10 protein-coding genes (1 of these 10 running past the window's edge) are annotated in these 57671 nt (G+C 73.3%); 4 read left to right on the top strand and 6 right to left on the bottom strand.

The genetic code is table 11. The features are described from left to right. Positions 1-38: 38 nt before the first annotated feature. Complete coding sequence (locus ACIRD7_RS06535; RefSeq protein ID WP_403450538.1) at positions 39-731, top strand: LuxR C-terminal-related transcriptional regulator; 693 nt, start codon at positions 39-41, stop codon at positions 729-731. An 82-nt stretch (positions 732-813) separates the two neighbouring features. Here the strand turns inward: ACIRD7_RS06535 and ACIRD7_RS06530 are convergent, their stop codons facing one another. Both ACIRD7_RS06530 and ACIRD7_RS06525 read right to left on the bottom strand, forming a co-directional pair. Further along, the gene (locus ACIRD7_RS06530) at positions 814-1587 is read right to left on the bottom strand and encodes a thioesterase II family protein (protein ID WP_403450535.1); all 774 of its coding nucleotides are present in this window, start codon (positions 1585-1587) and stop codon (positions 814-816) included. A gap of 108 nt (positions 1588-1695) precedes the next feature. Further along, entirely contained in the window at positions 1696-4548 is a 2853-nt protein-coding gene (locus ACIRD7_RS06525; protein WP_403450533.1) for an ATP-binding protein, read from the bottom strand. Between the two features lie 360 nt (positions 4549-4908). Here ACIRD7_RS06525 and ACIRD7_RS06520 point away from each other — a divergent pair, with 360 nt between their 5' ends. From ACIRD7_RS06520 to ACIRD7_RS06510, 3 genes are all read left to right on the top strand, one after another. Continuing rightward, entirely contained in the window at positions 4909-6090 is a 1182-nt protein-coding gene (locus ACIRD7_RS06520) for a cytochrome P450 (RefSeq protein WP_403450531.1), read from the top strand. Positions 6091-6271: 181 nt separating this feature from the next. Then, positions 6272-7462 (top strand): cytochrome P450, encoded by a 1191-nt coding sequence (locus tag ACIRD7_RS06515; RefSeq protein ID WP_403450529.1) that lies wholly within the window; start codon positions 6272-6274, stop codon positions 7460-7462. Positions 7463-7517: 55 nt separating this feature from the next. After that, positions 7518-8351: a phytanoyl-CoA dioxygenase family protein gene (locus tag ACIRD7_RS06510; protein WP_403450526.1), complete on the top strand. Its 834-nt coding sequence runs from the start codon at positions 7518-7520 to the stop codon at positions 8349-8351. Positions 8352-8422: 71 nt separating this feature from the next. On the opposite strand, the gene ACIRD7_RS06505 is transcribed toward ACIRD7_RS06510, so the two are convergent. The 4 genes from ACIRD7_RS06505 to ACIRD7_RS06490 all read right to left on the bottom strand — a co-directional run. After that, positions 8423-16975 carry a type I polyketide synthase gene (locus ACIRD7_RS06505; protein WP_403450523.1) on the bottom strand — a complete coding sequence of 2851 codons (8553 nt, stop codon included), beginning with the start codon at positions 16973-16975 and terminating at the stop codon, positions 8423-8425. Between the two features lie 11 nt (positions 16976-16986). Continuing rightward, positions 16987-34359, bottom strand: coding sequence for a type I polyketide synthase (locus tag ACIRD7_RS06500; RefSeq protein WP_403450521.1), 17373 nt, complete (start codon positions 34357-34359; stop codon positions 16987-16989). Positions 34360-34462: 103 nt separating this feature from the next. After that, positions 34463-47095 (bottom strand): SDR family NAD(P)-dependent oxidoreductase, encoded by a 12633-nt coding sequence (locus tag ACIRD7_RS06495; RefSeq protein WP_403450518.1) that lies wholly within the window; start codon positions 47093-47095, stop codon positions 34463-34465. Between the two features lie 46 nt (positions 47096-47141). After that, positions 47142-57671, bottom strand: partial view of an SDR family NAD(P)-dependent oxidoreductase gene (locus tag ACIRD7_RS06490; RefSeq protein WP_403450515.1) — the 3' portion only. Its footprint extends 7116 nt past the window's final position; only the last 10530 of its 17646 coding nucleotides appear in the window; its start codon lies off the right edge, out of view — the gene reads right to left on this strand; it ends in the stop codon at positions 47142-47144.

Below are 57671 nucleotides of genomic sequence, written 5' to 3'. Positions count from 1 at the left end.
ACAGGTCATGAGCGCTGAGAGAGAGTGGCCCACCCCCCATGAAGAACGCAGGCCTAACCTCCGCAGAGATCCTCCCCGACGCACCGCGGAACTGGTCGCCGGAACCGTATCGCGACAGCTATCTTGCGCTTTTCGAGCAGTCCATCGTCTGCATCGCGAACCTTGATCTGGAATTCCGGATAATGGAGGCCAACCGCTCCTTCGCCCGCCAATTCGATTGGAGCCCCGGGCAGGGTACGGGAAAGGACTTCTGTGACCTCCTGCACCCCAGTGTGCAGGGCAAGCTGAAGAACGAGCTGATCCGGCTGGCGGACGGTCAGAGCCCGCGCTTCGCCGACCACTTGGTGGCGGTGGGCGCGCGGGACTCCGTGTTCCGCGGAGAGATGACCGGAATCGCCGTACGAACCGGAGTCGGCCGGGTCGACCGCATCCTGGTGCTGGTCGATCCGGAGGAATCCGCCAACGGTCCGCAGATCGCCAACGCACGGCGCAAACTGTTCAGTCCGATGCACGCCCGCATTCTGGAAGGTGTGGCGTCGGGTGAGTCGACCGTCCAGCTCGCCACAAAACTCTTTCTCAGCCGCGGCGGAGTGGAATACCACGTCTCCTCGCTGCTGCGGAAGATGAAGGTGACCAATCGGCCGGCGCTGATATCGAAGAGCTATTCCCTGGGTGTCTTCGCCGTCGGTCAGTGGCCGCCGCGGGTGCGCCCGGAGTTCGTGTCCGACTGACACGCCGTCATTCGATGGCTTCGAAGGCCCCACCGTTCCCCGCGGTGGGGCCTTCGGATTTTCGCGTCGGGCCTCCCGGTGCTCAGACCCCGGCCGCGCGCGCGGCGGCGAGTTCCGTGTCGATCTCGGCGTACACCTCGTTCAGATGCCCGGTGAGGAAGAAGTGGCCGCCGGAGAAGACCCCCACCCGGAACGCACCCTCGGTGTGGTCCCCCCAGGCCTCCGCCTCTTCCAGGGTCGTGCGCGGGTCGGCGTCGCCGGTGAGGGCGGTCAGCGGGGCGCGCACCCGGCGTCCGGGCGGGCAACTGTAGGTCTCGATGGCGCGGTAGTCGCCGCGGATCGCGGGCAGCGCCATCCGCATCAGCTCGTCGTCGCCGAACACGGCCGCGTCGGTGCCGTTCAGCAGCCGCAGCTCGGTGATCACGCCCGCGTCGTCCTTCTGGTGGACCCGCTCGTCCCGGTGGGAGGACGGGGCGCGCCGCCCCGAGGCGATGACCGCGCGCGGGGGGTTGACGCCGGCCTCCTCCAGCCGAAGGGCTGTCTCGAAGGCGAGGACCGCGCCCATGCTGTGGCCGAAGAACACCGTGGGCTTCTCGCTCAGCCCGCGGATCTCCTCGCTCAGCAGATCCGCGAGCTTCCCGATGTCCTCGACGCACGGTTCCGTACGCCGGTCCTGGCGCCCCGGGTACTGAAGGGCGACGACGTCGACCTCGGGGGCGAAGCGCACCGACACCGGGTGGAAGAAGCTGGCCGAGCCGCCGGCGTGCGGGAAGCAGACGAGCCGTACGGGGCTGCCGGCCGAGGGATGGTAGCGGCGAATCCACGCCGTGGTGGCGTCGTCGGCGATACGCGACATGGGCGTCCCTTTCCAGAGGCTTTCGTCGGTGCGGGGCGGGGCCGGCCCGCCGTCACCGCTCATTCAACGCAACGCGCGACCCGCAAAACCCTAAACTTCCGGGCCGGGTCAGCCGACGGGTCTGCGTTCGGCCGCCAGCACCGCGGCCAGTTCGCCGCGTCCTCGGATGCCGAGCTTGCGGTACACGCTCGTGAGGTGGAACTCCACGGTGCGCTGGGTGAGGAACAGGGCCTCGGCGATCTCACGGTTGGTGGCGCCGGCGACGGCCCGCTCGGCGACCTGGCGTTCGCTTCCGCTGAGGGCGTCGGTGGGTGACTCGGTGCCCCGGCGCAGCCGGCCGCCGGCCGCGCCGAGGGCGGGCACCGCCTGGTCGAGGAGCAGCCGGTCGCCGCAGAGCACGGCGATGTCGATGGAGCGGCGCAGCCGTTCGCGCGCGCTCTCGGCGTCGCCGCGCTCCAGCAGCCGCAGGCCGAGCAGGTACTCGGCGCGCGCGTGCTCCAGCCGGCCGGGGCTGTCGTCGAGGAGCCGGGCGGCCTCGGTCAGTTCGTCGATGCCGCTGTCGCCGGGAGTGAGGACACCCCGGGCGAGGGCCAGCATGCCGCGCGCCCGGGAGGTGCCCCAGCGCCGTACGGCCGGGGTCACGCGGTCCACGACGTCGCGTCCCTCGCCGTGCCGGCCCAGTTCGGCGAGCAGTTGCGCGGCGTCGTACCACCAGGGGGCGAGGACGGGGTTGCCGATGCCCGCCTCGGCGAGGCTGTCTCCGCACCGCACGAGGTGGCCGAGCGCGCCTTCCAGGTCGCCGAGGGCGGCACGGGTGCGGGCCCGGCTCATCATGTAGGTGTGCGACTCCAGCGCGAACTGGTCCAGGCGGGGCCGCCGGATCAGGTCGAGCACCTCTTCGGCGCGGCGGGCGTCGCCGCGCAGCACGAGGACGTCGGCGAGGGTGCAGTGCGGGCCGACGGCGCTCTTCACATGCAGGTCGCGGTGGACGAGATCGAAGGCGAGCTGCGCGTCCGCCAGCGCCTGCGCGATGTTGCCGGTCCACATGTGCACCTGGGCGCGGGTCGTGGAGGCGAGGGCGCTGTTCCAGGCCTGGCCCCGTCTCTGCGCGTGCTCCAGCAGGGCGGTGAGCACGGCCTCGACGGGCTTGACCTCGTCGGCGAGGTAGAGGGTGAGGCTGGCGCCGAGGGCACCCCAGCCGCCCAGCGAGACGTCCCCGACCCGCAGGACCCGCTCGGCCATCGGGATGAGCTCGGCGGCGGGGCGGCCCTCCAGGGTGCCGAGCGCGCACAGCATGCCGAGCAGCAGCCGGTCCTCGGCGGTTTCGCCGAGCGGCGCCGCTCGGTGGCGGAACCGCTCGCTGACGCGGCGCACGGTGGACTTCTCGTCCAGCCCGGAGACCAGGGCCATCGCCTCGACAAGGGTGCGCAGCGCCTGTTCCTCGGCGGAGTCGCCGAGTTCGGCCTCGACCATGGGCAGGGTCTCGCCGACCAGCTCGAAGGCGCGCAGCGAGTTCTGGGCGCCGAGCGAGGTGATGACGTACTGCAGGACGAGGCGGCAGCGCAGCCGCGGGTCGGTGGCGAGGGACAGCGCGTGTTCCAAGCGGCTGAGCGCGGTGGGGTGGTCGGAGTGGGCGAGGACCCGGGCGGAGGCGGTCAGCAGCTCGATGTCGTCGAGGTCGTGCCGCAGCGCGCGGGAGAGGTACTGGCCGGCGGTGGCGGGGGCGCCGCGCTGCTCGGCGCCGAGGGCGGCGGAGCGCAGGACGGTGACCATCCAGGCCTCGGGCACCTCGGGCAGGTGCATCAGCTGGGCGGCGACCTGGTCGGAGGGACGCCCGGAGTCGTTGAGCAGGCGGGCGGCGCGTTCGCGCAGCGCGAGGCGCTCCTCGGGCGGCGTCGCGTCGAGGACGGCCTGCCGCATGAGGTCGTGGCGGTAGGCGAGGGAGTCGGGGCGCAGCAGTCCGGCGGCGCGCAGGGCGTCGACGGCGCCCGCGGCGGGGCCTGGGGTGGTGCCGGCGAGGGCGGCGACGGGTTCGATGGCGTCGGACTCCAGGATCGCGAGCGCCTTCGCGACCGCGAGCCGGTCGGGGCCCAGCCGGTCGAGGTGGAAGCGGGCGACGGCACCCTGTCCGAGGCCGTCGCGCAGCGCGTCGGCGTCGAGTCCGCCGGCCGGGGCGTGTTCGCGCAGTTCGCGGACGACGAGCTGGACCAGGAAGGGGGTACCGCCGGTGAGTTCCATGCAGCGTCCGACGACGGACGCGTCCGGGGTGACGGCGAGGGCCGCGGCGAGCATGGCGCGTACGGCGTCGTCGGTGAGCGGCTCGACGTCGACGGTGAGGCAGGAGGCGGTGTCGGCCATCTCGTCGAGCACGTCGGGGCGTGCGGGCTCGACCTCGGTGCGCAGGGTGAGGAGCAGGGAGACGGGCAGGCCCTCGGCCCGGCGCAGCAGGAAGCCGAGCCAGCGCAGCGACGCCTCGTCACACCACTGGAGGTCGTCGACGGCGAGGATCAGGGGCCGTTCGGCGGCGAGGGACGCGGTGAGCCAGTACAGGCCGTGCATGACGCCGTACATGTCGGCGGCCACGCCGTCGGGTGTGCCGTCCGTCGTGAGGGCCGGCAGGGCGAGGGCGGCGCTGCCGGCGAGGGGGGTGCCACCGGCGAGCAGGGGGTGGTGTGCGGGGTCGCCTTCGGTGAGGCCGAGCGGGGCGAACAGGGCGCGCACGGCCTCGTAGGCGGCGCCGCCGCTCTCCTGGCACTTGACGGTGAGGACGCGGGAGTCGGCATCCAGTTCGGCGAGCGCCGCGGACAGCAGCCGGGTCTTCCCGATGCCGGCGGCGCCGCGCAGCAGGACCGCGCGCCCGTCGCCCGAGCCGTGCAAGTGCTCGCGGATCAGGGCGAGTTCCAGCTCTCGGCCGACGAGGACGGGCTCGTCCTCCGCCTTCGGGTCGGGAGTTAAGACCACCGCTCCTCCTGTAACTGCCCCGCCACGCAGAGGAGTTGGCGGAATGCACGAATCGAACAACTCGTTCTTGTTTGATCATACGCATCACAAGGGGCCCTCCTGGGTCGTGCGCGATCCCGTCGCGAGCGCTTTGCACCGACTTCCGGGCGTTCCCTATCGCCAACACGCAACCGCTTTCCCCCGCCGGGCCGCCGGTCAGCGGGTCCGCGTCGGCGCTCCGGTCCGCTACGGGCCGGGTCCGTCGCGGAGAAGGTGAGGAGGGCTCATCTTCAAATGTGGCGCACTCCACACAGCTGAGCGCCGCGCCGACCCCGTCAACTCTCGGGAATTCGTGGGTGACCGAACGGCACTCTCGGCCCCATGCCACACACACCGGAGTTACCCGCGCTGGACACCGACTCCCGTCCCGTCCTGGCTCCCAGCCCGCTGCGTGCGCTGCGGGACGAGGCCGGCGTCTGCCGCGTGCGGACGCCGGCCGGCGACGAGGCATGGCTCGTCACCCGGCACGCCGAGACGAAGGCGCTCCTGCACGACGAGCGGCTGGGCCGCTTCCACCCCACGCCCGCGGCGGCTCCCAAATACGTCGACAACCCGCTCGTGGAGATGCTGATCGTCGACGACGCCGACGCCGCGCGGGAGATGCACCGACAGGTCCGCGCCCTGCTCGGCCCGCAGTTCGCGGCGCGCCGTATGCAGGCCCTGCGGCCACGGGTGGCCGGCGTGGCGCGGGCGCTCGCCGGGGACTTCGCGGGCTTCGGGCAACCCGCCGATCTGCACCGGCACTTCGCGCTGCCGTACTCGCTGAGCATCCTGCACGAGCTGATCGGCGTGCCCGCCGGGGAGCGCGAGCGCGCTGGCCGGCTGCTCGCCGACATCGGCCGGGTCGGGACGGACGGGGCGGCCGCGCCGGGCCCGGGCCCGCTGTTCGCGCTGTTCGGCGCGCTCGCCGAGGCCAAGCGGACCGAACCGCGGGACGACGCGCTGTCCCGGCTCGTCGCCGCCGGCGTTCCCACCGGGCAGGCCGCCGCGCTCGCCGCGACGCTGCTGATGGCGGGCCTGGAGAGCGTGGCGAGCTTCATCACCCTGGGCGTCGTCCTGCTCACCCGCCACCCGGAGCGGCCGCGGACGGCGCTCACCGAGCCGGACGAGATGGCGGCGCTGGTCGAAGAGGTCCTGCGCAACGGCAAGCAGTCCGGTTCGGTCCTGCCCCGCTACGCCGCCGCGGACATCGACATCAGCGGGGTGACGATCCGGGCCGGCGACCTGGTGCTGCTGGACTTCGCGCTGGCCAACCACGACGAACGGGTCTTCGAGCAGGCCGGGGACTTCGATCCGGGCCGCACCCCCAACCCCCACCTGTCGTTCGGGCACGGGATCTGGCACTGCCTGGGCGCCTCGCTCGCCCGGATCGAGCTGGCGGAGGCGTTCGGCGCGCTGTTCGGGCGCATGCCCCGGCTGCGTCCGGCGATCGCGCACGAGCGGCTCGTCACCAGCGCCGGGCGGCTGGTCGGCGGGCCCGCCGAGCTGCCCGTGCGGTGGTAGCGGGGCCGCAGACCTGCCCGTGCGGTGGTAGCGGGGCCGCAGCGGCAAGGACCGCGATCGTGTGCCGAAGCTTCGGAACGCGTTCCAGGACTAGGGATTTGCCCGCCGCATGCGGCCCATCCTTCGTCTCGCACCGGAGTCCCGATGTCCCGGTGCACCTCCCGGTGAGAGGGGACGCCACGTGACAGCGACAGACATGAGGGACGACGCCGCACGGCAGGTCGACTTCCCGTTCCGCCGGCCCGGCGAACCCTTCCCGCCGCCCGGGTACGCCGAGATACGCGAGCGGGACGGCCTGGTGTGGTCGATGATGCCGGGCGGCCAGCGGGTCTGGCTGCTGACCCGCTTCGAGGACGTACGGGAGGCCCTGCTCCACCCGTCACTCAGCTCGGACTCCCGCAACGAGGGGTTCCCCACGCCGGGACGCACGGGCGGACCGCCCGCGCAGACCCAGATCCCCGGCTGGTTCGCCACCCTCGACCCGCCCGAGCACGACCGCTACCGCAAGATCCTGATGCAGGACTTCACCGCACGGCGGATGAAGGAACTGCGCCCGCGGATCCAGCAGGTCGTCGAGGAGTGCGCGGAGTCGCTGGCCGCCAAGGGCGGCAACGCCGACCTGGTCGCCGACTACGCCGTGCCCATTCCGTCGCTGGTGATCTGCGAGCTGCTGGGGGTGCCCAACGCCGACCGGGCGTTCTTCGAGTCCCGTATCGCCCTGCTGGTCACCCTCGCCGCCACCGACGAGGAACGGGACAGGGCGACGACCGAACTCCTGCGTTACCTGGGCCGGATGGTCACCATCAAGCGGCACCGGCCCGGCGACGACCTGATCAGCACCATGATCGCCTCCGGGGAGCTGGCGCCGATGGAGGTCGGCGGAGCGGCGCTGCTGCTGCTCATCGCAGGCCAGGAGACCACCGCCAACAACATCGCCCTGGGCGCGGTCCCGCTCATGACGCATCCGGAGTGGATCGGCGACCCGGGGATCGTGGACGAGTTGCTGCGGTTCTACTCCGTCGCCGATCTGGTGCCGCTGCGGGTGGCCGTCGCGGACCTGGAGCTCGGCGGCCAGTTCATCCGGGCCGGCGAGGGCGTGGCACCGCTGGTGGCCGCCGCCAACTTCGACGAGGGCAAGTTCGCCTGCCCGCACGCCTTCGACCCGGGCCGCTCGGCGCAGGGCCACGTCGCCTTCGGGCACGGCCGGCACAAGTGCCTGGGCCAGCATCTCGTGCGCGTCGAGATGGAACTCGCCTACCGCGTCCTGTTCGAACGGCTCCCCGGCATCCGACTCGACTGTGCCGTCGAGGACCTGCGCCACAAGGACGACGGCGTGCTCTACGGGCTCGCCGAGCTGCCGGTGCGCTGGTGACCGCCCCGCTGCCCGGCCGCGGCACCGGCCGGACCCGACAGAACCAGGATTCCGCATGCCCGCAGATCTGACCCGGCTTCCCGCCACGGCCCCCCTGTCCGAGCTCACCGCCGTCCTGGAACGCGACGGGGGTGCGATCGTCGAGGACCTCGTCGACGAGACGACCCTGAAGGGTCTGTGGGAAGACCTCGGTCCCGCTCTCGACGCCACCGGCTACGGCGACAGTTCCTTCACCGGCCAGCGCACCAAGCGGCTCAGTTCGCTGTTCGCCCGCTCCCGGCACATGGAGCGGATCGCGCTCGACCCGCTGTATCTGGGCGCCGCCCGGGACCTGATCGAGCGGCCGTCCACGAACTGGTTCGGCCACACGCGTGCCGATCTCGCCCCGAACGTCCAGGTCAGCATCACCCAGGTGATCCAGATCTGGCCCGGCGAGACCGCGCAGCCGCCGCACCGCGACGACGTCGCGCACCTGCTGCCCAGCCCCGGCCCGACGAACCGGGTGCAGATCATGCTGGCGATGAGCGAGTTCACCGAGGAGAACGGGGCGACGATCGTCTACCCGGGCAGCCACTTGTGGGAGGCCGAGCGCGCGCCGCGCCCGGAGGAGGCGGTGCAGGCGGAGATGGACCCGGGGTCCTGTCTGATCTGGGTGGGCGGCCTCTTCCACGGCGGCGGCCCGAACCTCGCCGACGACGCCCGCACGGGCCTCACGCTGGCGCTGGTGCGGGGCAATCTGCGCCAGGAGGAGAACCAGTACCTGGCCGTGCCGAAGGAGACCGTGCGCGCGTATCCGGAGGAACTCCAGCGGCTGCTGGGCTGGGGCCTGTGTCCGCCGTTCCTCGGCTGGTACGAGCAGGAGGACCCGATCCGGCTGCTCGACGAATAGCCCGGAGCCCGCACTCTCCGGCCCGCACCCCGAAGGCCGCCGCGCGACATGCGCGGCGGCCTTCGGCGCGTTCAGTCCTCCAGCAGCCAGTCGTGGACGGCCCGCGCGGTGGTCCCGGCGTCACCGTCCAGCAGGCTGACGTGGTCGCCGGGCACCTCCACCCGCTCGTGCGGGAGCGGCCAGGCGGGGCGGTCGGCGCCCAGCAGCAGGGCGGGGTCGTGGTCGGCGGCGGCCACGAACAGGGTCCGCGGCACGTCGGCGGCCGGCGCGGGCCGCCACCGGGTGAACAGACGGCCGTAGTGCGCGGTGGCGGTGAGCTGGCCGGCGTCCACCGGGACCTCGGGGAAGTCCCGCATGAGCCGGCAGGAGGTGGCGACCATGGCCAGGGCGAGGTTCTCGTCGGGCGTCTCCGGGGAGTCGAGCAGCACCAGGGCGCGCGGCGGTGCGCCCGCCCGGGTCAGCGCGGCCGACAGGAGATGGGCCTGCCAGCCGCCGGAGGAGTAGCCGACGAGGGTCAGCGGCTTGTCCCCGAGGACGTCGAGGACGGCCCGCGCCTGCCGGGCGGCCGCGGCCTCCGGGCTGTCGGGCAGCGGCTCGCCGAGCGCGTAGCCCGGTGCGGGCAGCACCCAGACGTCACGGGTGCCGTGCAGGGCGGCGGCGAACCTGGAGTACTGGTAGGCGGTGACGGGCGCGACCAGCGACGGCAGACACAGCAGGGCCTCGCCGTCGGTGCCGGTGGCGAGGCGGACCGGCTGGGGGTCGGGGGCGGTGGTCGGGCCAGGGGCCGCGTCCGGTTCGGCCGTGCCGACCGGCCGCGGGTCCGGCAGGCCGAACCCCGGACGCATCGCGGCGGCGAGGTGCAGCACCTCCAGCCCCTTCTCGTACTGCTTCTGCTCGAAGGCGTAGCGCACGAGCGCGGCCACGGAATCGGCCGACGCGTTCGACCGACCGTCCACCGCGTCCAGTTCACCGCTCAGGTGCGCGGCGAGGGCGCGCGGGGTGGCGTGCTCGTAGAGGACGGAAGTCGGCACCAGAACGCCGAACGCCCGGCTTACCCGGTTGCGGAGGTCGGCGAGCGACAGGGAGGTGAAGCCGAGTTCGAGGAACCGCTGCGTGACGCCGACCTCACCGGCCTCGGTGTGCCCGAGGATCCGGGCCACCTCCGCCACGACGAGTTCCAGGACGGCACTCGCACGCTCGGTCGGGGGCAGGGATCGCAGTCGGTCACCGGGCGTGGACACTGCTGCGGGTTCTGCGTCCGGGCCGAACTCGCGCGGGCTGTCGGCCAGTCCGAGGAAGCTCATCGCGCCGTTCTCTCCCGTGCGGTCGGGCAGCCAGTAGCGACGGCGCCGGAAGGCATACGTCGGCAGGTCGACCCGGCGTGCGCCGGTCCCGGCGAACAGGGCGCCCCAGTCGACGTCCGCGCCCTGGACGAAGACCTCGGCGAGGGCTGTGAACAGCGCGGTGACCTCGGCCCGATCGCGGCGCAGCACGCTGACGGCGACGGCGGTCCCGGCGGGCGCCTGCGCGGTGAGGACCGGGTCGGGCCCGATCTCCAGCAGCCGGTCGGCCCCATGGCCGGCGGTGACGGAGGTGAGCGCGTCGTGGAAGCGTACGGGCTCGACGATCTGCCCGGCCCAGTAGCGGGCGGAGGTCCAGTCGCCGTCGCTCAGGGCCCGGCCGGTGACGGAGCTGACGGCGGGCACCGAGGGCTGCCGGTAGGCGATGTCCTCGGCCACGGCGGCGAAGTCGTCCAGGACGGGCTTCATCAAAGGCGAGTGGAAGGCGTGGCTGACCCGCAGCCGGGTCGCACGTCGCCCGCGCTCCCGGAAATCGGCGAGCACGGTGTCGACAGCCCGCTCCGCGCCCGAAACGACCACGGACCGCGGCCCGTTCACAGCGGCGAGGGCCACATCCCCGTCCAGCACCCCGGCGATCTCGTCCTCGGTGGCCTCGATCGCGGCCATCGCGCCGCCCTCGGGCAGCGCCTGCATCAGGCGGGCACGGGCCGCCACCAACCGTACCGCGTCCGGCATTCCGAACACCCCGGCGGCATACGCAGCCGCAAACTCCCCCACCGAGTGACCGACCACGCAGTCGGGCTCGGTCCCCCAGGAGCGCAACAGCTCCACGAGGGAGACCTGTACGGCGAACAGGGCCGCCTGCGCATAGCCCGTACGGTCCAGCAGCGCGGCCTCCGCCGAGCCCTCCGGCGCGAACACGGCGTCCCGTACGCCCCGCGTGAAGCCGGGGGCCCCTTCCAACTCCCCGTCCAGGTGGGCGCACACCTCGTCGAAGGTCCTGGCGAACACCGGGAACCGGGCGTACAACTCACGTCCCATTCCCGGACGTTGGCTGCCCTGTCCGGTGAACAGCCACGCGGTGCCACCCTCGGTGGTGGTGCCGCTGATGACGTCCGGGGTGGGTGTACCGCTTGCGAAAGAGGCGAGGGCGGCGGGGGCGTCCGGTCCAAGGACGACGGCGCGGTGGGTGAGGGCGGCGCGGGTGGTGGCCAGGGAGTGGCCAATGTCGTGCGCGCTGAGACCGTCGGTGAGTGCGGAGTGCAGGCGGTCGGCCTGCCGCGCCAGCGCGTCGGGGTGGTGGGCCGACAGGACCCAGGGGACGAGCGGGAGCGGGTCGTCGGCGCCGGGCTGCTCGGGGCGCTCCCATTCGGGAGCTTCTTCGAGGATGACGTGGGCGTTGGTGCCGCTGATGCCGAACGCGGAGACACCGGCCCGCCTCAACCGTTCGCCACGCGGCCACGAACGGGACTCGGTCAGCAACCGGACCTGACCAGCCTCCCAGTCCACATGCGACGACGGCCGATCGACATGGAGCGTCGCCGGCAACGATTCCTTCTGCATCGCCAGCACCATCTTGATGATCCCGGCCGCACCCGCCGCAGCCTGCGTATGCCCCAGGTTCGACTTCACCGACCCCAGCCACAACGGCTCTTCGTCGGCCCTGCCCTGTCCGTAGGTGGCAAGCAGTGCCTGGGCCTCGATCGGATCCCCGAGCGTCGTGCCCGTGCCGTGCGCCTCGACCACATCCACGTCGGCAGCCGAGAGGCGGGCTGCTTTCAACGCCTGGCGGATGACACGTTGTTGGGACGGACCATTCGGCGCGGTCAAGCCATTCGAGGCACCGTCCTGATTGACGGCACTCCCCCTTACGACCGCCAGGACAGGATGGTTGTTGCGGCGAGCCTCGGAGAGGCGCTCCAGCACGAGCATGCCCGCGCCTTCACCCCAAACCGTGCCGTCCGCACCATCCCCGAACGCCTTGCACCGACCATCCCCCGCAAGACCCCGCTGACGAGAGAACTCCACAAACGCGGCAGGCGTCGACATCACCGTCACCCCACCCACCAACGCCAGACCACACTCCCCCGCCCGCAACGCACGCACCGCCAGATGAAGCGCCACCAACGACGACGAACACGCCGTGTCCACCGTCACCGCCGGCCCCTCCAAACCCAGCGCATACGCCACCCGCCCCGACATCACACTCGCAGCGGACCCCGTCCCCACAAACCCCTCGACCTCACCGAACCCACCCTGCGAAGCCAGCACATAATCCTGACCATTCGTGCCCACGAACACACCCGACACCGACCCCCGCACCGACACCGGATCCACACCAGCCCGCTCCAACGCCTCCCACGACACCTCCAACAACAACCGCTGCTGCGGATCCATCGCCAACGCCTCACGCGGCGAAATCCCAAACAACTCCGCATCAAAATCCGCCACACCCGATACAAACCCACCCGCATTCACATACGAGGTCCCCAGGTGCTCCGGGTCAGGGTGGTAGAGGCGCTCGATGTCCCAGCCACGGTCCTCGGGGAACGGGGTCACACCGTCCCGGCCGGCCGCAAGCAGGTCCCACAACTCCTCCGGCGAAGAGACGTCACCGGGGAAACGGCACGCCATCCCCACGATCGCGACGGCGTCGTCATCGAGGGCTTCACCGGTGTCGGAACCCGGGTTGGCTTCGTGGTGACCGGAGTGGAGCTCCTCGCCGGGGAGTTGGGTGCGGATGTGGGCCGCGAGGGCGGCCGGGGTCGGGTGGTCGTAGACGAGGGTGGCGGGCAGGCGCAGCCCGGTCGCGGCGCCGAGGCGGTTGCGCAGTTCCACCGAGGTGAGGGAGTCGAAGCCCAGGTCGCTGAAGGGGCGGTCGGCGGCGACCGAGGCGGCGGAGGTGTGTCCGAGAACCTCGGCGACGGTGGACCGCACCTGGGCGAGGACGAGCCGTTCCCGTTCGGCGGGCGGACGGCCGTGCACCGCGCTCGCGAGGTCGCCGCCGCCTGCCAAGGGGCCTTCGGCGCCGGTGGCGGTTCGGTTCTCCTGGCGTGCGGGCGCGGTGAGTTCGCGCAGGAGTGAGCCGTGGCGGGCGTAGGCGGTGGTCTCGGCGAAGCGGGACCAGTCGGCGTCGAGGACGGTGACGCAGGTGCGGTCGTCGTCGAGGACGCGCCGGAGCGCGTCGACGGCTATGTCGGGGCTGAGGGGGCGGATGCCGAGCCGGGCCAGGTGCGCGGTGACGACGGGGTCGGCGGCCATGCCCTCGCCGCCCCAGGGCCCCCAGGCCACGGACGTGGCGGGCAGACCCAGGGCACGCCGGTGCAGGGCGAGCGCGTCGAGTTGGGCGTTGGCGGCGGCGTAGGCGGCCTGGCCGGCGTTGCCGGTGACGCCGGCCGTGGAGGAGAACAGCACGAAGGCGTCGAGGGCGCGGTCGGCGGTGAGTTCGTGCAGGTGCCGGGCGGCGTCGGCCTTCGCGGCGAGGACACGCGCCAGCCGTTCGGGGGTGAGGTCGGCGGCGAGGCCGTCGTCGAGGACGCCCGCCGCATGGACGACGGCGGTGGGCGGGTGGGCCTCGAGGACGCCGGCGAGCGCGGCCCGGTCGGCCACGTCGCAGGCGGCGAGAGTGACCTGGGCGCCGCGTGCGGTCAGTTCGTCGCGCAGCTCGGTGGCGCCCGGGGCGTCGCCGCCACGCCGGGAGACGAGGACCAGGTGCTCGGTGCCCTGGTCGAGGAGCCAGTGGGCGATGTGCCGGCCGAGCGCGCCGGTTCCTCCGGTGACGAGTGCCGTGCCGTGGAAGCGGGTTTGCTGCGGCGGGGCGGCCGGCTGTCCGTTCGGTGCTGTGTCGCGTACGAGGCGGGCGGCGAGGATTCCGGTGGGACGCAGGGCGAGTTGGTCCTCGTCGCCGGAAGCGGCCAGCAGGTGTGCGAGGCGCTGGGGCTGGTCGGGGTCGGGGTGGGCGGGCAGGTCGACGAGGCCGCCCCAGCGGTCGGGCTGTTCGAGGGCGAGTGTGCGTCCCAGGCCCCATACGGCCGCCTCGTCGGGCCGGGACGGGCTGTCGCCCGCGCCCACCGACTGCGCGGACCGGGTGGCGCACCACAGGCGGGCGGCCGGGGCGGTGTCGGACAGGGCCAGCCACAGGGCGAGTACGGCACTCGGCGACGGCACCAGGGCCAGGACGTGGGTGGGTTCGTGGCCGGTGGCGCGGATACGGTCCGCGAGGCCCGGCCGGGTGTCGTCGGCATCGACGGTGATCAGGTCGACCTCGGCTCCGGCCCGCCGCAGGGCCGCCACGATGGCGTCCCCGGCCGGGTCGGCCGTCGCCACGAGCCAGCGGCCCGGAAGGGCGTCGGCGTCGGCGGTGATACGGGCGGGCCGCCAGCGGACCCGGTAGCGGCGAGCCGCCTGCTCCAGGTCCCGGCGGCCCTGCCGACGCCAGGCGGACAGCGCGGGAACGAGGGTTTCCAGTGCCTCGTCATCGGCCACACCGAGCCGTTCGGCGAGGGTGTCGACCTCGCCGCGCTCCACGAGCTCCCAGAAGCGCGCCTCGACGCCGTCGGTTCCGCCCGTCGTGCCGCGCTCGGCGACGGCGTGGTCGGGCAGCCAGTACCGGTCACGACGGAACGCGTAGGTGGGCAGCTCCACGCGCCGCGCGCCCGTGCCCTCGTACAGGGCGGCCCAATGCACGTCGGCGCCGCGGACGTACATCTCCGCGACGGCGGTCAGGACGGCCTGCGCCTCCCGCTGCCCGGTGCGCAGGGTGGCCGCGGCGGCGTGCCCGGACTCGCGGGCGAGCGCGGTGAGGACGGGGTCGGGTCCGATCTCCAGCAGCCGTCCGGCTCCAAGGGGGCCGGTGGCGGTGGTGAGGGCGTCGTGGAAGCGCACGGTCCGGCGCACTTGATCCGCCCAGTACGTCGGCGTGGTCCAGTCGCCCTCGCGCAGGGCCTCACCCGTGAGCGTGCTGACGGCGGGCACGGTCGGCGGGCGATAACCGACCCCGGCCGCCACGGTGGAGAACTCGGCGAGCATCGGGTCCATCAGCGGTGAGTGGAAGGCGTGGCTGACCCGCAGCCGGGTCGCGCGTCGCCCGCGCTCCTTGAAGTCCGCGACCACGGCGTCCACGGCGCCCTCCGCGCCCGACACCACGACGGACCGCGGGCCGTTCACGCCGGCGAGGGCCACATCGCCGTTCAGCACCCCGGCGATCTCGTCCTCGGTGGCGTCGATCGCGGCCATCGCGCCGCCCTCGGGCAGCGCCTGCATCAGCCGGGCACGGGCGGCCACCAGCCGTACCGCGTCCGGCAGTTCGAACACCCCGGCCGCGTACGCCGCCGCGAACTCACCCACCGAGTGTCCGAGCACACAGTCCGGTCGCATGCCCCAGGACCGCAGCAGAGCAACGAGGGCCACCTGCAGGGCGAAGAGGGCGGGCTGGGCGTAACCGGTGCGGGCCAGGGTCTCCGGCTCACCGGTGAACATGAGCTCGCGCAGGGGCTTGTGACCGGGGGCTTCCGCACCGAGTTCGGCGTCCAGGAGCTCGCAGACCTCGTCAAGAGCGCGTCGGAACTCCGGGAAGGCGTCATGGAGTTCGCGTCCCATTCCGGGGCGCTGGCTGCCCTGCCCCGTGAACATCCACGCCGTACGTCCCTTGAGCGCGTGTCCGGTGACCACCGCGGGGTGCCGCTCACCGGCGGCCAGGGCGCGCAGTCCGGTGCTCAGCTCGTCGGGGTGGGTTCCCAGGACGACGGCGCGGTGGGTGAGGGCGGCGCGGGTGGTGGCCAGGGAGTGGCCGATGTCGTGCGGGCGGAGGTCGTCGGTGAGTGCGGAGCGCAGACGGTCGGCCTGCTGGGCCAGCGCGTCGGGGTGGTGGGCCGACAGGACCCAGGGGACGAGCGGGAGCGGGTCGTCGGCGCCGGGCTGCTCGGGGCGCTCCGACTGCGGGGGCTCTTCGAGGATGACGTGGGCGTTGGTGCCGCTGATGCCGAATGCGGAGACACCCGCCCGCCTCAACCGTTCGCCACGCGGCCACGAACGGGACTCGGTCAACAACCGGACCTGACCAGCCTCCCAGTCCACATGCGACGACGGCCGATCGACATGGAGCGTCGCGGGCAACGATTCCTTCTGCATCGCCAGCACCATCTTGATGATCCCGGCCGCACCCGCCGCAGCCTGCGTATGCCCCAGGTTCGACTTCACCGACCCCAGCCACAACGGCCCCTCGACACCACGCCCCTGACCGTAGGTCGCCAGCAACGCCTGCGCCTCGATCGGATCCCCGAGCGTCGTGCCCGTCCCGTGCGCCTCGACCACATCCACATCCGCGGCCTCGACTCCGGCATTACGCAATGCCTGACGGATCACGCGCTGCTGCGACGGACCATTCGGCGCCGTCAAACCATTCGACGCACCGTCCTGATTGACCGCGCTCCCCCGCACCACCGCAAGCACCGGGTGATTGTTCCGGCGGGCGTCCGACAACCGCTCCACCACCAACACACCGGCGCCTTCACCCCACACCGTGCCGTCCGCACCATCCCCGAACGCCTTGCACCGACCATCCCCCGCAAGACCCCGCTGACGAGAGAACTCCACAAACGCGGCAGGCGTCGACATCACCGTCACCCCACCCACCAACGCCAGACCACACTCCCCCGCCCGCAACGCACGCACCGCCAGATGAAGCGCCACCAACGACGACGAACACGCCGTGTCCACCGTCACCGCCGGCCCCTCCAAACCCAGCGCATACGCCACCCGCCCCGACATCACACTCGCAGCGGACCCCGTCCCCACAAACCCCTCGACCTCACCGAACCCACCCTGCGAAGCCAGCACATAATCCTGACCATTCGTGCCCACGAACACACCCGACACCGCCCCCCGCACCGACACCGGATCCACACCAGCCCGCTCCAACGCCTCCCACGACACCTCCAACAACAACCGCTGCTGCGGATCCATCGCCAACGCCTCACGCGGCGAAATCCCAAACAACTCCGCATCAAAATCCGCCACACCCGACACAAACCCACCCGCATTCACATACGTGCGGCCGGGCTGACCGGGAACGGGGTCGTAGAGGTCATCGATGTCCCAGCCACGGTCCTCGGGGAACGGGGTCACACCGTCCCGGCCGGCCGCAAGCAGGTCCCACAACTCCTCCGGCGAAGAGACGTCACCGGGGAAACGGCACGCCATCCCCACGATCGCGATGGGTTCGCGGGAGGCCGCGACGAGCTGCCGGTTGCGCTTCTTCAGCGTTTCGGTCTCCTCCAGGGACTTTCGCAGGGCCTGGACGACCTTTTCGTACGGTGCGCTCATCGCTGCCTCTGTCAGTCTCGTTCGTCGGAGTCGAAGCCGAAGTCGGCGTCGGCGTCGGGGTCGGCGGGTTCGTCCGCGTCGCCCAGGGCGAGGTTCACCAGGTCGTCGACGGCGAGGTCGGCGATGGCGGTGTCCTCGTCGGGGGCGTCGTCGGACCAGATCGCTCGCGCGTCCTCGGCGCGCCGTTCCGCCGCTTCGGTCTCGGCGAGCAGGGTGCGCAGGCCGGGCAGGAGACCGGCGTCGCGCAGCCGGGCGAGCGGGGCGGAGGCGAGGAGTTGGCGCAGGCGTGCTTCGTCGAGGTCCGTCAGGTCCTGTGCGGAGCGGTCCCCGGTGTCATCCGGGAACAGTTCGGTGTGGAGGTGGCGGGCGAGCGCCGCCGGGGTGGGGTGGTCGAAGACGAGGGTGGTCGCGAGGCGCAGTCCGGTCGCGGCCATCAGCTGGTTGCGCAGGTCGACGGCGGTCAGGGAGTCGAAGCCGAAGTCCTTGAAGGCGCGGTCGGCGTCGATCGCGGCGGGTGTCTCGTGGCCGAGTACCGCCGCGACGCGGGACTGGACGAAGTCGCCCAGGGCGCGCTCGCGTTCACCGGCCGGGAGGCCGCGCAGCCGTCCGACGAGTTCGCCGGCCTGGGCGGTCGCCGTGCCGGTGCCGTTGCGGGTGGCGGTCGTGGCGTCGGGGAGGTCGGCGAGCAGGGAGCTGGGACGCACGAGGGCGAACGCGGTCGCGAAGCGGTCCCAGGAGACGTCCACCACGGTGGTGCACGGGCGGTCGTCGGCGATCAGCTGGTCGAGCGCGGCCAGTGCCCGCTCGGGCGGCAGGGGGCGCAGCCCGGAGCGGCGGATGCGTTCCTCGGCGGCCCGGTCGGCGGCCATGCCGTCGCCCGCCCAGGGCCCCCAGGCCACGGACGTGGCGGGCAGACCGAGGGCACGGCGGTGCTGGGCGAGCGCGTCGAGGTGGGCGTTGGCGGCGGCGTAGGCGGCCTGGCCGGCGTTGCCGAGGACGCCGGTCACGGAGGCGAACAGGACGAAGAGGGCGAGGTCGTGGTCGGCGGTCAGTTCGTGCAGCAGGTCCGCCGCGTGGGCCTTGGCGGCGAGGGCGTCGGCGAGGTGCCGTGGGGTGAGGTCGTCGAGGACGCCGTTGGCGGGGACGCCCGCCGCGTGTACGACGCCGGTCAGCGGGGTGTCCTCGTCGATGCCGTCGATGAGGGCGCGGACGGCGTCGCGGTCGGTGAGGTCGCAGGCGGTCAGGGTGACGCGGACGCCGAGCGCGGTGAGTTCGTCGCGCAGTTCGGTGGCGCCGGGGGCGTCGGCGCCGCGCCGGGAGGCGAGCAGCAGGTGCCGGGTGCCCCGCTCGGCGAGGCGTCGGGCGACGTGCCGGCCGAGGGCTCCGGTGCCGCCGGTGATCAGTACGGTGCCGTGGGTGTGTTCCGCCGTGGCCCCTTCGGGGTGGGTGGTGCCGGGGTGGTCGTCCCGTACGAGGCGTGCGGCGAAGACGCCGCCCGCGCGGACGGCGAGCTGGTCCTCGGACCAGTTGGTGGAGCGGCCGTGGGCGAGCAGTTGGGCGAGCCGGGTCACGTCCCGGTGTCCGGGCCGGTCGGGCAGGTCGGCCAACCCGCCCCAGGTGTCGGGGTGTTCGAGCGCGAGGCTGCGCCCGAGGCCCCACAGCTGTGCCTGTGCGGGGTGCTGGAGCGGGTCCCCGGTGCCGACGGACACGGCGGACCGGGTCGCGCACCACAGCGGCGCGCCGGTGCCTCCGACCGCGTCGGCCCACGCCTGGGCGAGCAGGAGGGTGAGGCCGGTGGCGGCGGGCGGCTGCGGGTCGCCGGCGGGCCTTGTGGTGGCCCCGGCCAGGTCACCGGTGGGCTGCTCCTCGGCCCAGCCGAGCACGGAGAGCGCGCCGTCCGGGGCCAGTTCACGGATCCGGGCGGCGAGCGCCGTACGGCTGTCATGGCCGCCGATGGTCAGGACGGTGACCTGGGCTCCGGCGTCGCGCAGGGCCTGCGCGCACTGCTCGACGAAGCCGTCGTGGTCGGCCGTCACCCGCTCGGGCGCGACGACCAGCCAGTCGCCGGTGAGTGTGGCGGCCGGTACGCCGACCGGTTTCCAGGCGATCGCATAGCGCCAGGCGGCGAGTTCGGACGTTTCGCTCTGCCGTCGGCGCCAGTCGGACAGCGCCGGCAGCAGGGAGTCGAGCGATGTGTCCGGACTGACGCCGAGCCGGTCGGCGAGCGCGGTGGGGTCGCCACCGTCGACGAGGCTCCAGAATCCGGTGTCGGCACCGGATCGCCGTACGTCGGAGGGCCGCTGTGTCCGGCGGTCGCGCAGCCAGTAGCGGCGGCGCTGGAAGGCGTAGGTCGGCAGTTCGACGCGCGCGGCGGGCGCGTCGTTCGCGGGATCGGCTGCCGTCGTGACGGCGGCCCAGTCGGTCCTCATGCCCCGGACGAAGAGTTCGGCCACGGCCGTGAGCAGCGTCTCGGCCTCGGGGCGCCCGGACCGCAGGGCGGCCGCGGCGGTGACCCGCCCGTCGCCGGAGGACCGGGCGAGCGCGGTCAGGACCGGGTCGGGGCCCAGTTCCAGGAGGCGGGTCGCGCCCTGGTCGGCGGTGGCCGTGGTGAGGGCGTCGTGGAAGCGGACGGGGCGGCGCACCTGGTCCACCCAGTAGGCGGCGGACGCCCACTGCGTCGTGACGGCATCGCCGGTGGCGGTGCTCACGGCGCCGAGCGTCGGTCGGCGGTAGGCGATGGACTCGGCGACGGTGGCGAAGTCGGCGAGCATCGGGTCCATCAGCGGTGAGTGGAAGGCGTGGCTGACCCGCAGCCGGGACACCCTCCGCCCCTGCTCCCGCGCCCGGTCCATGGCCTCGACGACCAGTTCCTCGGCGCCGGAGACCACCACGGACGAGGGCCCGTTGACCACGGCGACGGCGATCTGCCCGCCCCCGGTGAGCGCCTTCAGCAGCTCCGTCACCTCGGCCTCGGTGCCCTCGACCGCGGCCATGGCGCCGCCCTCGGGCAGGGCCTGCATCAGCCGGGCGCGGGCCGCCACCAGCCGTACCGCGTCGGGCAGTTCGAAGACGCCGGCGGCGTAGGCGGCCGCCAGCTCGCCCACCGAGTGCCCGAGCACGAGGTCGGGGCGTACGCCCCAGGACCTGAGAAGCTCGACGAGGGCCACTTGCAGGGCGAAGAGCGCCGACTGCGCGTACCCGGTGGCGTCCAGCGGGTGCGCCTGGCCGGCCGGATCGTCGGGCTCGGCGAGCAGCATCTCCCGCAGCGGGCGCGGGAATCCGCTCTCGGGCCGCGGTTCGGCTTCCAGCAGCTCGCACACGGCGTCCAGGGCCTGGGCGAACACCGGGTAGGTGGCGTGGAGTTCACGTCCCATGCCGGGCCGCTGGCTGCCCTGTCCGGTGAACATCCACGCGGTGCGTCCCTCGCCGACGGTCCCCGTCACGACCGTGGCGCGGCCGTTCGAGGGGGCGGTGTCGGCCGCCAACGCGCCGAGTCCGGTGCGCAGTTGCTCCAGGTCGGCGCCGAGGACGACGGCACGGTGGTCCAGTACGGCGCGGGTCGTGGCGAGCGCGTGGGCGATGTCGCCGGGGGCCGGCCCGTCCCCGGCGGCGAGGACGGCCGTCAGGCGCGCGGCCTGCGCCCGGGTCGCCCGGTCGGTACGGCCGGACACCACCCAGGGCACGAGCGAGGATCCGGCGTCGGCACCCTCAGGATCGCGCGCCCGGCCGCTCTCGACGACCGGGGCTTCTTCGAGGATGACGTGGGCGTTGGTACCGCTGATGCCGAACGACGACACCCCGGCCCGGCGCGGGTGTGCTCCCGCCGCCCAGTCCCGGGCCTCGGTGAGCAGCCGTACTGCTCCGGACTCCCAGTCGATGTGCTCGGAGGGCCGGTCCACGTGCAGCGTGCGGGGCAGATGGCGCCGCTGGAGCGCCATGACCATCTTGATGACGCTCGCGGCCGCGGCGCCCGCCTGGGCGTGCCCGATGTTCGACTTGACCGAGCCGAGCCACAGCGGCTCGTCGTCGGCGCGGGCCCGTCCGTAGGTCGCGAGCAGGGCCTGCGCCTCGATGGGGTCGCCGAGCCGGGTACCGGTGCCGTGCGCCTCGACGACGTCGACCTCTGCGGGCGAGACGCGGGCCGCCTTCAGCGCCTGGCGGATCACGCGCTGCTGCGACGGACCGTTGGGCGCGGTGAGCCCGTTGGAGGCACCGTCCTGGTTCACGGCACTGCCGCGCACGACGGCGAGGACCGGATGGCCGAGGCGCCGGGCGTCGGAGAGCCGCTCCAGGACGAGCATGCCGCCGCCCTCGCTCCACCCGGTGCCGTCGGCACTGTCGGCGAACGACTTGCACCGGCCGTCACCGGCCAGCCCGCCCTGCCGGGCGAACTCCAGGAACATGCCCGGCGTCGCCATCACCGTGGCGCCGCCGGCCAGTGCCATGTCGCACTCACCGGTCCGCAGCGCCTGGGTGGCCAGATGCAGCGCGACCAGCGCCGAGGAGCAGGCGGTGTCGACGGACACGGCCGGCCCCTCCAGCCCGAACACGTACGACAGCCGCCCCGAGGCCACACTCGGCGTGCTGCCCGTCAGCAGATACCCGTCCGTCTCCGGGTCGGCCTCGTCGTCCTCCTGCCCGCTGGCGTACCCGTTCGCGGACACACCCGCGTACACGCCCGTGGCCGAGCCCTGGAGGGACAGCGGGTCGATGCCCGCGCGTTCCAGCGCCTCCCAGGCGGTCTCCAGCAGCAGCCGCTGCTGCGGGTCCATGGCGAGGGCCTCGCGCGGCGAGATGCCGAACAGCTCGGCGTCGAACTCGGTTGCACCGTCGACGAATCCGCCGACCGCCGCCACACCCTCCAGTGTCTTCATGTTCCAGCCGCGGTCGAGCGGGAACGGCGTGATGCCGTCACCGCCCGCGGCCACCAACTCCCACAGCGCCTCGGGCGAGTCCACGCCGCCGGGATAACGGCAGCCCATGCCGATCACGGCGATCGGCTCGTCGGCGAGCCCGGCCGGTCGCGGCGCCGTCCCCCGCGTCGTGTCGTCCGTCGGCGCGCCGACGAGCTGTTCACGCAGGGACGCGGCCAGCGCGGCCGGCGTCGGGTGGTCGAAGATGACCGTCACGGGGAGCGTGACGCCGGTGGCGGAGCCGAGCCGGTTGCGCAGATCCACGGCGGTGAGCGAGTCGAACCCGAGGTCCTTGAAGGCACGGGACGCGTCGACCGACCCAGCGGACGCATGGCCGAGCACCGCGGCGACCTGCGTCTGCACCAGGTCCAGCAGCTCGCGCTCCTGCTCCTCGGCCGACAGCTCACGCAGCCGTGCGGCCAGGGCACCCCCGGCCCCGGCCGGACTGGCGGCACGACGCCGGCGGTCGGCGGCGGGCACCAAGTCCCGCAGGATGCCGGGCAGGGAGTCCCGTACGGCGGCGAGGGCGGGCGTGCGCAGGGCGACCGGGACGGCGGTGGGCTCGTCGACGACGAGTGCCGCGTCGAGCAGTCCCAGCCCCTCGCCCGTCTCCAGCGCGGGGAAGCCCTGCCGGGCGAGCCGCTCCAGCTCGGCCTCGCCGAGCGTCCCGCCCATGCCGTCCGCGTTCGCCCACATGCCCCAGGCGAGCGAGACGCCGGGCAGGCCCTGGGCACGGCGGGTGGCCGCCAGGGCGTCGAGGACGTTGTTGGCGGCCGAGTACGCCGCCTGCCCGGCGTTGCCCACGACACCCGCGAAGGAGGAGAACAGCACGAACGCGGACAGGTCCCGCTCGGCCGTCAACGCGTGCAGGTGCAGCGCCGAATCGGCCTTGGCCGCCAGCACGGCGGCCAACCGTGCCTCTGTGAGGTCGGCGATCAGACCGTCGTCCAGCACGCCGGCCGCGTGCACGACGGCGGACAGGTCGACGTCCTCCAGTACGCCCGCCAGCGCCGCGCGGTCCGTGACGTCACAGGCTTCCACGCGGACGCGGGCGCCCAACTCTCCCAGCTGTGCGGTGAGTTCACCGGCTCCCGGAGCGTCGGGCCCGCGCCGGGAGAGCAGCAGCAGATCCCGTACGCCATGCGCGGTGACGAGGTACCGGGCGACTTCCGCGCCCAGGCCACCCGTACCGCCGGTGATCAGGACCGTGCCCCCGCCGCTCCACGGCGACGGCAGCCGCAGCACGACCTTGCCGACGTGCTTGGCCTGGCCCAGGAGCCGGAGCGCCTCCGGTGCGCGCGAGATCCCGTAGGAGGTGACCGGGGCGGGGCGCAGCGCACCCTGTTCGAACAGCTCCAGCAGTGCCGTGAACATCTCGGCGATGCGGTCCGGTCCGGCGTCGATGAGGTCGAAGGAGGTGTAGTCGACGCCGTGCTCCGCCCGCACCTCGTCGGCATCGCGGATGTCGGTCTTGCCCATCTCGACAAACCGCCCGCCCGGCCGTACGAGCCGCAGCGAGGCGTCCACGAACTCACCCGCGAGCGAATCCAGCACCACATCCACACCCGGCCGGAACCGCTCCTCGAACTCCGTGGTGCGGGACGACGCGATGCGCTCGGCGGGGACACCGAGGTCGCGCACCACCGGCCACTTGGGCTCGCTGGCGGTCGCGTACACCTCGGCGCCCAGGTGCCGGGCGAGTTGTACGGCCGCCGTCCCGACACCGCCGGCGGCGGAGTGGATCAGCACCGACTCCCCCGCCCGCAGGCCGGCGAGGTCCATGAGGGCGTAGTAGGCGGTGAGGAACACGATCGGCGTCGACGCCGCCTGCTCGAACGACCATCCCTCGGGTATCCGTGCCAGCAGCCGGGCGTCGGTGACGGCCGTCGGGGCGAAGGCCCCGTCCAGCAGGCCCATCACCCGGTCCCCGACGGCCAGCCCGGAGACGTCGGGGCCGATCTCGGCGACGACACCGGCGCCCTCGTGCCCGAGCCGCCCGGCATCCCCGGGATACATGCCCAGCACATTCAGCACGTCGCGGAAGTTGACGCCGGCCGCCCGGACCGCGACCCGCACCTCACCGGCACGCAGTTCGCGCGGCGCCTCGGCGACCAGCCCCACACCGTCGAGCCGCCCCTGCGCCACCACATCCATCCGCCATCCGGCGCCGACGCCCACCGGGGGGACGAGCACTCCGCCCGAAGCCATCCGCACCATCCGCGGCGCCCACATCTGGCCGTCCCGGATCGCGACCTGCTGGTCCTCGATGCGGGTGGCGGCCAGGCGGCAGGACACGGGGTCGTCGTCGATGTCCACGAGGGTGAACCGGCCGGGGTGCTCGCTCATGGCGGAGCGGACCAGGCCCCAGACGCCGGCGCCGCCGGCATCGGCGCTCTCGCCGTCCCGGACAGCCACGGCCCGGTCGGTCACGACCACCAGACGTGCGGTGGCGAAGCGCTCGTCGGCGACCCACTCCCGGACGGCCGCCAGCACGTCGCTCACCACGGCGGTCCCGGCCCCGCGCGGGACCGGCAGCAGGACGGTGTCGGGGACGTCGTCGCCGCAGGGCAGGAGGGTGAGACCGGCCGCGTGCCAGGGTTCGGCAGCCTCAGGCGCACGCAGGACCGTCACCGGGCGGGCGGCGGTCCCGACGGTGGGCTGGGCAGGGGCGGGGGTCCACTCGACGCGGTAGAGGTGCTCAGCAGGCGTCGCGCCACCGCCGGCGGCGAACTGGGCGGGCGACGCCGGGCGCAGCAGCAGCGACTCCACTGTGGCCACCGGAGCCCCGGCCGCGTCGGCGATGTGCAGGGCGTAGGTGCCGGAACCGCGCGGGACGATCCGGACGCGGACGAGGTGCGCGCCGACCGCGTGGCAGGACACTCCGGTCCAGGCGAACGGCAGCAGGGCGCCGTGCGCCTCATCCTCCCGCAGGGCCAGGGCGTGCAGCACCGAGTCGAGCAGTGCCGGGTGCAGTCCGAAGGAGGTCGCCTCCCCGGCCGCCTCTTCGGGCAGCGCGGCCTCGACGTACAGTTCCTCGCCCCGGGTCCAGACCTGCCGCAGGCCCTGGAACGCGGTGCCGTAGCGCAGACCGGTCTCGGCGAGCCGGTCGTACAGCCCGGTGATGTCCACCCGGTCGGCGTCCGCCGGAGGCCAGGTCCGCAGCTCCGAGGACGGCGCGGGTGCCGTGCCGGCGCTCACCGTGCCCTCGGCATGCAGGATCCAGGTGCTGTCGTCGGCGGTGGCGTCCGGACGCGCGAACAGCCGCAGCGGGCGGGCGCCCGTGTCGTCGGGTGCGTCGAGCGCGATCTGGATCTGGACGGCGCCCTGCTCGGGGAGCACCAGCGGGGCCTGGAGGGTGAGTTCGTCGAGGCGCTCACAGCTGACGCGGTCGGCCGCCGCCAGGGCGAGCTCGACCAGCGCCGCCCCCGGCACGACGACGGCCGCGCCCACGGCATGGTCCGCGAGCCAGGGATGCGTACGGACCGACAGCCGGGACGTGAGCAGCAGCGTGTCGGAGCCGGCCACGGGGACGGCGGCGCCGAGCAGCGGATGATCGGCGGCCCTGAGCCCGAGCCCGCGGGCGTCGCCGCCCGAACCGGCGTCGCGCAGCCAGTACCGCTCACGCTGGAAGGCGTACGTCGGCAATGCCGTGCGCGCGGCGCCGCTGCCCTCGAACAGGGCCGACCAGTCGACGGCGGTACCACGGACGTACAGCTCGGCCACGGCACGAAGCGCGGTCTCCGCCTCGGACCGGTCCCTGCGCAACGCGCCGACAGCGAACGCCGGTTCCACCACGGCGGACAGCACCGGGTCGGGGCCGAGTTCGAGGAAACGTAAGGCACCGAGGTCGTCCGCGGCCGTGCGAGCGGCGTCGTGGAAGCGGACGGCCTCGCGCACCTGGCGCACCCAGTAGCCGGGGGTGGTCCAGTCTCCGTCGCCCTCGGCGAGCGCGGCACCGGTCAGCGTGCTGACGGCGGGGAGGGTCGGTCGTCGGTAGGTGATCTGCTCGGCGATGGCGGCGAACTCGTCGAGCATGGGCTCCATGAGTGGGGAGTGGAAGGCGTGGGAGACGCGGAGGCGGGTGACCCGGCGACCGCGTTCACGGAGGGCGGCCATGACACGCTCGACGCCGTCCTCCGTGCCGGAGACGACGACGGCGGCCGGTCCGTTGACGGCGGCGATGGTCACGTCGTCGGTGGTGAGGAGTTCGGTGACCTCAGCCTCGTCGGCCTCTACGGCGGCCATGGCGCCGCCCTCGGGCAGGGCCTGCATCAGACGGGCGCGGGCGGCCACCAGCCGTACCGCGTCCGGAAGTTGGAAGACACCGGCCGTGTAGGCCGCGGCGTACTCGCCGATGGAGTGACCGAGCACAACATCCGGGCGCAGGCCCCAGGAGCCCAGGAGCGTCGCGAGCGCGGTCTCGACGGTGAAGAGGGCGGCCTGTGCGTACCCGGTGCGGTCGAGGAGGGCGGCGGCTTCGGAGCCCTCGGCGGCGAACAGCACGTCCCGCAGCGGGAGCGGGAAGCCTTCCGCCCCGGCCAGCTCGGCTTCGAGCAGTGCGGCCGTCTCGTCGAACGCGCCCGCGAACACGGGGTAGGCGGCATGCAGTTCACGCCCCATGCCCAGGCGCTGGCTGCCCTGACCCGTGAACATCCAGGCGGTACGGCCGTCGGCGACCACCCCGGTGACGGCGGGCTCGGCGAGGCCCGAGCGCAGCGCGTCACCGTCCCGGCCGAGCACCACGGCCCGGTGCTCCAGGGCCGTACGAGATGCGGCCAGGGACAACCCCACGTCGAGCGGGGACAGTTCGGGCCGTCCGGCGAGGAAGGCGTCGAGCCGTTCCGCCTGTGCGTCCATGGCCTGCCGACTGCGTCCCGAGAGTACCCAGGGAATGACGGGCAGGTGGGTCGGGGACTCCGGCCGACGGGGAGAGGGGGTGGTGGGGGCTTCTTCGAGGATGACGTGGGCGTTGGTGCCGCTGATACCGAAGGACGACACGCCCGCTCGACGCACCCGCTCGCCACGCGGCCAGGCCCGCTCCTGCTTCAGCAGCTCAACCGCGCCCGAGGTCCAGTCCACATGCGAGGACGGCTCGTCGACATGCAGAGTGCGCGGCAGCGCCTCCCGACGCAGCGCCATGACCATCTTCACGATGCTCGCCACACCGGCCGCCGCCTGCGCATGCCCGATGTTCGACTTGATCGAACCCAGCCACAACGGCTCGTCGTCGGCGTGTGCTTGACCGTACGTCGCGAGCAGGGCCTGCGCCTCGATGGGGTCGCCGAGCCGGGTACCGGTGCCGTGTGCCTCGACGGCGTCCACGTCGGCGGCGTCCAGGCCCGCGGAGGCCAGCGCCTGCCGGATCACTCGCTGCTGCGAGGGACCGTTCGGCGCCGTCAGCCCGTTGGACGCACCGTCCTGGTTCACCGCACTGCCCCGCACCACCGCCAGGACCGTATGCCCGAGGCGCCGAGCGTCGGAGAGCCGCTCCAGGACGAGGATGCCCCCGCCCTCCGCCCAACCCGTCCCGTCAGCACCCTCGGCGAACGACTTGCACCGACCGTCCCCGGCCAGCCCGCCCTGCCGCGCGAACTCCAGAAAGATGCCCGGGGTCGCCATCACCGTCGCGCCGCCGGCCAACGCCAGATCGCACTCCCCCGAGCGCAACGCCTGGCACGCCAGATGCAGGGCGACGAGCGCCGACGAGCACGCGGTGTCCACCGAGACCGCCGGGCCTTCCAGCCCGAACACGTACGACAGCCGCCCCGAAGCCACACTCGGCGTGCTGCCCGTCAGCAGATAGCCACCGGTCTCCCCCTGCGGACTCTGCATGTTGCCGCCGTAGCCGCTCCCGGAGACGCCGGCGTAGACGCCGGTCGGCGTGCCCCGCAGCGAGGCCGGGTCAATTCCGGCGTCCTCCAGGGCCTCCCACGCCGTCTCCAACAGCAGCCGCTGCTGCGGATCCATGGCGAGCGCCTCACGCGGCGAGATCCCGAACAACTCGGCATCGAACAGCGCCACGTCGTCCACGAATCCGCCGACCGCGGCAAGACCCTCCAGCAGGGCGGGGTCCCAGCCACGATCCATCGGGAGAGCCGTGAGCCCATCCCGGCCTTCAGTTACGAGATCCCACAGCCCCTCGGCCGAATCCGCGCCGCCCGGGAAACGACACCCCATCCCCACGATCGCCACCGGCTCATCGAGGGACGCGCGTGGGCGGGTGACGGCGGTCGCTTCGGCATCCACCGCCCCCAGCAGCTGGGTCTTGAGGAAGTCGGCGAGGGCCGTGGGCGTCGGGTGGTCGAAGACGAGGGTGGCGGGGAGCGTGATGCCGGTGGCGGAGCCGAGGCGGTTGCGCAGATCGACGGCGGTCAGGGAGTCGAATCCGAGGTCCTTGAAGGCACGGGACGCGTCGACCGACCCAGCGGACGCGTGGCCGAGCACCGCGGCGACCTGCCCCTGCACCAGATCCAGCAACTGGCGCTCCTGCTCGGCCGGCTGGAGCTCGGCCAGCTTGCGCGCCAGGCCGGTGGCTGCCACTGTCCCCGCTTGGCCGACAGCCCGGCGTCGGCGGTCGGCGGCGGGTACGAGTCCTCGCAGGATGCCGGGGAGGCTGTCGCGGACGGCCGCCAGGGCCGAGGTGCGCAGGGCGACAGGGACCGCGAGCGGCTCGTTCACCAGCAGCGCGGCATCCAGCAGGGCGAGACCCTCGCTCGTCTCCAACGCCGGGAAGCCCTGCCGAGCCATCCGCTCCAGCTCCGCCTCACCCAGCGTGCCACCCATGCCGTCCGCGTTCGCCCACATGCCCCACGCCAGCGACACCGCGGGCAGCCCTTCGGCACGACGGGCCACAGCCAACGCGTCCAGAACGTTGTTCGCAGCCGAGTACGCCGCCTGGCCGGCATTGCCCACCACACCCGCGAACGACGAGAACAACACGAACGCCGACAGATCACGACCAGCGGTCAACTCGTGCAAATGCAAGGCCGATTCAGCCTTGGCCGCCACCACCCGGCCCACCCGCTCAGCCGAAAGATCACCGATCAGGCCGTCATCGAGAACACCCGCCGCGTGCACCACACCAGACAGGTCCACCCCGTCCAGCACACCGGCCAGCGCATCACGGTCGGACACGTCACACGCACGGACAGACACCCGAGCACTCAACTCGGTGAGCTCTGATGCAAGTTCACGCGCGCCCGGGGCTTCCTCGCCCCGCCGGGACACCAGCAGCAGGTCCCGTACGCCATGCGCGGTGACCAGATGCCGGGCGACCTCCGCACCCAACCCACCGGTCCCGCCCGTGATCAGCACCGTGCCCCCGCCACTCCACGGCGACGGCACTGAGAGGACAACCTTGCCCACATGCCTGGCCTGACCGAGGAGCCGCAACGCCTCCGGCGCCCTGCCCAGGTCGAAGGCAGTCACCTTCACCGGCCGCAGCACACCCCGCTCGAACAACTCCAGCAGTGCGGTCCACATCTCGGCGATCCGGTCCGGACCGGCGTCCATCAGGTCGAAGGAGCGGTACGACACTCCGTACTCGGCCCGCACCTCGTCGGCATCGCGGATGTCGGTCTTGCCCATCTCCACGAACCGGCCACCAGGCCGCACCAACCGCAGCGAGGCGTCCACGAACTTACCCGCGAGCGAGTCCAGCACCACATCCACACCCGGCCGGAACCGCTCCTCGAACTCCGTCGTCCGCGACGAAGCGATCCGCTCCTCCCGGACGCCCAGTTCACGCACGACCGGCCACTTCGGCTCACTCGCCGTCGCGAACACCTCACCGCCCAGATGCTGAGCCAGCTGCACCGCAGCCATCCCCACACCGCCGGCGGCCGAGTGGATCAGCACCGACTCGCCCGCCTGAAGCCTGCCCAGATCCATCAGGGCGTAATAGGCGGTCAGGAACACGATCGGCACGGACGCCGCCTGCTCGAAGGACCAGCCGTCGGGTATCCGAGCCAGCAGCCGGGCATCGGTGGTGGCCATCGGGCCGAACGCGCCGTCCAGCAGGCCCATCACCCGGTCACCGACGGCAAGTCCGGTCACCCCCGGACCGACCTCGACGACCACGCCAGCACCCTCATGGCCGAGCCGCCCCGCATCCCCCGGATACATGCCCAGCACATTCAGCACATCACGGAAGTTGACACCGGCCGCCCGCACCGCGACGCGCACCTCACCGGCCCGCAGTTCGCGCGGCGCCTCGGCGACCAGCCCGACACCGTCGAGCCGCCCCTGCGCCACCACATCCATCCGCCAACCACCGGCGCCCGCACCCACCGGGGGCACCAACACCCCACCCGAAGCCATCCGCACCATCCGCGGCACCGACACCTGACCGTCCCGCACGGCGATCTGGTCCGTGTCGTCCATGGGCAGGGCGGCGGGGGGCAGCTCGCTGTCGTCGAGGTCGAGGAGGGCGAAGCGGCCGGGGTGCTCGTTCATGGCGGAGCGCAGGAGGCCCCAGATGCCTGCGGCGGTCGGATCGGGGGTGTCCTGGGGTGTCACGGCGACGCCGCGCGAGGTGACAATGACCAGGCGGGAGTCGGCGAACTTCGGCTCGCTCAGCCAGCGTTGCACCACCAGCAGGGTCTCGGCGAGGACATCTGCGACGGGGCCTTCGGAGGTGACGGGCAGCAGGACCTGACGCGGGGTCTCAGCCCCGTGGTCGAGCGCGGTGAGCAGCGCGTCCAGGTGGGGGTGGACCGGGGCGTCGAGGCCGTGGACCGAGGCGCCGACGACCACCGTGCCTGCGGGCTGCCGGTCGGTGGTGGGCGCGGCGCCGGCCGTCCACTCCACGCGGAACAGGTGCTCGGTGCCGGGGGTGGTCCGGGTGGCCTGCTGGGCGGCGAGGTCCGTGGTCGAGACGGGGCGCAGGAGGAGGGAGTCGACCGTGGCCACCGGTTCGCCCGTCGCGTCGGCGACGCGCAGGTCGATCTCGCCGTCGCCGCGCATGCGCAGCCGGGCGCGGACCGACGTGGCACCGACCGCGGTGAGGGTCACCCCGGACCACAGGAACGGCAGGAGCGCGGTCTTCCCGTCGCCACCGCGCAGGGCGAGGGTGTGCAGGACGGTGTCGAGGAGGGCGGGGTGCAGCCCGAATGCCGTCGCCTCGCCGGCGGCGGGCTCGGGGAGGGCGGCCTCGACGTACCAGTCGTCGGCGTCGCGCCAGACGCGGGTGATGCCGCGGAAGGCGGGGCCGTACTGGAGGCCGACGTCGGTGAGGCGGTCGTAGAGGCCGGCGAGGTCCTCGGGCTCGGCGTCGGCGGGCGGCCAGGCGTGCAGGTTCCAGGTGTCGCCGGGGGTGGTGCGGTTGCTCACGGTGCCGGTGGCGTGGAGCGTCCAGGCCTGTTCGACCTCGGCGTCGTCGGCGCGGGAGTAGACGCGGACCGTGCGGTGGCCGTCGTCGGTGGCGGCGTCGATGACGACCTGGACCTGGGCGGCGCCCTGCTCGGGGAGGATCAGCGGGGCCTGGAGGGTGAGTTCGTCGAGGTGGTCGCATTCGACGCGCAGGCCCGCCTGGACGGCGAGTTCGACGAGGGCGGTACCGGGGACGACGGCGAGGCCGCCGACCAGGTGGTCGGCGAGCCAGGGGGTGGTGGCGACGGAGAGGCGTGCGGTGAGCAGGACGTTGTCGGAGCCGGCGACGGCCACGGCGGCGCCCAGCAGCGGGTGCCCGGCGACACCGAGGCCGAGGCCGCGGGCGTCGGAGGCGGAGCGGGTGGCGTCGAGCCAGTAGCGGTGCCGCTGGAAGGCGTAGGTGGGCAGGTCGGTGTGCCGGGCTCCGGTGCCGGCGAACACGGCGGCCCAGTCGGCGGCGGCGCCCCGTACGAACATCTCGGCGAGCGCGGTGAGCACCGTGGCGCACTCGTCGCGGCCCTCGCGCAGGGTGGCCACGGCGGTCGTGTCGGGGGCGGCGGTCTGGATCAGGCCGGAGAGGACGGGGTCCGCGCCGATCTCCAGGAAGCGGCTGACGCCGAGTTCGGTGGTGGCGGTGTCGACGGCGGCGTGGAAGCGTACGGCGTCGCGTACCTGTCGTACCCAGTAGTCGGGGCTCGCCCAGTCGTCGTCGGCGGCCCGTCCGGTGAGGGTGCTGACGGCGGGCACGAGGGGGCGGCGGCGGGCGATGCCCGCGATGGTCTCGGCGAACTCGTCGGTCATGGGGGCCATGAGCGGGGAGTGGAAGGCGTGGCTGACGCGCAGGCGGGTCACGCGCAGTTCGCGTGCGCGGGCGGCCTCCATGATCCGTTCGACGGCCGGCTCGGTGCCGGAGACCACGACGGCGCGCGGGCCGTTGACGGCGGCGATGACGGCGCCGTCGGTGAGGAGCGCGGTGACTTCGCTCTCGTCCGCCTCGATCGCGGCCATCGCGCCGCCGTCCGGGAGTGCCTGCATCAGGCGGGCGCGGGCCGCGACCAGCCGTACCGCGTCGGGGAGTTCGAGGGCTCCGGCGGCGTGGGCGGCGACGATCTCGCCGATCGAGTGGCCGATGACGACGTCGGGTTCGGCGCCCCAGCCGCGCAGCAGGGCCACGAGGGCGGCCTCGACGGCGAAGATGGCCGTCTGGGCGTAGCCCGTGCGGTCGAGGAGCGCGGCCTCGGGGGTGCCGGGCTCGGCGAGGCACACGTCGCGCACGGGTGCGTCGAAGCCGGGGGCGTCGGTGAGTTCGGCGTCGAGGAGGGCGCAGATCTCGTCGAAGGCGCGCGCGTAAGCCGGGTGGGCGGCGTGCAGTTCGCGGCCCATGCCGGGGCGCTGGCTGCCCTGGCCGGTGAACAGCCAGGCGGTACGGCCCTCGGTGACGGCTCCCTTGACGGCGGTCGCGGTGCCGGTGAGGTCGTCCAGGGCGGCGCGCAGGGTGGTGCGGTCGGGGCCGAGGAGGACGGCCCGGTGCTCGAGGGTCGCGCGGCCGGTGGCCAGGCTGTGGCCGATGTCGAGGGCGGCGGCGTCGGAGGCGGTGACATGGGCGGCGAGGCGTTCGGCCTGGGCCTCCAGTGCCTCGGCGCTCCGGGCGGTCAGGACCCAGGGGACGGCCGGCAGGGTGCCGTACGCCTCGTCGGTGTCGTCGGGCGTGGCCTCGGGAGCTTCTTCGAGGACGACGTGGGCGTTGGTGCCGCTGATGCCGAAGGAGGACACGGCGGCCCTGCGGGGGTGCCCCGCGGTGGGCCAGGGCCGGGCCTCGGTGAGGAGGCGGACGGCACCGGCCGACCAGTCGACGTGGGAGCTGGGCCGGTCGGCGTGGAGCGTGGGCGGCAGCCGGCGGGCGCGCAGCGCCATGACCATCTTGATGATGCCGGCCGCGCCGGCGGCCGCCTGAGTGTGCCCGATGTTGGACTTCACGGAGCCGAGCCAGACGGGGTTGCGCTCGTCCCGTCCCTTGCCGTAGGTGGCGAGCAGGGCCTGCGCCTCGATGGGGTCGCCGAGCCGCGTGCCCGTGCCGTGCGCCTCCACGGCGTCCACGTCGGCGGCGGTGAGCCGCGCCGATTCCAGCGCCTGGCGGATGACGCGCTGCTGGGCGGGTCCGTTGGGCGCGCTGAGGCCGTTGGAGGCGCCGTCCTGGTTGACGGCGCTGCCCCGGATCACGGCGAGGACCGGGTGGCCGAGGCGCTGGGCGTCGGAGAGGCGTTCCAGTACGAGGACGCCGGCACCCTCCGCCCATCCGGTGCCGTCGGCGTCGTCGGCGAAGGCCTTGCACCGGCCGTCCCCGGCGAGTCCGCCCTGCCGGGAGAACTCGACGAAGGTCGTCGGCGCCGCCATCACCGTCACACCGCCCGCGAGGGCCGTCGCGCACTCGCCGGAGCGCAGGGACTGGCAGGCCAGGTGCAGGGCGACGAGGGAGGAGGAGCAGGCGGTGTCGATGGTGACGGCCGGGCCTTCGAAGCCGAAGACGTAGGCGATGCGGCCGGAGAAGACGCTGCCCGCGTTGCCGTTGGCGAGGAACCCGGCGACGTCCTTGGGCACTTCCCGCAGCCGGGAGGCGTAGTCGTGGTACATGAGCCCGGCGAAGACACCGGTCGCCGTGCCGCGCAGGGACAGCGGGTCGATGCCGGCGCGCTCCAGAGCCTCCCAGGAGGTCTCCAGCAGCAGCCGCTGCTGCGGGTCCATGGCCAGGGCTTCGCGCGGGGAGATGCCGAACGCCTCGGCGTCGAACTCGGCGGCCTCGTGCAGGAACCCGCCCTCGCGGGTGGCCGAGGTGCCCGCCACCCGCTCCTCGTCGGTCGCGAACAGGGCGTCCAGGTCCCAGCCGCGGTCGGTGGGGAACGCCGTGATGCCCTCCCCACCGCCGCTCACCATCCCCCACAGGTCCTCCGGGGAGGCGACGCCGCCGGGGAAGCGGCAGCCCATCCCGACGATGGCGATCGGCTCGTGGTCCTTGGCCTCGGCCTCGCGCAGACGAAGGTGGGCGTCCTGGGCGTCGGCGATAGCACGCTTGAGGTATTCGCGGAGCTTTTCCTCGTTCGCCATCTGTTCCTTGTCCTTCGAGAGCGCGGAGAGCCGCATCAGGGGCTTGGCGGAGTGGGGGGTGAGGGGCTCAGGGGGGATGGGTCGGGGCTCGGGGGCCGAGCGGTCAGTCGGTGGCCCAGGGCTTGTCGTCGAGCAGGGCGAAGAGCTCGTCGTCGGTGGCGTCCTCGAGTGCGACGCGGTTGCCTTGGTCGGCGCCCTCGCCGCCCTCGGACACGCCGGCCGACCAGGCGGCGAGCAGTTGCTGGAGCCGGTCGTCGATCGCCGCGCGGGCGGCGTCGTCCGCGGTCGGCGCGGTCTCGGCGAGGACCGTGCGGAGTTTGTCCAACTCGCCCATCAGGAAGGCGGTGTCGCCGTCGTCGACGGGGCCGAGTTCGGCGCTGAGGTGATCTCGCAGGGAGAGGATGGTGGGATGGTCGAAGATGAGGGTGGCGGGCAGCTGCAGTCCGGTGGCGCTGTTCAGTCGGTTACGGAGATCCACGGCCGTCAGTGAGTCGAAGCCCAGCTCCTTGAACGCCCGTGAGGCGTCCACCGCGCCGGCCGAGGCGTGCCCCAGCACGCCGGCCACCTCGGTCAGCACCGCGTCCAGCACCGCTCGGTCCCGCTCCACGGAGCCCAGCCCGCGCAGCCGCTCCCGCAGGCCACCGCCGCTCGCGGCCGCGCCCGACGCGGCGACTCCCCAGCGCCGCCCGGCCGCAGGCACCAGGCCCCGCAGCACGAACGGCACCCGGCCACCGGCGGCGAGGGCCGAGGTCCGCAGGGCGACGGGCACGGCGTTCGGCTCGTTCACGACGAGCGCCGCGTCCAGCAGGGCCAGCGCCTCGCGCGCGGCGAGCGGCGGCAGCCCTCCCCGCCGCAATCGCGCCACATCCGCCTGCGCCAACCGGCCCCCCATGCCGGCCTCCCACATGCCCCAGGCCAGCGACACGGCGGGCAGCCCTTCGGCACGACGGGCCACAGCCAACGCGTCCAGGACGTTGTTCGCAGCCGAGTACGCCGCCTGACCGGCATTGCCCACCACACCCGCGAACGACGAGAACAACACGAACGCCGACAGATCACGACCAGCGGTCAACTCATGCAGATGCACCGCCGACTCAGCCTTCGCCGCCAGCACACCAGCCAACCGCTCAGGCGTCAGATCAGCGACCAACCCGTCATCCAGCACACCCGCCGCATGCACCACACCCGACAGCTCGACCCCGTCCAGGACGGCGGCCAGCGCCGCACGGTCGGAGACGTCACAGGCTTCCACGCGAACGCGAGCCCCCAACTCCTCAAGTTCCATGCGGAGTTCAGCGGCGCCGCGAGCCTCGGGTCCGCGCCGGGAGACCAGCAGCAGATCCCGTACGCCATGGGCAGCAACCAGGTGCCGGGCAACCTCGGCGCCCAGACCACCGGTCCCACCCGTGATCAGCACGGCCCCCACGCCACTCCACGGCGACGGCACCCGCAGCACGACCTTGCCCACATGCCTGGCCCGGCCGAGCAGCCGCAGCGCGTCCGCAGCCCTTGCCAGGTCGTAGGCGGTCACCCGCATCGGCCGCAGTGCCCCCTGCTCGAACAGCTCCAGCAGCGCGGCCCACATCTCGGCGATCCGGTCGGGCCCGGCGTCGTAGGTGTCGAACGCCTGGTAGCTGATGCCGGGGTGAGCGGCGGCCACCTCCTCGGGGTCCCGGATATCGGCCTTGCCCATTTCGAGGAACCGGCCACCGGGCCGTACCAGCCGCAGCGAGGCATCCACGAACTCCCCGGCCAGAGCGTCCAGCACCACGTCGACACCCGACCGGAACCGCTCCTCGAACTCGGTGGTCCGCGAGGAGGCGATCCGCTCCTCGTTCACTCCCAGCTCACGCAGCACCGGCCACTTGGGCTCGCTGGCGGTCGCGTACACCTCGGCACCCAGATGCCGGGCCAGCTGCACGGCAGCCGTTCCGACGCCGCCGGCGGCGGCGTGAATCAGCACCGACTCGCCCTTCTTCAGACCGGCGAGGTCGACCAGAGCGTGGTAGGCGGTCAGGAACACGATCGGCACGGAGGCCGCCTGCTCGAACGTCCACCCTTCCGGGATCCGTGCCAGCAGCCGCGCGTCGGTGCCGGCCGTCGGCCCGAAGGCGCCGTCCAGCAGGCCCATCACGCGGTCACCGACGGCAAGTCCGGTCACCTCCGGGCCCACCTCGACGACGACACCGGCACCCTCGTGCCCGAGCCGCCCCGCATCACCGGGATACGTGCCCAGCACGTTCAGCACATCGCGGAAGTTCACGCCGGCCGCCCGCACCGCGACCCGCACCTCACCGGGGCCAAGGGCCCGCGGTTCCTCGGTGACCGGCGCCACGCCGTCCAGGCGACCGCGCCGGGCGACCTCCATGCGCCACGTCATGCCCGCGGGCACGACCGGCGGTACGTGGACGCCGTCCGAGGCCATCCGTACGAGGCGGGGAGTCCGGACCTCGCCGTCGCGGAGGGCGAGTTCGGGCTCGTCCAGGGGTGAGAGCCGTTCCGCGAGGGTGCGGTACGAGGCCGCGGTGCCGTCGACGTCGGCGAGGGCGAGGCGTCCGGGGTGCTCGCTGATCGCCGACCGGACCAGGCCCCACGCACCGGCGCCGGCAAGGGCCGGGATCATGCCGGTGCCAGTCCTGTTGCCGGTGCCGGTGGCGGGGCTGTGGGCGACCGCCCCGGTGGTCAGTGCCACCAGGGGGGTGTCCGCCCACCTCTCGTGTGCGAGCCAGGTCCGCATGGCACCCAGGAGATCAGCAACCGCACTTGGGACTTCACCAGAGTTGGCCGCCACTGTCAGCCCGACGGCCGAGGGTGCGGGCTCGCCCGCTTCGAGCGCGGCGACGAGGGCGTCCAGGTCGGCGTAGTGCCTCGTGGGCACGCCGGACTCGCGCCACCCCGCCGAGTCGGGGTCGCCGACGACGGCCCAGTGGCCGGTGCGGGCGCTCCCGGCGCGGTCCGTGGGCTCGGGCACCCAGTCGAGGCGGTACAGGTCGTCCGGGCCGGTCGCCGCCCGGGCGAGGTCGGCCGCGGACACGGGGCGCAGCACCAGCGAGTCGACCATGACGACGGGGCCGCCCGCGGCGTCCGCGACGTGCAGGGCGTACGCGTCGGTCCCGCGCGGCGTGAGCCGGGCCCGTACGACGCTCGCGCCGACGGTGTGGAAGGACGCCCCCGACCACAGGAACGGCAACAACGCGCCCTGTTCCTCCCCCGCGCGCAGGGCGAGGGCGTGCAGCACGGTGTCGAGGAGTGCCGGATGCAGCCCGAACGCGGTCGCCTCGCCCACGGCCGGCTCGGGGAGGGCGGCCTCGACGAGCAGGTCGTCGCCGGACGTCCAGACGCGCGCCAGGCCGCGGAAGGTGGGCCCGTAGGACAGTCCGGACCCGGCCAGTCGCTCGTACAGCTCGCCGAGGGCCAGCTCGCGGGCCCCGGCCGGCGGCCACGTCCGTAGTTCGGCCGCGTCCGGGAAGGCGGCCGTCGCGTTGTCGAGGAGGCCGGTGGCGTGCAGGGTCCAGGCCTGGTCAGGGGCCGCGTCGTCGGGCCGGGCGTACACGTGAAGCGCCCGGCCGCCGCCGTCGGCCGCCGGGGCCTCGACGACGATCTGGACGGTGACGCCCGCACCGGGTGGCAGGACGAGCGGCGCCTGGAGGGTGAGTTCGGCCAGCCTGCCGCAGTCGGCACGGTCACCGGCCTGGAGGGCGAGTTCGACGAACGCCGTACCCGGTACGACAACACTCCCGGCCACGACATGATCGGCGAGCCAGGGATGCGTACGGACCGACAGCCGGGACGTCAGAAGCAGCGTGCCGGAGCCGGCCACGGGGACGGCGGCGCCGAGCAGCGGGTGATCGGCGGCCCTGAGCCCGAGGCCCCGCACATCGGCGGCGGCAGCAGCCGACTCCAGCCAGTACCGCTGCCGTTGGAAGGCGTACGTCGGCAGCGGCACCCGGCGGGCGCCGCTGCCCTCGAACAGAGCGGCCCAGTCGGCACGGGCCCCCCGGACGAAGAGTTCGGCCAGGGCGGAGACCAGCGTCTCGGCCTCCGGGCGCCCCTTGCGCAGTACGGAGAAGGCGGGCCCCACCGCCGGGTCGACGAGCCCGCTCAGCACCGGATCGGGACCGATCTCCAGCAGCCGCGTGGCACCGAGCGAGCCGGTGGCGGTCCTCAGGGCGTCGTGGAAGAGGACGGGGCGGCGCACCTGCTGAACCCAGTAGGACGGGGTGGTCCAGTCGGCCTCGCCGACGGTCTCACCGCTGACCGAGGAGGCCGCCGTCACGGCAGGTCGTCGGTAGGTGATCTGCTCGGCGATGGCGGCGAACTCGTCGAGCATGGGCTCCATGAGCGGGGAGTGGAAGGCGTGGGAGACGCGGAGGCGGGTGACCCGGCGACCGCGTTCACGGAGGGCGGCCATGACACGCTCGACGCCGTCCTCCGTGCCGGAGACGACGACGGCGGCCGGTCCGTTGACGGCGGCGATGGTCACGTCGTCGGTGGTGAGGAGTTCGGTGACCTCGGCCTCGTCGGCCTCTACGGCGGCCATGGCACCGCCCTCGGGCAGGGCCTGCATCAGACGAGCCCGGGCGGCCACCAACCGTACCGCGTCCGGGAGTTGGAAGACACCTGCCGTGTAGGCGGCGGCGTACTCGCCGATGGAGTGACCGAGCACCACATCCGGCACCGCACCCCACGCTCGCAGCAACTCCACCGAGGCGACCTGGATCGTGAACAGGGCGGCCTGTGCGTAGCCGGTGCGGTCGAGGAGGGCGGCGGCTTCGGAGCCCTCGCCGGCGAACAGCACGTCTCGCAGCGGGAGCGGGAAACCTTCCGCCCCGGCCAGCTCGGCTTCGAGCAACGCGGCCGTCTCGTCGAAGGCGCCCGCGAACACCGGGTAGGCGGCGTGCAGTTCACGTCCCATGCCGAGGCGCTGGCTGCCCTGACCCGTGAACATCCAGGCGGTACGGCCGTCGGCGACCACCCCGGTCACGGCGGGCTCGGCGAGGCCCGAGCGCAGCGCGTCACCGTCGCGGCCGAGCACCACGGCCCGGTGCTCCAGAGCGGCACGGGTCGTGGCCAGGGACAATCCGACATCGGCCGGGTCGACGTCATGGGTTGCGAGGTGCGCGGCCAGTCGTGCCGTACCGGCGCGCAGGGCCTCGGCGGTACGGGCCGACACGACCCATGGAATCACCGGAAGGTCAACCGGGGGCTCGGGCTTGCGGGGCGCCGGAGTGGCCGGGGCTTCTTCGAGGATGACGTGGGCGTTGGTGCCGCTGATACCGAAGGACGACACGCCCGCCCGACGCACCCGCCCGCCACGCGGCCAGGCCCGCTCCTGCCGCAGCAGCTCAACCGCGCCCGAGGTCCAGTCCACATGCGAGGACGGCTCGTCGACATGCAGAGTGCGCGGCAGCGCCTCCCGACGCAGCGCCATGACCATCTTCACGATGCTCGCCACACCGGCCGCCGCCTGCGCATGCCCGATGTTCGACTTGATCGAACCCAGCCACAACGGCTCGTCATCGCGACGGGCCTGTCCATAGGTCGCGAGCAGAGCCTGCGCCTCGATCGGATCGCCGAGACGCGTACCCGTGCCGTGCGCCTCGACGGCATCCACCTCGCCGGCATCCAGGCCCGCAGAAGCCAGCGCCTGCCGGATCACCCGCTGCTGCGAGGGACCGTGCGGCGCCGTCAGCCCGTTGGACGCACCGTCCTGGTTCACCGCACTGCCCCGCACCACCGCCAGCACGGGATGGTTGTTCCGGCGGGCGTCGGAGAGCCGCTCCAGGACGAGGATGCCCCCGCCCTCCGCCCAACCCGTCCCGTCAGCACCCTCGGCGAACGACTTGCACCGACCGTCCCCGGCCAGCCCGCCCTGCCGCGCGAACTCCAGAAAGATGCCCGGGGTCGCCATCACCGTCGCACCACCGGCCAACGCCACATCGCACTCCCCCGAGCGCAACGCCTGGCACGCCAGATGCAACGCCACCAGCGCCGAGGAACACGCGGTGTCCACGGACAAGGCCGGCCCCTCCAGCCCGAGGGTGTACGCCAGTCGACCGGACGCGACGCTGGGGGTGCTGCCCGTCAGCAGGTATCCCTCGGTGTTGCCCTGCGGATCGGCGACGGTGCCGCTGCCGTAACCGTTGGCGGAGACGCCGGCGTAGACGCCGGTCGGCGTGCCCCGCAGCGACGCCGGATCAATTCCGGCGTCCTCCAAGGCCTCCCACGCCGTCTCCAACAGCAGCCGCTGCTGCGGATCCATGGCGAGCGCCTCACGCGGCGAGATCCCGAACAACTCGGCATCGAACAGCGCCACGTCGTCCACGAATCCGCCGACCGCGGCAAGACCCTCCAGCAGGGCGGGGTCCCAGCCACGATCCATCGGGAGAGCCGTGAGCCCATCCCGGCCTTCAGTTACGAGATCCCACAGCCCCTCGGCCGAATCCGCGCCGCCCGGGAAACGACACCCCATCCCCACGATCGCCACCGGCTCATCGACGCCGGTCGTCACCTGCGTGCGCGGATGCCTGGGCGCCTGGGTGGTGAGCTCGCCGAGGACCCGTTCGAGGAGGAAGTCGGTGAGGGAGTTCGGGTTCGGGTGGTCGAAGACAAGGGTGGCGGGAAGCGTGACGCCGGTGGCGGAGCCCAGGCGGTTGCGCAGATCGACGGCAGTCAGCGAGTCGAACCCCAGGTCCTTGAAGCTGCGGTTCTCATCCAGGGATGCCGCCGAGGCATGGCCGAGCGCGGTCGCGACCTGCGCCTGGACCATGTCCAGCACAGCCCTGCGCTGTTCGGCCGGCGCCAGCCCGGCGAGTCGGCGGGCCAGTTCGCCGTCGGCCGCCGTCGCCGCGCCGACGGTACGGCGACGCGCCCTGACCGGCAGCAGGTCGTGCAGGATGCCGGGGAGGCTGTCGCGGACGGCCGCCAGGGCCGAGGTGCGCAGGGCGACGGGGACCGCGAGCGGCTCGTTCACCAGCAGCGCGGCATCGAGCAGGGCGAGACCCTCACTCGTCTCCAACGCCGGGAAGCCCTGCCAAGCCATCCGCTCCAGCTCCGCCTCACCCAGCGTGCCACCCATGCCGTCCGCGTTCGCCCACATGCCCCACGCCAGCGACACCGCCGGCAGGCCCTGAGCTCGACGGGCCACAGCCAGCGCATCCAGGACGTTGTTGGCGGCCGAGTACGCCGCCTGACCGGCATTGCCCACCACACCCGCGAACGACGAGAACAACACGAACGCCGACAGATCACGGTCGGCGGTCAACTCGTGCAAAAGCAGCGCCGACTCAGCCTTCGCCGCCACCACCCGGCCCACCCGCTCAACCGAAAGATCACCGATCAGACCGTCATCGATAACACCCGCCGCGTGCACCACACCAGACAGGTCCACCCCGTCCAGCACACCAGCCAACGCGACACGGTCGGACACGTCACACGCCCGGACAGACACCCGAGCACCCAACTCCTCCAGCTCCGCCAGGAGTTCGGTAACACCCGGCGCCTTCGGCCCGCGCCGCGAGACGAGCAGCAGGTCCCGTACGCCATGCGCGGTGACCAGATGCCGGGCGACCTCCGCACCCAGACCTCCCGTCCCGCCCGTGATCAACACCGTGCCCTCGCCACTCCACGGCGACGGCACCCGCAGCACGACCTTCCCGACATGCTTGGCCTGACCGAGGAGCCGCAACGCCTCCGGCGCCCTGCCCAGGTCGAAGGCAGTCACCTTCACCGGCCGCAGCACACCCCGCTCAAACAGCTCCAGCAGCACCGCGAACATCTCCGCGATGCGGTCAGGACCGGCGTCGATGAGGTCGAAGGAGGTGTAGTCGACGCCGTGCTCCGCCCGCACCTCGTCGGCATCCCGGATGTCGGTCTTGCCCATCTCCACGAACCGGCCACCCGGGCGTACGAGCCGCAGCGAGGCGTCCACGAACTCACCCGCGAGCGAGTCCAGCACCACATCCACACCGGGCTGGAACCGCTCCTCGAACTCCGTCGTCCGCGACGAAGCGATCCGCCCCTCCAACACCCCCAGCTCACGCACGACCGGCCACTTCGGCTCACTCGCCGTCGCGTAGACATCACCGCCCAGCTGCTGAGCCAGCTGCACGGCCGCCATGCCCACACCGCCGGCAGCCGAGTGGATCAGCACCGACTCGCCTGCCTGAAGCCGGCCCAGATCCATCAGGGCGTAATAGGCGGTCAAGAACACGATCGGCACGGACGCCGCCTGCTCGAAGGACCACCCTTCCGGCACCCTCGCCACCAACCGAGCATCGGTCACCGCCGTCGGAGCGAAGGCCCCGTCCAGCAGGCCCATCACCCGGTCACCGACGGCAAGTCCGGTCACCCCCGGACCGACCTCGACGACCACACCGGCACCTTCGTGCCCGAGCCGCCCCGCATCCCCCGGATACATGCCCAGCACATTCAGCACATCACGGAAGTTGACACCGGCCGCCCGCACGGCGACCCGCACCTCACCTGCCCGCAACTCACGCGGCCGCTCAGGAACCAGCCCGACACCATCCAGCCGCCCCTGCGCCACCACATCCATCCGCCAACCACCGGCACCCACCGGGGGGACGAGCACTCCACCCGAAGCCATCCGCGCCATCCGCGGAACTCGCGCCACCCCCCGCCGGATGACCACCTCTCCGACCGTCGCCGGAACACTCGCGAGCGTGTCCCAGGACGCGGCGTCGAGGTCGAGGTCGGCGAGGGCGATGCGGCCGGGGTTTTCGGTCGTGGCCGTGCGGATCAGGCCGCGGACGGCGGCCGCGGCCGGGGCGGTGAGGGGCTCCTCGGTGTCGTCCGGTCCCGAGAGCACGACCAGCAGTTGGGTTTCGGCGAGACGGGGCTCCCGCAGCCACTCCTTGATCGTGTCGAGGGCCTCGGTGATGGTCTCCCGGACGGGGCGCTCGGACGTCTCGATCGGCAGGAGGACGGTGTTCGGCGGCTGTGTGCCGGCGTCGAGTGCCGTGCGGAGTGCCTCAAGGTCCAGGTACTGGGTGGGGAAGGCGGGGCCGTAGCGGGCCGTCGACTCGGCCGGCAGCTCGCCCAGCACACCCCAGTCGGTGGTCCGGGCGTCCCCGGTCTCGGTGAGCGGGCGCCATTCCACCCGGAACAGCGCGTCGCGGACGAGGCCCTCGCCGGGCTCCTGGCCCGTGAGGGTGACGGGGCGCAGCAGCAGGCTGTCGATCGTGGCCACGGGTTGGCCGGTGGCGTCGGCCACCCGGAGTTCCACCGTGTCCTCGCCTCGCCGTGTCACACGGACGCGGACCGTGGACGCGCCGACGGCCGACAGCTGTACACCGGACCACAGGAACGGCAGCCGGGCGCCGTCCTGCTGCCAAAGGCCCAGCGTATGCAGCACGGTGTCCAGCAGCGCCGGGTGCAGTCCGAACCCGTCGGCGCCGTCCGCCACCACGTCGGGCAGCGTGGCCTGCGCGAACCAGTCGTCCCCGGAGCGCCATACGGCCTCCAGTCCGCGGAACGCGGGGCCGTACGTCAGACCCGCCGCCCCCATTCGGTCGTAGAGGCCGTCGAGTTCGAGTTGTTCCGCTCCCTGTGGCGGCCACGCGCGCAGGTCCCATGTCTCGCCGGTCGGCCCGGCTTCGGTGATCGTGCCGGAGGCGTGCAGCGTCCAGGGCAGTTCGGCGTCCGGGTCGTGCGGGCGGGCGTGGACGCGCAGGGCGCGGTGTCCCGCCTGGTCCGGGGGCTCGACGCCCACCTGGAGTTCGACGGGCCGGTCGCCCGGGAGGGCGAGGGGCGTGTGCAGGGTGAGGTCGGCGACATGGTCGCAGCCGACGCGCTCCCCGGCGGCCAGCGCCAGCTCCAGCAGCGCCGTGCCGGGGACGATCACCGTGCCCGCCACGGCGTGGTCGGCGAGCCAGGGCTGGTCGGCCAGGGACAGGCGCGCGGTGAGGAGCAGGGCGTCCGTGTCGGCGACGGACACGGCGGCGCCGAGCAGTGGATGACGGGCGGGACGCAGGCCCAGACCGGCCGCGTCCACGGTGGTGCGCGGCGCTTCGAGCCAGTAGCGGCGACGCTGGAAGGCGTACGTCGGCAGGGGTGTCTCGTGTGCCCCGGTGTTCGCGAAGACGGCTGCCCAGTCGACCGGTGTGCCGCGTACGAACAGTTCGGCGACGGCTGCGAGGGCCGTCTCGCGTTCGTCCCGGTCTCGGCGCAGCAGGGACGTGGCCGGAGCCGTGTCGATCAATGCGGACAGGACGGGGTCGGGGCCGATTTCGAGGAACCGTGCGACGCCCAGTGCGTCGACGGCCGTGCGGGCCGCGTCGTGGAAGCGCACGGCCTCGCGGACCTGGCGTACCCAGTAGTCGGGGCTCGTCCAGTCGTCGCCGTCGAGTGCGGCGCCGGTGAGGGTGCTGACGGCGTGGAGCGTCGGGCGGTGGTAGGTCACCCGGGCGGCGATGCCGGCGAACTCCGCCAGCATCGGCTCCATGAGCGGGGAGTGGAAGGCGTGCGACACGTGCAGCCGCGTGGCCCGGCGGCCCTGTCGCTGTGCCGTGTCGACGAGTTGTCGTACGGCGTCCTCGTGGCCGGAGACGACGACGGACGTCGCGCTGTTCACGGCGGCGATGACGGCTCCGTCGCCGAGGAGGGCGGCGACCTCGGTCTCGGATCCCTCGATCGCGGCCATCGCGCCGCCGACCGGGAGTGCCCGCATCAGCCGGGCACGGGCCGCGACCAGCCGTACCGCGTCGGGCAGTTCGAGGACTCCGGCCGCGTGGGCGGCGGCGAACTCGCCGACCGAGTGGCCCAGCACCACCTCGGGTTCCGTCCCCCACGAGCGCAGCAGTCGTATGAGGGCGACTTGGAGGGCGAAGAGGGCGGACTGGGCGTGGCCGGTGTCCTGGAGGGTGTCCGCGTCGTCGCCGAAGAGGACGGTGCGCAGGGGCTGGTCGAAGCCGAGTTCGGCGTCGAGCAGTGCGCAGACTTCGTCGAGTGCGGTGGCGAACTCGGGGAAGGTGGCGGCGAGTTCGCGGCCCATGCCGGGGCGCTGGCTGCCCTGGCCGGTGAACATCCATGCCGTGCGGCCCTCGGTGACGGACCCGGTGATCGCGGGTGCGGCGAGCTGGGCGCGGAGACCGGCGAGGTCGCGGCCGAGGATGACGGCACGGTGGTCGAGGGCGGCCCGGGTGGCCGCGAGGGAGTAACCGGTGTCCAGGGGGCCGGCGTCGACGGAGACGAGTCGGTCGAGCTGGGCCCGCAGGGCGTCGGCGCCGCGGGCGGTCACCACCCAGGGGATCACGGGCAGTTCGACCGTCTCGGCGGGTGCCGCCGTCCGGTCGGTGTCCGCCTCGTCCGCGTCTTCCGTGTTGGGTTCGGCGGGGGCGGGCGTCTCCTCGATGACGACGTGGGCGTTCGTTCCGCTGATGCCGAACGACGACACACCCGCCCGGCGCGGCCGTTCGCCCTGCGGCCAGGCGCGCTCCTCGGTCAGCAGTCGGACCGCGCCCGAGTCCCACTCCACGTGGGAGGACGGCTGGTCGGCGTGGAGGGTGCGCGGCAGTCGTTCCGCACGCAGCGCCATCACCATCTTCATCACCCCGGCCACGCCCGCGGCCGCCTGGGTGTGTCCGATGTTGGACTTCACCGACCCCAGCCACACGGGCTCGCCGTCGCCGTAGCGCGCCTGCCCGTAGGTGGCGAGGAGGGCCTGCGCCTCGATGGGGTCGCCGAGCCGGGTGCCGGTGCCGTGCGCCTCGACCGCGTCCACCTCGGCCGCCGGCACACCTGCGTTCGCGAGCGCCTGACGGATCACCCGCTGCTGGGACGGCCCGTTGGGCGCGGTCAGTCCGTTCGACGCACCGTCCTGGTTGACGGCCGTTCCCCGCACCACCGCCAGCACCGGACGGCCCCGCCGACGCGCCTCGCTCAGCCGCATCAGCACCAGGACGCCCGCGCCCTCGGACCAGCCCGTACCGTCCGCCGACTCGGAGAACGCCTTGCACCGGCCGTCCGCCGCGAGTCCGCCCTGCCGTGAGAACTCCACGAAGGTCGCCGGGGTGGCCATGACGGTCACACCACCGGCCAGGGCGGTGTCGCACTCCCCCGACCTGAGGGACTGGCATGCCAGGTGCAGCGCCACCAGCGACGACGAACACGCCGTGTCCACCGTCACCGCCGGCCCCTCGAAGCCGAAGACGTAGGCCACGCGTCCGGAGAAGACACTGCCCGCGTTGCCGTTGGCGAGGAGCCCCTCGACCTCGTCCGGCGTCGCCGGCAGGCGGGAGGCGTAGTCGTGGTACATCAGGCCCGCGAAGACGCCCGTGCGCGAGCCGCGCAGCGACAGCGGGTCGATGCCCGACCGCTCCAGCGCCTCCCACGACGTCTCCAGCAGCAGCCGCTGCTGCGGGTCCATCGCGAGGGCCTCGCGCGGGCTGATACCGAAGGCCTCGGCGTCGAACTCGGCGGCCTCGTGCAGGAAGCCGCCCTGCCGCGACGACGACTGCCCCGGCCCGTCCCCGAACAGGGACGTCAGGTCCCAGCCGCGGTCGGCCGGGAAGCCGGACACGCCCTCGCCGCCGGACGCCACCAGCTCCCACAGTGCCTCGGGCGAGTCCACCCCGCCGGGGAAACGGCATCCCATCCCCACGATCGCGATCGGCTCGTGGTCCCGGGCCTCGACCTCGCGCAGCCGCTGACGGGTCTGGCGAAGGTCGGTGGTGAGCCGCTTGAGGTACGTCAGAGTCTTGTCGTCAGTGGGCACGCGAATCCTGTCCCTAAGTCACTGAGGGGCACGCCAAGGCCCGGCGTCAGCCCTCGAGTTCCCGATCGATGATCGCGAACATCGAGTCCAGCGAGGCGGAGTCGATGTCGTCGTTGTCCTGCTCGGCTACTGCTGTGCTCGGTTCGTCGTCGAGGCGGGCCGTCATGGCCCGCAGTCGGTCCCGCAGTTCCCTGCGCGCGGCCGCGTCCTGATCGGCCCTCGCGAGTACGGCCGCCTCCCACCGGTCCAGCTCGGACAGGCTCGGTTCGGTGCCGCCTTCGGCGCGGTCGAACTCGGTGCGCAGATGGGCGGCGAGTCCGGCCACGGTCGGGTGGTCGAAGATGAGGGTCGCGGGCAGCTGCAGTCCGGTGGCGTTCTTCAGGCGGTTCCGCAGTTCCACCGCGGTCAGTGAGTCGAAGCCCAGCTCCTTGAACGCCCGTGAGGCGTCCACCGCACCGGCCGAGGCATGCCCCAGCACGCCGGCCACCTCGGCCAGCACCACGTCCAGCACCACGCGGCCCCGCTCGGCCGGTCCCACGCCGCGCAGCCGCTCCGCCAGGCCACCGCCGCCCGCGCCACCCGACGCGGCGACGCCCCGGCTGTGCCTCGGAGCCGACACCAGGTCCCGCAGTACGAACGGCACCTGATCGCCCGCCAGAGCCGACGTGCGCAGAGCGACGGGCACGGCAGTCGGCTCGTTCACGGCCAGCGCCGCATCAAGCAGGGCCAGTCCCTTGTCCGTCTCCAGCGGGGGGAAGCCCTGCCGCGCGAGCCGCTCCAAGTCGGCGGTGCCGAGCGTCGCACCCATGCCGGCCTCCCACATGCCCCAGGCCAGCGACACGGCGGGCAGCCCTTCGGCACGACGGGCCACAGCCAACGCGTCCAGAACGTTGTTCGCAGCCGAGTACGCCGCCTGGCCGGCATTGCCCACCACACCCGCGAACGACGAGAACAACACGAACGCCGACAGATCACGACCAGCGGTCAACTCATGCAGATGCACAGCCGACTCAGCCTTCGCCGCCAGCACACCAGCCAACCGCTCAGGCGTCAGATCAGCCACCAACCCGTCATCCAGCACACCCGCCGCATGCACCACACCCGACAGCTCGACCCCGTCCAGTACAGCGGCCAGCGCCGCACGGTCGGACACGTCACAGGCCCGTACGTCGATGTCCGCGCCCAGCTCCTTGAGCTCGGCCTGGAGTTCGGAGACACCGGGGGCCTCGGGTCCGCGCCGGGAGACCAGCAGCAGATCCCGTACGCCATGCGCGGCAACCAAGTGCCGGGCAACCTCCGCACCCAACCCACCGGTGCCGCCCGTGATCAGCACTTTGCCCTCGCCACTCCACGGCGACGGCACCCGCAGCACGACCTTGCCCACATGCCTGGCCCGGCCGAGCAGCCGCAGCGCGTCCGCAGCCCTGGCCAGGTCAAAGGACGTCACGTTAACCGGCCGCAACGTGTCCCGCTCGAACAGCTCCAGCAGTGCCGCCCACATCTCGGCGATCCGGTCCGGACCCGCGTCGATGAGGTCGAAGGCGGCGTACGCCACCCCGTGCTCGGCTCGTACCTGTTCCGCCTCGCGGATGTCGGTCTTGCCCATCTCCACGAACCGGCCACCCGGGCGAACCAGCCGCAGCGAGGCGTCCACGAACTCACCCGCGAGCGAGTCCAGCACCACATCCACCCCCGGCCGGAACCGCTCCTCGAACTCCGTCGTCCGCGACGAAGCGATCCGCTCCTCCCGGACCCCCAGCTCGCGCACGATTGGCCACTTCGGCTCACTCGCCGTCGCGAACACCTCGCCGCCCAGGTGCTGAGCCAGCTGCACGGCCGCCATACCGACGCCACCGGCCGCCGCGTGGATCAGCACGGACTCGCCGGCCTTGAGCCCGGCCAGGTCCACCAGCCCGTAGTACGCGGTCAGGAACACCACCGGGACGCTCGCGGCCTGCTCGAACGACCACCCCTGCGGTATCCGCGCCAGCATCCGCTTGTCCGCGACCGCGGTCGGAGCGAATGCCCCGTCCAGCAGGCCCATCACCCGGTCACCGACCGCGAAGTCCGTTACGTCCGGGGCGACTTCGACGATCACGCCGGCGCCTTCCAGGCCCATGCGGCCCGCGTCACCGGGGTAGGTGCCCAGCACGTTGAGCACGTCGCGGAAGTTGACACCGGCCGCCCGCACGGCCACCCGTACCTCACCGGCCCGCAGCGTCGGCGGCTCCTCGAGGATCAGCGTCGCTCCGTCCAGGCGGCCCCGTCGCCCGACGTCCATGCGCCACGACATCCCGTCCGGCACGACCGGCGGCGCCAGCAGCCCGTCGGACGCCATCCTCGTCAGGGTCGGGAGCCAGACGCGGCCCTCGCGGACGGCGAGTTGAGGTTCCTCGCCGTGAGCGAGGTGACGGGCCAGGGTCCGGTGGGAGACGGGGGTGCCGTCGAGGTCGGCCAGGAGGAGACGGCCGGGGTGCTCGCTCTGGGCCGACCGGACCAGGCCCCAGACGCCGGCGCCGTTCAGGTCGGTCGCGCACGAGTGAGCGGCAGGCCCGGCCGGGACCGCGTCGCGGGTCGTGACGACCAGACGCGTTCCGGTCAGGCGTTCGTCCGCCAGGCAGGTCCGCATGGCCCCCAGGAGACCAGCAATCGGACTTGGGACTTCACCAGAGTTGGGGGCGGTCCCCGGTACCGGGAGGATCACCGTGTCCGGCGTTTCCGTGCCGGTGTCGAGGGCGGCGACGAGGGCGTCGGGATCGCGGTACCGGGTGACCGCGACACCGGCGGCGGCCCACGGTTCCTCGGTGCGGGCGTCCGGCGAGAGCAGTACCAGACGCTCGGCTCGGGCGAAATCGTCGAGGTCCGGGACCTCGGCCGCGGGCGTCCAGGCCAGGCGGTAGAGGTCGTCGACGCCGGCCGGCGTGCTCGGGGCGGCGACGGACGCGGGGCGCAGCAGCAGGGACTCGACACTCGCCACGGGGGCACCGGCGGCGTCGGCCACGCGCAGGGCGACCTCGCCGTCACCGGCCGGGCGGAGGCGGGCACGCACGGTCGTGGCGCCGGCCGCGAGGACGGACACTCCCGACCAGAGGAACGGCAGCAGGGCCTCGCCGTCGTCCTGGCCGCGCAGGGCGAGGGCGTGCAGGAGGGTGTCCAGCAGGGCGGGGTGGAGCGCGTGGGCGGGGGCCTCGGTGGCGCCGGGCTCGGGGAGCGCGGCCTCGACGTAGAGGTCGTCGCCGTGACGCCAGGCGCGGGTCAGCCCGCGGAAGGTGGGGCCGTAGTCGAGTCCGGCGGCGGCCAGCCGCTCGTACAGGCCCTCCAGCGGCAGCGGGTCGGCGGCGGCCGGCGGCCAGGCGCGCAGGTCCCAGTGGGGCTCGGTCCGCCGTGTGGTGAGGGTGGCGGTGGCGTGCAGGGTCCAGGGCGTGTCGGCGGGTGCGCCCTCGGGGCGGGCGTGGATGCGCAGGGCGTGGGTGTCGTCCTCCTGGGTCTCGACGGCGATCTGCAGGTGTGCGGCGCCGTCCTCGGGGAGGACGAGCGGGGTGTGCAGGGTGAGGTCGGCGATGTGGTCGCGGCCGGCCCGGTCGCCCGCCTGGACGGCGAGTTCGAGGAGGGCGGTGCCGGGAACGACGACGTGTCCGGTGACCACGTGGTCGGCCAGCCAGGGGTGGCTGTCGGCGGACAGGCGCGAGGTGAGCAGCAGGGTGTCCGAGCCGGCGACCGGCAGCGCGGCGCCGAGCAGCGGATGTCCGGCGTTGCCGAGACCGAGGCTGTCCGCGGCGGCGCCGGAGCGGCTGGGCCGCAGCCAGTACCGCTGCCGCTGGAAGGCGTACGTGGGCAGCGGGACGGTGCGCGCGCCGGTTCCGGTGAGGACGGCGGCCCAGTCGACGTCGGCGCCCCGGACGAACAGTTCGGCGACGGCGCCGAGGAACGTCTCGGGTTCGGGCCTGCCCTTGCGCAGCACGGCAACCGCGGGGTGATCGGTGACGGCCGCGGCGAGACCGCTGAGCACGGGGTCGGGGCCGATCTCCAGCAGCCGGACGGCGCCTTCCCGGGTGACCGCCTCGGTGGCGGCCTCGTGGAAGCGGACCGGCCGGCGGATCTGCCGTACCCAGTAGTCGGCGCTCGTCCAGTCGCCGTCGGCGAGCGTCGCGCCGCTGACGGTGCTGACGCCGGTGCACCGCGGGGTGCCGTAGTCGATCCGTTCGGCGATCGCTGCGAACTCGTCGAGCATCGGCTCCATGAGCGGGGAGTGGAAGGCGTGCGACACCCGCAGCCGCGTGACCCGGCGCCCGCGGTCCCGCATGGCCGCCATGACCCGCTCGACGCCTTTCCGCGCGCCGGAGACCACCACGGCGGCCGGGCCGTTGACGACGGCGATCGAGACGTCCTCCGTGGTGAGCAGTTCGGCGATCTCCGCCTCGCCGGCCTCCACGGCGGCCATGGCGCCGCCCTCGGGCAGGGCCTGCATGAGGCGGGCGCGGGCGGCCACCAGGCGTGCGGCGTCGGGCAGTTCGAGGACGCCGGCCGCGCAGGCGGCGGCGTACTCGCCCACCGAATGGCCCAGCACCACGTCCGGGACCACGCCCCACGAGCGCAGCAGCTCCACGGACGCGAACTGGACGGCGAACAGGGCCGCCTGGGCGTATCCCGTGCGGTCGAGCAGGGCGGCGGCCGCGGAGCCCTCGTCCGCGAACAGCACGTCGCGCAGCGGGGCGGGGAAGCCGACCGCGCCGGCCAGCTCGGCCTCCAGCAGCCCGACGGCCGTGTCGAAGGCGTCCGCGAACCGCGGGTACTCCGCGTGCAGTTCACGTCCCATGCCGAGGCGCTGGCTGCCCTGACCCGTGAACATCCACGCCGTGCGGCCCTCGGTGACGGCCCCGGTCACGGTGGGCTCGGCGAGCCCCGAACGCAGTGTGGCGGCGTCCCGGCCGAGGATCACCGCCCGGTGCTCCAGGGCGGCACGGGTCGTGGCGAGGGACAGCCCGAGGTCCGCCGGGTCGGGTTCGCGTGTGTCGAGGTCTTGCGAGAGGCGTGTGAGCTGCGCCCGCAGGGCGTCGGCGCTGCGGCCCGTGACCGGCCAGGGGACGACCGGCGCGGCCGTCCCTGTGCGCGGTTCCGGTGCACGGGCGGGCGGGGCCTCTTCGAGGATGACGTGGGCGTTGGTGCCGCTGATGCCGAACGACGACACGCCCGCCCGACGCACCCGCTCACCACGCGGCCAGGCCCGCTCGTGGGTCAGCAGGCGCACCGCCCCGGAGTCCCAGTCGACGTGCGAGGAGGGCTCCTCGGCGTGCAGAGTGCGGGGCAGGGTCTCCTCCTGGAGCGCCATCACCATCTTGACGACGCTCGCCACGCCGGCCGCGGCCTGCGGGTGGCTGAGGTTCGACTTGACCGAGCCGAGCCACAGCGGTTCGTCGTCGGTCTTCGCCTGTCCGTACGTCGCGAGCAGGGCCTGCGCCTCGATCGGGTCGCCGAGCCGCGTACCGGTGCCGTGTGCCTCGACGGCGTCCACCTCGGCGGCGTCCAGGCCCGCGGCGGCCAGTGCCTGCCTGATCACCCTCTGTTGGGACGGCCCGTTGGGCGCGGTGAGCCCGTTGGACGCGCCGTCCTGGTTGACCGCGCTGCCCCGCACCACGGCGAGGACGGTGTGACCGTTGCGCAGCGCGTCGGAGAGGCGTTCCACGACGATGATGCCCGCGCCCTCGGACCAGCCGGTGCCGTCGGCACCGTCGGCGAACGACTTGCAGCGCCCGTCGCCGGCGAGGCCGCCCTGGCGGGCGAACTCCAGGAACATGCCCGGATTGGCCATCACGGTGGCGCCCCCCGCGAGGGCCATGTCGATCTCGCCGGAGCGCAGCGCCTGGCAGGCCAGGTGCAGGGCGACCAGGGCGGAGGAGCAGGCGGTGTCGACGGAGACCGCCGGGCCCTCCAGTCCGAGCAGGTACGACAGCCGGCCGGAGGCGACGCTGGGGGTGCTGCCGGTGAGCAGATAGCCCTCGGTCTCGGCGGTCGTCTCGTGGAGGTGGCCGCCGTAGCCGTTGGCGGAGACGCCCGCGTAGACGCCGGTCGCGGTGCCTCGCAGGGAGGTCGGGTCGATGCCGGCGCGTTCCAACGCCTCCCACGCCGTCTCCAGCAGCAGGCGCTGCTGCGGGTCCATGGCCAGTGCCTCGCGCGGGCTGATGCCGAACAGCTCGGCGTCGAAGTCCCCGGCCTCCGCCACGAATCCGCCGACGGCGGCGATGCCGTCGAGGGCCCGGGTGTCCCAGCCGCGGTCGGTCGGGAAGGGGGTGATCGCGTCCTTGCCGGTGACGACCAGGTCCCACAGTGCCTCGGGTGAGTCCGTGCCGCCCGGGAACCGGCAGCCGAGGCCCACGATCGCGATGGGATCGCGGGCGCCGGAAGGGGCGGGGACACGCGAGGTGCCGACCGGGTCAGGCGTGTCCTCGTCGCCCAGCAGGTGGGTGCGTAGGTGGGCGACGAGAGCGGCGGGCGTGGGGTGGTCGAAGACGAGGGTCGCGGGCAGCGCGATCCCGGTGGCGGTGCGCAGCCGGTTGCGCAGGTCGACGGCGGTGAGCGAGTCGAAGCCGAGGTCCCTGAAGGCCCGGTCCTGGTCGACCTGTCCCGGCGAGGTGTGTCCGAGGACCGCCGCGACCTGCACGCGCACGGTGTCGAGAAGCAGCCGCTCCCGCTCGTCGGGCCGCAATCCGCGCAGCCGGTCGGCGAGTTCGCCGCCGCCGAGGTTCCGTCGGGCGGCACCGCGCCGGCGTCGGTTGGCCGGCACCAGGTCGCGCAGCACGGCGGGCAGGGCGTCGTGACCGGCCTCGGCGAGCGCGGGGACGCGCAGGGCGACGGGGACGGCGGTCGGCTCCTCCAGCAGCAGCGCGGCGTCGAGCAGTGCGAGGCCTTCGCCCGTCTCCAGCGCCGGGTAGCCCTGCCGGGCCATGCGCTCCAGTTCGGCCGCGTCCAGGGTGCCGCCCATGCCGTCGGCGGTGGCCCACATGCCCCAGGCCAGCGACACGGCGGGCAGCCCTTCGGCGCGACGGGTGGTGGCGAGGGCGTCCAGGGCGTTGTTCGCGGCGGCGTAGGCGGCCTGGCCCGGGTTGCCGACCACCCCCGCGAACGACGAGAACAGCACGAAGGCGGACAGCCGCTGACCGCGTGTCAGCTCGTGCAGGTGCCGGGCCGATTCGGCCTTGGCGGCCAGGACACGGGCGAGCCGTTCCGGGGTGAGGGAGGTGACGAGGGCGTCGTCCAGCACGCCCGCCGCGTGCACCACGCCGCTCAGCTCGACACCGTCGAGCATTCCGGCCAGCGCGTCACGGTCGGACACGTCACACGCCCGGACGCTGACGCGGGCGCCCAACTCGCATAGTTCCGCCTGGAGTTCGGGGGCTCCGGGGGCCTCGGGCCCGCGCCGGGAGACCAGCAGCAGATCCCGTACGCCATGCGCGGCGACCAGGTGCCGGGCGACCTCGGCGCCCAGACCACCGGTCCCACCCGTGATCAGCACGGTGCCCTCGCCACTCCACGGCGACGGCACCCGCAGCACGACCTTGCCCACATGCCTGGCCTGGCCCAGCAACCGCAGCGCCTCCGGTGCGCGCGAGATCCCGTAGCAGGTGACCGGGGCGGGTCGCAGAGCGCCCTGCTCGAACAGCTCCAGCAGGGCCGCGAACATCTCCGCGATCCGGTCCGGACCGGCGTCCATCAGGTCGAAGGAGCGGTACGACACTCCGTACTCGGCCCGCACCTCGTCGGCATCGCGGATGTCGGTCTTGCCCATCTCCACGAACCGGCCACCAGGCCGCACCAACCGCAGCGAGGCGTCCACGAACTTACCCGCGAGCGAGTCCAGCACCACATCCACACCCGGCCGGAACCGCTCCTCGAACTCCGTCGTGCGGGACGACGCGATCCGCTCCTCCGGGACGCCCAGCTCACGCACGACCGGCCACTTCGGCTCACTCGCCGTCGCGTACACCTCACCGCCCAGATGCTGAGCCAGCTGCACGGCGGCGACACCGACGCCACCGGCCGCGGAATGGATCAGCACGGACTCGCCGGCCTTGAACCCGGCGAGGTCGACGAGCGCGTAGTAGGCGGTCAGGAACACGATCGGCACGGACGCCGCCTGCTCGAAGGACCAGTCGTCCGGTATCCGTGCCAGCAGCCGCGCGTCGGTGACGGCCGTCGGCCCGAACGCCCCGTCCAGCAGGCCCATCACCCGGTCGCCGGCCGTCAGTGCGGTCACGTCCGGGCCGACTTCCACGACCACACCGGCACCCTCGTGCCCGAGCCGGCCGGGGTCGCCGGGATACATGCCGAGGACGTTCAGCACATCACGGAAGTTGACGCCGGCCGCTCGCACCGCGACCCGCACTTCACCCGGCTCCAGGGGCCGTCGGGTCTCCGGCACGAGTGCGACACCGTTGAGGCGTCCTTGGGCGACGACGTCCATGCGCCAGCCGTCGCCGGACCCGGCGGGCGGCAGCAGCACGTCGTCGGTGACGGCGCGGACGAGGCGCGGGGTGTGTGCGGCGCCGTTGCGGACGAGCAGTTCGCCCTGATCGGGGCAGCCGGCCAGGGACCGGTAGGACTCCGCCGAGCCGTCCACGTCGGCGAGCCGGAAGCGTCCGGGGTTCTCGCCGGCCGCCGACCGCACCAGGCCCCAGACGGTCGCTCCGGCGATGTCCGAGACGTCGTCGCCGACGGCTCGGGAGGTGACGAAGACCAGTCGGGTGCCCGTGAGGCGGGGTTCGGCGAGCCAGCCCTGGACGAGGGCCAGGACGGCGGCGGCCACCTCGGCGAGGGAGCGGCCGGCGGTGGTGACGGGTGCGAACACCGTCTCCGGTGGCTCGTCCCCGGCGTCGAGTGCCGCCGTGAGGGCCGGGAGGTCGGCGTGGACGCGGGCGGGGGCGTCGGGCAGGGGCGCGGGGTCGCCGAGAACCGTCCAGGCCGCGGTGGACGCGGGCGCGGTGTCGGGGAGGGGCTGCCAGTCGAGGCGGAAGAGGCTGTCGCGGAACGCGCTGTCGGAGACGGTGAGCGTGTCGGCGGACAGGGGGCGGAGTGTCAGCGCTTCGGCTCGGGCGACCGGTTCGCCGGTCGGGTCGGCCACGTGGAGCGTGACGGTGTCGTCGGCGCGGCGGGAGATGCGCACACGCAGCGCGGAGGCACCGGTGGCCGACAGTTCGACGCCGGACCACAGGAACGGCAGCAGCGCGCCCGAGTCCTCGCGCTCCCACAGGGCCAGCGCGTGCAGGACCGTGTCCAGCAGGGCGGGGTGGACACCGAAGCCTTCGGCGCCGCCCGCGGCGGCTTCCGGGAGGGCGGCCTGGACGTACCAGTCGTCGCCGGTGCGCCAGACGTGTTCGAGGCCGCGGAACGCCGGGCCGTAGGACAGTCCGGCGGTGCTCAACCGTTCGTAGAGGCCGTCCAGTTCCACCGGTTCGGCGCCCTGTGGGGGCCAGGTGCGCAGGTCCCAGTCCTCCGCCGGGGGCTCGCCCGCTGCCAGGGTGCCGGAGGCGTGCAGGGTCCAGGGGGCGTCGGTGGCGGTCTCGGGGCGGCCGTAGACGTGCAGCTGCCGTCGGCCGTCGGCGCCGGGGGTCTCGACGTTGAGCTGGATGTGGACCGCGCTCGCCTCGGGCAGGACGAGGGGGGCGTGGAGGGTGAGTTCGTCGACGCGGTCCAGGCCGACGCGTTCGCCTGCGGCCAGTGCCAGTTCGAGTACGGCCGTGCCCGGCAGGATGGCCGTGCCCGCCACGGCGTGGTCCGCGAGCCAGGGCTGGTCGGCGGCGGACAGGCGGGCGGTCAGCAGCACGGCGTCCGATCCGGCGACCGGTACGGCGGCGCCGAGCAGTGGGTGCCCGGTGCTGCCCAGGCCGAGGTCGCCGGCGGCGACGGTGGTGCGCGGGGCGTCGAGCCAGTAGCGGCGGCGCTGGAAGGCGTACGTCGGCAGGGGCACGTCCCGGGCGCCGGTGCCCGCGAAGACGGCGGCCCAGTCGACGTGGGTGCCGCGCACGAAGAGTTCGGCGACGGACCGCAGCAGGGTCTCCGGCTCGGGGCGGTCCCGGCGCAGTGTCGCGGCGGCGGGTGCGTCGCCGGCCAGTGCGGTCAGGACGGGGTCGGGGCCGATCTCCAGGAACCGGCCGGCCCCTTGGGCGCGGGCGGCGGTGAACGCGTCGTGGAAGCGGACGTGCTTGACGATCTGGTCGGCCCAGTAGGCGGGTGTGGTCCACTCGCCCTCGTCGAGCGGGGCGCCGGTCACGCTGCTCACGGCGGCGATCCGGGGTGCGCGGTAGGTGATCTGGGCGGCGGCCTGGGTGAACTCGGCGAGGACGGGTTCCATGAGCGGCGAGTGGAAGGCGTGGGACACGCGCAGCCGTGTGGCCCGCCCGCCCTGTGCACGGGCCCGCTCGACGACCGCGTCCACGGCGGCCTCGGTGCCGGAGACGACCACCGAGGTGGGCGCGTTGACGGCGGCGACGACCGCGCCGTCGGCCGGCCAGGAGGCGATGTCGTCGGGGTCCGCCTCGACGGCCGCCATGGCGCCGCCTTCGGGCAGCGCCTGCATCAGGCG

It is taken from the genome of Streptomyces sp. NPDC093568 (assembly GCF_044764945.1).
Classification (GTDB): Bacteria; Actinomycetota; Actinomycetes; order Streptomycetales; family Streptomycetaceae; genus Streptomyces.
The sequence above is the reverse complement of the archived record's forward strand: the minus strand, read 5'-3'. Positions and strand labels throughout refer to the sequence as shown.

What these genes read in the sequence shown, in the direction of transcription:
- ACIRD7_RS06510 (WP_403450526.1), top strand. Translation starts at nt 7,518, where the DNA reads ATGCCCGCAGATCTGACCCGGCTTCCCGCCACGGCCCCCCTGTCCGAG.
- ACIRD7_RS06520 (WP_403450531.1), top strand. Translation starts at nt 4,909, where the DNA reads ATGCCACACACACCGGAGTTACCCGCGCTGGACACCGACTCCCGTCCC.
- ACIRD7_RS06535 (WP_403450538.1), top strand. Translation starts at nt 39, where the DNA reads ATGAAGAACGCAGGCCTAACCTCCGCAGAGATCCTCCCCGACGCACCG.
- ACIRD7_RS06505 (WP_403450523.1), bottom strand. Translation starts at nt 16,975, where the DNA reads ATGAGCGCACCGTACGAAAAGGTCGTCCAGGCCCTGCGAAAGTCCCTG.
- ACIRD7_RS06500 (WP_403450521.1), bottom strand. Translation starts at nt 34,359, where the DNA reads ATGGCGAACGAGGAAAAGCTCCGCGAATACCTCAAGCGTGCTATCGCC.
- ACIRD7_RS06530 (WP_403450535.1), bottom strand. Translation starts at nt 1,587, where the DNA reads ATGTCGCGTATCGCCGACGACGCCACCACGGCGTGGATTCGCCGCTAC.